Origin of the sequence: Prevotella sp. HMSC077E09 (assembly GCF_001814685.1) — a bacterium.
Classification (GTDB): Bacteria; Bacteroidota; Bacteroidia; order Bacteroidales; family Bacteroidaceae; genus Prevotella; species Prevotella oris.
Genome location: NZ_KV817576.1, coordinates 1 through 43,205, shown reverse-complemented (window position 1 = coordinate 43,205; position 43,205 = coordinate 1). Strand labels below are relative to the sequence as shown.

Sequence of the window (43,205 nt, the reverse complement as noted above, 5' to 3'; positions counted from 1 at the left end):
TCAATATCGGTGATAATGGGCTTATTTTGGGCATTGTTCAGACTGAGTTTGCCATTGTTTTGTTGGCGGATGTTTGCTATTTCTTTGAATTCTGCAATGATTTGAATGTGTTGTGCATGGACACTTGTTGTTGCACATGCCATGATGAGCAGGAGGATTGCAATCTTTTTCATGCGTTTATATGTTTTAGGATACATCTTTTTACTTGATTTCTTTGAGGTTATAATCCAATTTCTGGATGATGGTATCGGTAGTTAGCTCTCTGATTTCAAGACGATTAAAGAACGTTTTAATTTTGCATGGCTTTAATTTGATGCGTATGTCGTTATTCAAATCGATAACACCTTGCTCATTTTTCTTTTCGACAATAAAGAGACTGTCGTTTGGTGTGGAGGAAATGTTATCATATTCAAAAGGAACAAGGGTTTTATTTTCACGGTTAACAATACCAAATTTCTTCCCTTTTGAGACAATAAAGGTGCTTTTATACATGTTGGTCGTTATTGATTCGTATGCTAATGGAAGTAAAATTTTTTCTTCATCCGCATCAAAGAAGGCTTCTAATCCATCCTTTTCGAGGATACAATAAGAAGGGAACACTTGGACATTGTCGTAGGAAGAGTTGGTCAGCATCTGCATTTTCTTCATGCTGAACAGCTTTTTCTTGCCTTGTATATCGTCTAATTTAACGATGCCGTTATCGTCGATTTGTTTTATACTTTTATATGAAAAAGGCAGAATGATGTTGTTATCAATGTCTATCATGCCGTAACATCTGTTTTGATAGGCAATGAAATAAACTTGTCGATTATTGTTAAGATTATTCATAATTAGCAGTTCTTTTTCGTATTGTGGCTTAATAATAGTCAGTCCTTCACTATTAATAACTCCCCATAATCCATCCTTTTCGAAGCTATAATCTAGGGCTAAGCGTTTGTAGTCGTAGTAGATGGGACCCTTAGTTTGATTGATAGTGATTCCTTTTACAATGTCTTTATCGTTGAATATATAATCACAGGGCGTTTCTTTTCTAAGCGTCCAGAATCCATTCGTATAAGTGATATACGCATATATGGGTGCTGCAACGATATTTCCTTTTGCATCACAGATTCCGTAGTGTTCTTTTTTGACAATGAAATAATCTGTTTCTTGTGATGTATCTACTCTTTTCTGTTCAATATATAGGTAGACTGGAGGGAGGATTTGATTGCCATCATGGCTGTAAAGACCTACATTCTTTCCTTTTCTTACAAGCCAATAGTCGTTTTGGGAGGCGTAGTAGCTTGCTTTTATCTCGTTTATCTCGTTATATTCTATGGGAATACATTGCTTTCCGCTTTTGTAATAGATGCCATGTTTGCCGTTTTTGATGACGTGATAGAAAACATTACTGGTTGGGATAATAGAGTCAATATCGGTGATAATGGGCTTATTTTGGGCATCGTCCAGGCGGAGTTTACCATTGTTTTGTTGGCGGATGTTGGTTGTTTCTATGAATTTTACAGTGACTTGAATGTCTTGTGCATAGACACTTGTTGTTGCACATGCCATGATGAGCAGGAGGATTGCAATCTTTTTCATGCGTTTATATGTTTTAGGATACATCATTTTTACTTGATTTCTTTGAAGTTATAGTCTAATTTCTTAATGGTTTGAAACGTTGTAATGTTGATGAGTTCTATGCGATCATCATAGGTGTATATGGGATAAGGTGTCATTCCATAAACCAATTCGTTCTTCAGGTTGACAATGCCATATTGCTTTTCTTTCTTGATGATAAAGAGATAGGGCTTGTTTGTGACTTTAATTTCGTCGTAACCATAGGGGATCAGCTGCTTATCTTGGCGGTTGACGACTGCTGTTTTGCTCTTTGTGGTGACGATAAAGTGCTCATTATCGTTGAGACCTAATATGGAATTGTATTTAAAAGGGAAGAGAATTTGCATGTGCTTGCAGTCAACAGCTGTTTCAAGGCCATTCCTTTTGAGGTATAGATAGCGGTCAGAAACACTGCTCTTGTCATAGAAAAGGTTGAGCGCTAATTGCTTTTTAGTCATGTTATAGAGTTGTTTCCCCTCGTCGGTAGTGAGTTCTATGGTGTTGTAGAGATAGGTTGGTTGGATGTTTTTGTATTGAAAGGGGAGCACAATCTTGTTGTTTATGTCAATCAATCCAAATAGATTGTCTTTACAAGCAATGAAATAAGCGGTGCTGTCTGAGTGGATATAGCCAACTTTTTGTAGGGGTTTATCATATTGAACAGCGATGACTGACTGTCCATTTTCACGTAGAAGTCCCCATGCTTTGCCCTGTTTATAATTGAAATAGAAGCGTTTTTGTTCGTTTCTTTGTATTGTAATAGGCATAGCATCGTCTAATTTGATGTCTTTAATGATGTCTTTGTAGTTGAAGAGATAATGGCAACTATCTCCTTTTGTCAGCTTAAAATACCTCAAATATCTATATTCTATGGCGGTGTATTGTGGGTCGACAATAAATTTTCCCTCGTTGTTACAGAGCCCATATAAGCCTTTTTTCACGATGAAATAGTTGCCTGCATTGGTACGATAGTTACAGGTTACCTCTATACTATCATAGCGTGGCGGCAGAATTTCTTTGCCCATGTGCGAATAAAGACCTTGTTTCCCGTCCTTGTTGACGAGCCAATAGCGGTTGTTATCGAAGGAAATGTTATTGAATGTGATAGGAAGCAAGCACTTTCCTTCAGCATCGTATAGCCCTTTTTGCCCCGCTTTACTTACTACAAAGCAATCGAAATGTGTGCTAAATATAGTGTCGGCATCGGTGATAATAGGCTTCTTGTGGAAGTCGTTGAGGCTGAATTTACCATTGTTTTGTTTGCAGATACTGGCTTTTTCAAGGTAGAGTGCAACGCCAACCTGGGCATTTAGGCTTATCGTTGATAAGGTGAAAAGCAATAAAAGGAGGGTGATTTTCTTTCTCATCAATTGAAAACAAGGAATAAATTGGGGTGTTAGATAACGATATTAAACGCAAACGCCCTACTTTCTTTGGTGAGAAAGCAGGGCGTTTTGGGCTATATTTTAGAAGAATTTGGTCTCTTTTCCAAGGATTTCGCTTAGCAGTAGGTTGGTCAATCGACTTGTTCCCATGCGGAACCACTTGTTGGTGAGCCATTTTTCGCCTAAGAGCTCTTTAACGATGGTGTAGTAGGTAATGGCGTCTGTAACCGTATTGATGCCGCCAGCGGGCTTAAAACCTATCTGTATGCCAGTCTTATCATAGTATTCCTTGATAGCCTGACACATCACGTATGCCGCTTCTGGTGTAGCACTTACCTTTTCTTTGCCGGTAGATGTCTTGATATAGTCGGCGCCGGCATACATGGAAAGCAAGGCAGCCTTCTTGATATTACTGCAGTTTTCTAAGTCTCCGGTCTCAAGGATAACCTTCATAGGTGCTTCTCCACAAGCCTGTTTCATCTCGTTGATATCATCGCAGACACCTTCAAAGTCGCCACTGAGGAACTTGCCTACAGGGAGAACGATATCTATTTCGGTGGCACCGTCGGTCACAGACAACTTAGTTTCGGCCACCTTTACTTCCATTCGGGCCTGTGAGGAAGGGAAATTTCCGCATACGTTGGTAATTTCTACACCATCAATTTCAAGGCTATTGGCCACGAGTTCGGTAAAGACGGGATAGACACAAACGGCTGCAACATGGGGAATATCGGGGTACTCGCGGTCGAACTGATTGACTTTCTCAATCATTTTGAGCACTTTCTCTTCTGTGTCCGTAGTACTGAGCGTTGTGAGTTCGATACTTCCGAAGAGGAATTTCTTTACTTCCATGGTGTCGTTCTGTGGCACTTTTTCCTCGATAATCTTCTTTACGGCAGCCTGAACTTCGGCGTCGTTGAGGTTGGTGTCATACAGTTCAAGAGCCTTTTCGTATTTGCTCTTGTCTTCATTCTTAATCTCCTTGCCTTCGTTTTGTGGCAGGATAGTCTTTGTATATGCCATAATTTGTATTGATTAGGTTGTTTATTTCAATTTATTGTTGTTCAGATGACGCTTGTTGTCGCGCTGGGTTTTCTTTTCAAAGCTTTTCTTTAATTCGGCCGTGAGGTCTACACCGGTTTGGTTGGCTAAGCAAAGGAGCACCCAAAGCACATCGGCCATTTCCTCTCCTAAGTTGGCTTTCTCGCCTGGTTTGAAGCTTTGCTCGCCATATTTCCTGGCTATAACGCGTGCTAATTCGCCTACTTCTTCTGTAAGGCAGGCCATGTTGGTGAGTTCATTGAAGTAGCGAACGCCATAAGTTTTTATCCATTCATCAACGGATTTCTGGGCTTCTTGAAGGGTCATAATAGTATTAATATAAAGTGCTCCGCACTTAACAGCTTCACCCCTAAGCCCTCTCCGAAGAAAGAGGGGAGTGATATGCCTGCTAATTTGAGGTTATTTTATAGTGTTTATACTCGTTTGTTGTGACTTTTATAAGTTTGATATAGCTTCCGAATAAATTGAATATTCGTTAGCTTCTTTTATTTTTTGTCTTTTATTTCCATTGGAAAATGATATTATCCCCTCTCTTTTCGAGGAACTGTAGGTTGCTGTTCGTTGAGCTTGCGAAGCGAGGAAAGCAAAGGGGTTGGGGGAGAGACTCTACTCTCTCGCCTTACTATCCATGCAAATAGTTACGGGGCCGTCGTTGACGAGCGCCACTTTCATATCAGCTCCGAACTCTCCTGTGCCTACGGTTTTGCCGAGTTTATGTGACAGTTCATTGCAGAAATAGTTGTAAAGAGGTACTGAAATCTCATGTTTTGCTGCGCGGAGCCACGATGGGCGGTTGCCTTTCTTGTAGCTTGCAAATAGTGTGAACTGGGAAACAACAAGGATTTCGCCGTCAATATCCATGATAGAACGGTTCATGATGCCCTGCTTATCGTCGAAAACTCTTAGGTTTATTACTTTGTGTATCAGCCAATTAGCATCTTCTTCGGTATCACTTTCTTCGATACCTAAAAGGATAAGATAGCCTCTGCCAATAGCAGTTTTCACTTCATTATTTAGGGTAACAGAGGCCTGTGCACAGCGTTGTATGACTATTCTCATACGGCAAATATACAAAAAATTATTCTGTTTCGGGCATTTCTGGGTGAAAATGTTTATAGACTATCATTCCTTTAGATGCTCCAAGAATTTGTATAAGTTGTTGATTATCAGCTTCTTTTATGGATTTAACGGTCTTTAGTTCCTTGAGTAGCGCCTCTTTACCCTTTGGTCCAAGCCCTTTGATGTCGTCAAGTTCACTGTGTAGGGCGTGTTTTGAGCGCTTGTTGCGGTGGAAGGTGATAGCATAACGGTGCACTTCATCTTGAATTTGTGTGAGTACTTTGAAGAGTTCGCTCTTCACATCAAGTCCAATGGTCTGTGGAGGAAAACCGTAGAGGAGTTCGTTTGTGCGGTGTCGGTCGTCTTTGGCAAGTCCGGCAATGGGTATGTTGAGGTGTAGTTCATCGGCAACAACTTCTCTTACTACCTCCATTTGACCTTTTCCACCATCTGTAATAATGAGGTCGGGGAGGGAAGTCTGCTCTTCTATCATGCGACTATAGCGTCGGCGGACTACTTCTTGCATAGAGGAATAATCATCGGGACCAACAACCGTCTTGATGTTGTATTTGCGATAGTCTTTTCGTGAGGGCTTCATACCTTTATATACTATGCAGCCTGCCACGGCATCCGTTCCAGAAATGTTGCTGTTGTCAAAGCATTCAATCTGATAAGGTAATTTGGAAAGTTTAAGCTTGGCTTGCAATTCTTTCATCAACCGCGTATGCTTCTGTTCCGGATTGAGTTTCTCTGATTGCTTCAGTCGGTCGAATTTATACTGTTTCCCATTCATCTCTGACAGTTCAAGGAGATGTTTTTTATCACCTCTTTGAGGTACGAAGAACTCTGCACCTTTTATCTTCCACTCCATTTCAAATGGCACAATAATCTCTTTAGCGTGGCTCTTGAAACGTTCTCTGATGTCGGGAATAGCAGTAATTAGTAGTTCCTCATCACTTTCATCAAGTTTTCTTTTATACTCATATGTAAAACTTTGATTGATGGTTCCCTTGCGCACATGGATATAATTGATGTAGGCATTGTGGTTAGTCTCATCATCAACAATAGTAAAAACGTCTACATCATCGATCGTATGACTGACAACTTCACTCTTAGCAACAAATTCGTTGAGGAGTGAAATCTTCTTTTTGATATCTTCTGCTGCCTCGAATTTCAAGAGTTCGGCATTCTTCATCATGAGTTGATAAAGTCTTTTACTCACTTCACGAGTGTTCCCTTTTAGAATCTCGCGTGCTTGATTCATGTTCTCTTGATATTCTTCGTAGCTCTGTTTACCAATGCATGGAGCATCACAATTATGAATATGGTATTCTAAGCAAGGTTTGAACATCCCTTGTTGAACACCCTCTTTGGTGAGAGGAAGGCGACAGGTGCGTGGTTTATAAAGGCGCTTGATGATATCAAGAATGGCATACATACTTCCGACATGAGGGTAGGGGCCAAAGAAAGTGCCGAAACGTTTGTTGATATTTCGGGTCTTGAAGATACGTGGAAAATACTCGTTAGTAATACAGATGCTGGGATAAGTCTTACCGTCTTTCAGCAAGACGTTGTAGCGGGGATTATACTTCTTGATGAGACTGTTCTCGAGTAAGAGCGCATCTTCTTCAGTATTGACGACGGTATAGCTGATATCTCTAATCTTGGAGACCAATACTTTAGTCTTGAACCGATCTACTTCTTTATGGAAGTAAGAAGAAACACGCTGCTTGAGACGCTTGGCTTTACCTACATATATGATGTTTTTGTTCTCATCATAAAATTGATAGCTGCCTGGTTTCTCTGGCATATTTAATACGATGTTCTTGAGATAAGCTAATCGTTTTTCATTTTCTTCGCGTGTCATATATGCGTATCCCCTTTATATAAAGTAAAGAACGGCAGCCTTGTTTCACGTGAAACAAGGCTGCCGTTCCATAATAATTAGAATTTCAGTAAGGATGAGATCTCAATGTCTTTGTCGAAAAGTTCTCGGCTTTCAGGGAACTCTGTGTTCAGTTCAATAATGAAGTTGCAATATATTTTCTTTGGGTGAAACTTCTTAACTAAATTACATGCTGCTTTCATTGTGCCGCCTGTAGCGAGTAAATCGTCGTGAAGAAGAATGACATCATTCTCATTAATGGCATCTTTGTGGATTTCAATGGTGTCTATGCCATATTCCTTGGCGTAGCTTTCTTGTACAGTTTCACAAGGCAGTTTGCCTGGTTTGCGACATAACACGATGCCTGCACCTAACTTTACAGCTACGGCTGATGACATGACAAAGCCGCGACTCTCTATGCCTACAATTTTAGTTATTCCCTTTTCTTTATAGATGTCATACATCTCTTCCGCGATTTCGCGGAGTGCTTCTGGGCTTTTGAACAGGGTAGTAACATCACGAAAGTTGACACCTTTAATGGGCCAATCTGGAATGCTGCGCAGATTGTCTAATAATAGTTGTTTATTCATCTTTTATTTTGTATTATATTTGAATTCTGTTTATTCCTTAATGTCTGATATGTTGCGTTTGGTTTTACTCATAAAAAGCTCTTGTCTTTCGATGTCTTCTTATGTTTTATTTAATATTATATGTTTCATTTGAACACTTAAATTATTAGATATCAGCGTTTTATTATTTATCTCGTTTCACGTGAAACTTCATTTTGGGTCGTAGGAAGCCTATCGTCCTAATAGAATTAAAAGTACATTAATATCACTTGGAGATACTCCTGGAATTCTACTTGCTTGTGCCAAAGTCTCTGGATCTATTTTTTCGAGTTTTTGTCGACCTTCTGTTGAAATCTCTTGAAGTTCGCTATATTTAAATCTTCCCTTGATTTTAATGTTTTCCAATCTATGCATTTTGTCGGCAATAATCCGTTCTCGTTCGATATATCCTTGGTATTTCATCTGAATTTCGGCTGTTTCAGCTATTTCTTCTTTTCGATTTTCTGGCATTAGTAATGCTTCTTTAAGCTCTGGAATGATTTCCGAAAGGTTCTGAAGTGTTAGGTGTGGTCGTGCAATTAAATCAGAAAGTTTACACCCTGCACGAAGAGGGGTGGTGCCTAATGATTCTAATTGAGAGTTTATTTCACTCGATTTAATCGGATATTCCTTGCAGAAATGAATTAAACGGTGGACTGCTTCTTTCTTTTGATGCCACCAATCATAACGATTGCGTTTGGCAATTCCGAGGTCGTATGCTATTTCTGTGAGGCGTGCGTCAGCGTCATCTTGACGCAAAAGAATACGATATTCTGCACGAGATGTAAACATACGGTAAGGTTCATCAACGCCTTTCGTTGTTAAATCATCGATAAGAACACCGATATAACTCTGATCTCGTTGCATTATAAAAGGTTCACTTCCTGTGCAATGGAGGGCTGCATTAATGCCAGCAACAATACCTTGTCCGCCTGCTTCTTCATATCCTGTAGTGCCATTTACCTGTCCTGCAAAGAACAAACCAGGCAAAATCTTCGATTCCAACGAGTGTTTTAATTGGGTTGGGTCAAAGTAATCGTATTCTATAGCGTAGCCAGGGCGATATATTTTTACATCGCGAAACGCTGGGATTTTATGGATGGCAGTTAATTGGATATCCATGGGCATACTTGAAGAAAACCCATTCAGATACATTTCATTGGTGTCTTCGCCTTCTGGTTCAAGGAATAACGGATGTTGCTCTTTGTCGGGGAATGTAACAAGTTTGGTCTCTATAGAGGGGCAATAGCGAGGCCCGGTGCTTTGTATCTGTCCATTAAACAGAGGTGAATCGGTCAAACCTTCTCGTAAAGTTTCGTGCACTTCTTTGTTTGTGTAAGTCGTCCAACAGGATAATTGTCGGAGTATGCGGTGCTCACCCATATAACTAAACTGATGGAAGTCAGTGTCTCCTTTCTGTTCTTCCATTTCATCAAAGTGAACAGTTCGTTTGTCTATTCTTATGGGAGTCCCTGTTTTCATACGTGCAGAAGTAATTCCCCAGCGTGTGATACTCTCTGTGAAATGGTGCACTGCCGGTTCTGCACAGCGACCACCTTCTATCATTTTGCGTCCGACGTGCATTAATCCGTTGAGGAATGTGCCTGCTGTGACGACAATGCTTTTGGCATAAAACGTCACTCCCCAAATAGTCTTTACACCTACAGCCTCGTTATTTTTAACGATGAGTTCGTCAGCTTGATCCTGCCAAATATCAAGATTTTCGGTGTGATCGAGCGTTGTACGCCATTCCCAAATGAATTTACCTCGGTCGCATTGTGCCCGTGGACTCCAAACAGCAGGGCCTTTCCCAATATTCAACATGCGGAACTGAATAGCAGTTCTATCGGTTACAATACCCATGTTTCCACCCAAAGCATCGATTTCTCTTACGATTTGTCCTTTCGCAATTCCACCTACGGCAGGATTGCAACTCATCTGGGCTATCTTGTTCATATCCATTGTTATCAAGCAGGTTTTAGCTCCCATATTTGCTGAAGCAGCTGCAGCTTCGCAACCAGCATGGCCACCACCGATAACAAGTACGTCATACTTGAGTTCCATTGTCTTTCTACAAAAGTATAGAGATATAACTTTTCTATTTTAGATACGTTACAAAATTAAGAAATAAAATCGAATTATGATGCTTTTATTCATTAAAAAGCATCAGCAGGATGCGTTCAATATACTGTACCATTGTTTATGAGTGAGAGGATGACATGATGTTAGTCTTACATGAGAACTGTGAATCTTGTGATATATTCTCGTGCTGTTTTAGAAAGAAATCAGATTAATGTAATACCCCGATTCAATATAATAATAAATAAGATTTCATCACGTGGCGTTGCAATTGCAATCGAATCGCCTCGCAATTTAAGTCACTTTATGATGTAAAGTGCGTCAAGTTACAGTGTAATTAGCGTCAAGTTACGTTGTAAAGTGAGTCAAGTTGCACGGTGATTTGAGTCAAGTTGCAGCGTAATCTACGGCAAATTACCATACAGACAGATTTGGGTTGCACTAATTGGGGATAAATCTTTGCTTTTGAGTAGTTTCAATTGCTTATCCCGAACAGGGTAATGCAATGGTCAAAATCTTACAGTTTTTATATAAATGTCATATATTTTCTTGTAATAGATAAATCATATTCATCTGTTTTTTTATATCTGTGGATGGTTAGAATTTATTTTTATTTCTTATCTTTGTTGGCGTTATCTTTGACCGTTGCAAAGAGAAGCGATTGTGAAATCTTTTATAAACGGCTGAAACATATATGAAAATGTGTGGTCAGTTGTAAGCTAAATAATTAAAAACCTACATGAAACAAAAGAAAATCTTAGTTGCATTTGTATTGAGTCTATGCACCTTTACAGTAGTACAAGCACAGGAAAATGATTTCGACTTAGGCTGTCAACGTTCGGAAATACAATCAATAACCCCTGTCCCTGGTAAGAAAATCGATCACCATGGACTTGTTATTAATCCGACGCCTCGCCATTTGAGACTGACAAGTGGAAACACTGTAGACATCAGTGCCGGTGTTCATTTAATTCAACCAATATCGAAACGTAAGCTAACCTCCGACTATAGGAACGAGCTGACGTTCCTTTCCCTATCTTCAAAGGGCTTCCCTTTGCAGATACAATTAGTGGAAAAGCCTCTTGTTGTGGATGTTGTCAGTAAGAAACAGGCTAATGTTGATGGGGCCTATTCATTGACGGTAAGTCCAAAGGAAATTCGTTTTCAGGCTGCTAATGATGCGGGAGTATTCTATGCTATTCAGACTTTGCGTCAGCTCATAGAGAGTCCTATAGCAGAAGGTGGTAGGAAACTACCTTGTTTGGAAATCAATGATGCGCCTGTCTTCCCTTATCGTGGTGTTGTTGAAGGCTTTTATGGTATGCCGTGGTCACATGCCGTACGTCTGTCTCTGATTGAGTTTTATGGACGACATAAGCTGAACACCTATATTTATGGCCCGAAAGACGATCCTTATCACAGTTCACCAAGCTGGCGTCTGCCGTATCCGGAGAGGGAGCAGAGAAACATTAAGGAATTAGTTGAGGCGTGTCGGAGGAACCGGGTAGACTTTGTTTGGGCGATTCATCCAGGAAAAGATATTAAGTGGAATGAGGAAGATTATCAGAATCTTGTACGTAAATTTAATCTCATGTATGCAGACGGTGTACGCTCATTTGCTATATTCTTCGATGATATTTCAGGAGAAGGAACTAATCCGAATAAGCAAGTTGAGCTGTTGAATCGCTTGACCAAGGAATTTGTAAAAGCCAAAGGCGATGTCTCACCGCTTATTATCTGTCCTACGGATTATTCTAAGTTATGGGCAAAAGCAGATGAAGACGGGCCATTGAGCATTTATGGACGCACCCTCGATCCCTCTGTCCGTGTGTTTTGGACAGGCGATGTGGTTTGCAGTGATGTCACAAAAGAAACTCTCGACTGGGTGGATAGCCGCATCAAACGTCCTGCTTTCTTCTGGTGGAACTATGCTGTAACCGACTATGTTCGTAATCTTATCTTGCAAGGTCCGGTCTATGGTTTAGACACTTCACTCACAAATAAAGATATGTGTGGACTTGTCAGTAACCCTATGGAGCATGGAGAGGCTTCGAAACTTTCACTCTATAGTGTGGCAGACTATACGTGGAATCCTGCTGCCTATAATCCAATTGACAGTTGGGAACGCGGTTTAGAGGTGATGATGCCCCATGCAAAAGAGGCTTATCGCACATTTGCTATCCATTCTGCAGACACAGAAACGGGCTATCGTCGCGATGAATCATGGGATACAGAGACTTTCCGGTTAGCCGATTATACAAAGGAAAAGCGTGATAAACTTTATGAAGAGTTCGAACGCGTGGTACAGGTTCCCGCAAAGATTGAAGCGGGTTGTAATGACACTCTGCTTCTTCAAGAACTCCAACCGTGGCTGAAAGAGTTCGGGAAACTTGGTATGCGTGGCAAGAAAGCCCTTGAACTCATGGATCTCTATCGCTCAGAAGATGCATCATCCTTTTGGAAAGCATATGTAAAAAACCTGATGAGCAATAAGGATAAGCAAGCTTACGAGGCACATAAATCGGGTACAATGAAGCTGCAACCATTCTACGAATGTGCCATGAAAGACTTAGGAGAAGCCTTTTATGAGCGGCAATCGGGTAAGAAAGCTTTCTCTTTGCATGGCACAGGAACCTATAGGAATATAGGAACTACACAGAGTGAACTTATGTTGGATGGCGACAGTGCCACCTTCTATACTTCTGGTGAGAGTCAGAAAGCAGGTGACTGGATTGGAGTTTCACTTCCCGAACCGATGCCTATTCGTGAGGTTCATATCTTACAAGGCAGAAATTCTAAAGATGATACCGACTTCTTTGACCATGCTGCAATAGAGTATTCTGTTGATGGCAAAGTCTGGAAGCCGCTTTTAACGGGTTTACATAATCAGTATGATATTCTTTGGAAGGCTGAAAGGCCAATAGAAGCACGTTATATTCGCCTTGTCCGACTCGATTCAAAACGTACAAACTGGGCAGCTGTTCGTTCATTTACAGTGGTTCCTGAAAATGTGGCTGCAACTCCCTTTATTGAGAACAACGGTGTGTCGAATGACATTCTGAATGCTTTCGATCATCAACCAAGTACCATTTTCAAGAGTATAGGCGATTTCTCATTTAAGGTACCACACGGTACAACAGCTTTTACATTCTTGCTTTCTTTGCCAACAGACGGTTCGGTTCGCCTTTGTCAGTATGACAAGCGTAATCGCTTGAAGGCCGAATATACATCTACTTCTCCATTCTTTACTGTGGATGTTGCAAAAAATGTGACCCGTATAGAGGTTATTGGAAAAGCAAATGTGTTTGAAATCATACCGAAATCCCAACATTGATTGAACGATTATTTTTATTAGTTTTTCTATAGTGAGGAAGTATCAAGCTAAGCAATGTAGAATTCTTGCTGATACTTCCTTTCTTGTTTTCATAACCTTGAAACCTTGTTTCATGGATTTATGTGCACAGACGAATATGCACTTCTATCAATATCTCATAAAAGTGAATATTCCATAATGCATATTCCAGAGACTAAATCCTAATTTAAATATAGATTATTTTATCTAAAATACTTTGATAAATCATTAAAATATAGTATTTTTGCACTGAATTCCAAAGGGTATTTCCCCTCATATCCTGGTATTTACTACCTAATATGAGGTAGTCGTTGATACTCTTTTATTGTCTGATTTGTTCGGGAAGAATATTCATTGTATATTATTCAAACAGTTAAATAATTAAAAATCAATCATTTATGTGGTTAATCAATTCATCTATTGGTAGAAAGGTAGTGATGTCTGTAACAGGCATAGCACTGATTCTATTCATGACATTCCACTGTTGTATGAATGTTGCTGCACTCTTTTCTAAAGATGCCTACAACATGATTTGTGAGCTGTTGGGTGCCAACTGGTATGCAGTTGCGGCGACGGCAGGTCTTGGTGCCTTGGCAGTTTGTCACATTGTCTACGCTTTTATCCTTACAGCACAGAACCGTCGTGCCCGTGGTGCCAATCGTTATGAGGTTACGGCAAAGCCTGACAAGGTAGAGTGGGCCAGCCAGAACATGCTTGTTCTCGGTATCATTGTATTGCTGGGGATTGGCCTCCACCTTTTCAACTTCTGGTATAACATGATGTTTGCAGAGCTCGTTGGTATGAAAACGGTTCTTGAACCCACTGACGGTTTTGGCTTGATTGTAGCGATATTCAAGAACAAACTCTATGTAGTGCTTTACATCATCTGGATTGTTGCACTGTGGTTCCATCTCTCTCACGGTTTCTGGAGCGCCATGCAGACCGTTGGTGTCAATGGCAAGGTGTGGTTTAACCGCTGGAAGATCATCGGTAATGTTTACGTTACACTGTTGATGCTCGCTTTCCTTGTGGTAGTACTTGCATTCGCTTTCGGTTGTGCACCAAGTCTGTGCTGTGCTACATCACACTGTGTTGCGTTATAAGCAATCTAATATGAATTTTTAATTTAGAACAATCATGACAAAGACATTAAATTCCAGAATACCAGAAGGACCTGTAGCTGAAAAGTGGACCAACTATAAGGCTCATCAGCGTTTGGTCAATCCAAAGAATAAATTGAAGCTGGATGTTATTGTTGTCGGTACGGGTCTGGCCGGTGCCAGTGCTGCCGCATCTCTTGGGGAGATGGGCTTCAACGTACTGAACTTCTGTATCCAGGACTCTCCTCGCCGTGCACACTCTATTGCTGCGCAGGGAGGTATCAATGCAGCAAAGAACTATCAGAACGACGGTGACTCCGTTTACCGCCTCTTCTACGATACCGTTAAGGGCGGTGACTACCGTGCTCGTGAGGCCAATGTCTATCGTTTGGCAGAGGTTTCAAATGATATTATCGACCAGTGTGTGGCACAAGGCGTGCCTTTCGCACGTGAATATGGTGGTATGTTGGCCAACCGTTCATTCGGTGGTGCACAAGTAAGCCGTACCTTCTATGCCAAGGGACAGACCGGCCAGCAGCTTCTTCTCGGTGCTTACTCTTCATTGAGTGCACAAATCAATGCGGGCAAGGTGAAGCTCTTCACGCGCTATGAAATGGAAGACGTTGTTATCGTCGACGGCCATGCACGTGGTATCATTGCCAAGAACCTCATTACCGGTGAGCTTGAACGCTTCACAGCCAATGCCGTAGTGATTGCTACCGGAGGTTATGGAAATACTTATTTCCTCTCTACTAACGCTATGGGCTGCAACTGCACAGCTGCCGTTCAGTGCTATCGTAAGGGTGCTTACATGGCAAATCCTTCTTATGTTCAGATCCACCCGACTTGTATTCCGGTGCATGGCGACAAGCAGTCTAAGCTGACATTGATGTCTGAGTCGCTCCGTAACGACGGACGTATCTGGGTTCCAAAGAAACTTGAAGATGCCAAGGCATTGCAGGAAGGAACCAAAAAGGGCTCTGATATTCCTGAAGAAGACCGCGATTACTATTTGGAGCGCCGTTATCCAGCCTTTGGAAACCTTGTTCCTCGTGACGTTGCCTCACGTGCAGCCAAGGAGCGTTGTGACAAGGGCTTCGGTGTCAATAACACAGGCTTAGCCGTATTCCTCGACTTCTCTGAGTCTATTAATCGCCTCGGCATTGATACCATTCTTCAGCGTTATGGCAACCTTTTCGATATGTATGAAGAGATTACCGATGTTAATCCTGGTGAAGTTGCCAATGAGATTAACGGTGTGAAGTACTATAATCCGATGATGATTTTCCCTGCTATCCACTATACAATGGGTGGTATTTGGGTCGACTATGAGTTGATGACCACCGTTCCCGGTCTGTTCTCTATCGGTGAGTGTAACTTCTCTGACCACGGTGCCAACCGTCTTGGTGCGTCAGCTTTGATGCAAGGATTGGCCGATGGCTATTTTGTTTTGCCTTATACCATTCAGAATTATCTCGCAGACCAGGCGCTTTGGCCAAAGGTTCCAACAGACCGTGCTGAGTTTGTAGAGGCAGAAGAGGGCGTGAAGAAAGAGATTGATCGCCTCATGAACATCAAGGGTAAGCGTTCTGTTGACTCTATCCACAAGGAACTTGGCCATATCATGTGGGAGCATGTGGGTATGGGTCGCACCAAGGAAGGCCTCGAAACAGGTTTGAAGTTGCTGAAAGAACTCCGTGAAGAGTTCAATTCAAACCTCTTCATCCCAGGCAAGAAAGAGGGGCTCAACATTGAGCTTGACAAGGCTATCCACTTGCGTGACTTCATCTTGATGGGCGAACTCGTGGCCTACGATGCGCTTCATCGTGAGGAAAGTTGCGGTGGTCACTTCCGTGAGGAGCATCAAACAGAAGAAGGAGAAGCTAAGCGCGACGACGAACACTTCTTCTATGTGGGCTGCTGGGAATATCAGGGAGACGATACCAAGGCTCCTGAATTGATCAAGGAACCACTCGAGTATGAGGCAATTAAGGTACAAACACGTAACTATAAAAATTAGTTGACGGTTGTATAGTGGACAAGTTGACAAGTTGTCGGCTTGTTCCTTCTCCAAGAACATAAATTATAAATGCAGACAAGACAAGCAAGTATATGGTGTTGTAAGACTTGAAGTATGAAGACTCATAAGGATTTAACCGTCTGGCAAAAGGCTATGGAACTGGTCATGGAGGTTTATAAAGCCACCAAAATGTTCCCTCGGGAAGAAATCTTCGGATTGACTTCTCAAAAGCGCAGAGCTGTCGTGTCAATTCCTTCCAACATAGCCGAGGGCTACGGAAGACTCCATCAGCGTGAAACTGAAAACTTCCTTAGTATAGCATTAGGCTCTGCATGTGAGTTGGAAACACAGTTAATCCTTTCGAAGGATTTGGGTTATATTTCTTTAGATGAAGTAGAACAGTTGACTATTGAAGTGCAAAATATCATCAAGATGTTAGCTGCTTTGATAAAATCATTAGGCAAATAACCCGTCAACTCGTCCACTTGTTTACTTGTCAACTAAAAAATAAGAACATGGCAAAGAATATATCATTCACAATAAAGTATTGGAAACAGAATGGTCCACAAGACCAGGGACATTTCGATACACGCGAGATGAAGAATATCCCTGACGACACCTCGTTCCTTGAGATGCTCGATATTCTGAACGAAGAACTCATCGACGACGGTCAGGAACCATTCGTTTTCGACCACGACTGCCGTGAGGGTATCTGCGGTATGTGCTCACTTTATATCAACGGTACACCTCATGGAAAGACCGAGCGCGGTGCAACAACCTGCCAACTCTATATGCGTCGTTTCAATGATGGCGACGTTATCACCGTAGAGCCTTGGCGTTCTGCAGGCTTCCCTGTTATCAAAGACTGCATGGTTGACCGCTCCGCATTCGATAAAATCATTCAGGCTGGCGGCTATACTTCTATCCGCACAGGTCAGGCTCAGGATGCCAATGCAATCCTGATCAGCAAAGAAAATGCAGACGAAGCTATGGACTGCGCCACTTGTATCGGTTGCGGTGCCTGCGTAGCTGCTTGTAAGAACGGTTCTGCAATGCTCTTTGTAAGTTCCAAGGTGAGCCAGTTGGCACTCCTTCCTCAAGGTAAGCCCGAGGCCGCACGACGTGCCAAGGCGATGGTTGCCAGAATGGATGAGCTTGGTTTCGGTAACTGCACGAACACCCGTGCATGCGAAGCTGTATGCCCTAAGAACGAGAAAATTGCCAATATAGCCCGTCTTAACCGAGAGTTTATCAAGGCAAAATTCGGTGATTAAACTTACTCCTTCCTCGGTTTCGGGGGCAGGAATAAAGAATAAAAGGAGGGAAATCCAATTGGATTTCCCTCCTTTTTTCCCTTTCAACTTCGAGGTTTGAAGATTGAACTTCAAGCTTCGTAATGTGTCACATTTATTGAGATGAAAAGCGATTTTGTAAAGTTTGTTGTGCGGTTTTTAACACTTCCGGAGTCGACCAAATAGAAATGAAAACGCGTTTCCCATGCTTTTGCGAAGCCCTTTTATGGCTTCGATGCCCTCGTTTCTTTCCTCTTGTTTTACAATCTGAGCCACTTTACGGTGCCATTTGCACCAAACGACCGCACAAAGTGAATGGAATTACCACGCCTCTTGACGCATCTTACACAGTCATTTGACGCAAATGACAACATGCTTTAACGTCAAAATGCACATTCATTCCAAGTAAATGAGATAACCGTTTGATAGTCAATGTATTGCAAAACACCCTCAAAACTCGCGTATTTCGGGCTGAGGGAAAACTGTTTTTGAATTCGCGAGCTGTGCGAGGGCATTTGTAAAGAATGTTGACGGGCATCGACACATTCCTAAATCTCAATGTTCAGAAGCAGAAACTCCAGGCTTCTGCTCTCTTTGACAGCCACCAGGAGACACCTATTGTGACAACACCGATAGCCAAACCTATATACAGAATGTTCTGTAACAGGAATGTCATCAGCGTTGTTTTTGCACCGAAAATAAGCCCCTCTGCAGGCGTTGGAAGCGTGAAGATGACTAATGTAGCGATGCAACCCAATAACAAGCCCACAGCGAATGTAAAGGAGGCAATGTGCTTGTTCTTCTGTTTCTGTGCCTGCTGATAGGCTTTCACCTCGTCGATGAGCGTCATCTGCCGTTGCAGTTTCTGCATGAAAGCGTTGTCATCTGACAGTTGTGGACGATAATCTGCTAACATATTTTTGAAAAACTTATCCTCATTCATCTTTCAATCTCTTTTTAAGTTCTTCGCGACCCCGCGAGAGTTGCTTCTTGACGGCACTCTCTGTGGCATCGGTTATTTCGGCTATTTCTTTCACCTGATAGCCTTGCATGTAATGTAACAGCATTGTTATCCGCGCTTTTTCTGATAGGGCTTCTAACGCAATGTATAGGGCTTGATAGCGAAAGGTGTTGTCGGTTTGTTGCGCGTCTTGAATGATTTTAGCACTTGCTATCGGTTCTTCTGCATGGCTTTTTAGCTTTCGCCGGTTGTCAATGAATACGCGGTAGGCTATCTTCATCAACCACGAAGCAAACCGTCCGCGTTCATCATATTGCGACAACTGCATGTAGGCTTTCAGCAATGTGTCTTGAGCCATGTCGTCAGCTGTTGTGCTGTTGCCACAGCACAAAGCCGTCAGGAACCGACGCAATGCCGCTTGTTCCTGACTGATTTGCCTGACGAATTGGTCTCTTGTCATCATCTTATGACTGCGCTTTGTTCTTTCCCAATGTTTTCTTTCCATTGAAATGGGCTACGAGCAGGCCTGCTCCAATACCTATGGGAATGATACCGAAGATAATTCCAAGCGTCATAAACTCTGTGTTGAAGCCTTCGAAGCTGCATAATCCAATGAAACAAAGCATGCAAAGCAGCCCCACGATGAGGAGTATTGCGCCCCAAAGCAGTTCGAGATGCAGCATTGTTTTCATTTTCTCTTCAAAGGATTTGCGTGGTGGATTAAACTTGTTGAGGAAGTCTTGCACGTTGATATCCGCGTTCTTCTCTATGGCTGCCATGAGTATATCGCTTTTCTTACGCGTTTCATATTGCTTGTTTTTATAACGAAGAGAGGCCATAGTGATAGGCAGCAAGACGCAAATCGCGATGATAAATACCATCTGATAAGCTGCAGTTACATTGTTCATAGTTTTATGTTTTAATTGTTATACATTCTGTTTTCATTGAACCGGTTCATGGATATAACGCTTTTCATGATGAAAAAGTGACTGAACAGTTCCACTTTTTCCCGCTTTTTTTCATGCTATCTATAAAAAACAAGAAAGGGAAACCATTCAGAATGGCTCCCCTTCTTCCTCTATATCAACTTTCGTAACTATGTTTTCGTGGAAAAAATCAAAACAATGTAATGCTTATAATCTATTTTCCGATGCAAAAAGAAAAATCGTTCTTCCTGATAACGCTCTGTAATCCCTCCTCCATTTCCTCGCTTTTAGCGCTCCCCTCTCCTTGGAGAGGGGGTGGGGGTGAGGCTTTACTTCAACCTTTCTTCCACCTTCTCCCAGTCCACAATGTCCCAACTTGCAGCGACATGGTCAGCACGTCGATTCTGGAAGTCAAGGTAGTAGGCATGTTCCCACACGTCAAGTCCGTAGAGAGGTGTAAGGCCGTGACGCAGCGGATTGCTGCCGTTTGCCTCCTTGGTAATGACGAGTTTGCCGTCAGCCTGTTGCGAAAGCCAGGCCCAACCCGAACCAAACAGCGTCGTTGCTGCCTGAGTAAACTGTGCTTTGAAATTGTCGAAGTTGCCAAATGCGTCGTTGATAGCATTCAGAATTCGGCCTTCAGGCAGGTTGTTATGGCGTGGAGCACGGAACTGTTCAAAGTAGAGTGCGTGGTTTAACACCTGCCCTGCATTGTTGAAAATCGGGCCTTCGGGTGCTCCTTTCACGATTTCTTCCACGCTTTTACCGTCCCATTCGGTGTCTTTCACAAGCGAAGCGAGCGTGTTTACGTAGTTCTGCAGATGCTTACCATAGTGGAAGTTGATAGTCTGTTCGCTGATAACAGGCTCCAAGGCCGTTGTTGCATAAGCCAATTTTGGCATTTCTATTTTCATCATGTCTTTGTCTTTTTAATTTATAAATACGATCGATTTCCTCCCTTTATCCATTCTTTGTGGATTTCTTTTCTGTTGCAAAGTTATGGAAAAACATTCGTTTCTCCAATCGAAAAAACATATCAGGCGATAGATGAAGACATGGTTTCATGGAGTGGATGACTGGAATAACTATCTTTTAGACGGCAACAGACCTTGGCTGCAAAGTGTGCAACCAAGGTCTGTGCTCATGTTTTCAACAGCTTTTACAAGCTTTATAGGTTGAAATCCGGATGAATTACTTCTTGAAGATCTCGTCGATAAACTTGTAGAATGAGGGATCTTCACCCACAACAGTCTTCACAATCTTACCGTCAGGGCCTATAAGTATCTTCGTTGGGAAGCCTTGAACGCCATATTCTGCAAGCACTTTACTGTCCTTAGGATTATAGACGTGCAGCCAAGGCAGTTCATGTTTTCTCACAGCTTCTTTCCATTTGGCTTCAGTATCATTGCAGTCAATGCCTAAGATCTCGAACTTTCCGGCGTATTTCTTATAGTATTCTTTCATTTGCGGCATGCCGCGGATACACCAGATGCACCATGAACCCCAGAAATCCAGCAATACATATCTTCCTTTCAGACTTGAAAGAGAGAGTGGTTTGCCGTTGATGTCGTTCAAGGTGAAGTCGGGAGCCACGACACCGGCAGCCTGGGCAGCCTTTGATTTCGCTTCTGCTTCAGCCTCTTCTTTATAGGCTTTGATGATGTTTTGATAGTAAGTCTTCATTCGTCCGCTCTTGACGGTGTTCGATAGTAATGAGACTCCTTCTTCAATCTCGTCTTTTCCAAGAGCCACAACCGCAGCAGCACTGGCTTCCCAATCGGCATGCTGCTTGATGAAACCAACGATTGCATCGTTCACTTTCTTTTCAAGTGCGGGGGCTTTTGCCTCATATTCATCCATCACCTTTGAGCGGTCTTCGCCTGCCTTGATGCGTTGTGAAAGCCTTTCTCCAAGATCATTGAGTGCTTTCTGGGCCGTTTCGAGCTGTCGGTCGAACTGACCGTACTGCTGATAGAACTTCGTTCCGCCAATGTCATAGCGTGTGGTGACGTCTCCTTTCAGTTCCAAGGTCTCTCCGGGAACAGCCACAATGCGCAGCTGTTTATTCTCCTTACGGTGCAAAGTCTCCATGGAAAGAAGATAGATATCCTTCGGTTCGTCTACATGGAGCGTAGCCGTGAACTTGTTGTTCTTCACAAGTATGGTGTCGCGATGATAGGTTTTGCCCTGTGGAATCATAGCCACCACCGTGTCACCAAAGTTTTTCAGCTCGGCTTTCACCGTGAAATTGCCATCTGCAGCAATAGCTGTCTGTGTGGCAAGCAACAGTGAAAGACCTACAATTGTCTTGTTCATATTCCCTGATTTTAATGATTATATTGCGTTGATGTATGCCAAATTCGCGTGATGCAAAGGCATAACATTGGCAAAAATATAAAATAAAGGCCCTAAATGAAGCATTCAGGGCCTTTATTTTAAGTATTTTTATTTCTTCTTCGGGCGTCTTCTTGCCCAACCTTCTTCGCTGAAGTCGGGTTCATCTCCTTTGAGTTTGATGTTTTTCCCGGCAATAAGACTGCGCCAATCCGTTTCGTTTTCTTCTTCATGTTGACGCTGACGGCGTTGTGGACGCTCATTGTTGTTGCGACTCTGACGGCCTCCACGACTGCTTTTCTCACTGCGGCCACCGCGCTTGCCGGCTCTTCCGTGTCCGTCTTCATCGGCATCATTGCAGCGCACTTCGCGCCCCTTGTAGCTTGTTCCATTGAGGGCTTTCATCACTTTCTGTGCGTCGTTCTCGGGCACTTCGATATAAGAGAATTTCTGTAGCAGGTCAATATGTCCCACTTCCTGGCGTCCATGCACATGCTTGTTGAGGTATTGCATGATTTCACCGGGATAGAAACCGTCACTCTTTCCAAGATTGATGAAGAGTCGGCGATAGCCACTTTCGGCCACGTGCTGACGTCGTCCGCTGCTCACCTTGCCGCGCATCGAGCGGTCACCACGCTCGCTTCGGCTGCCTTTTCCAGCCATTGGCTTCTCTATTTCGGGTGCATGCTTGTAGTAATCAAGGAAGCGTCCGAACGTAACGGTTACCATTTTCTTGATAATGTCCTCTTTATCTACGTATTCAAACTGGCGCATGATATCATCCATATAAGGTGCAATCTGGTCTTCATCAACGTCAGTTTTCATGATGTCGTCCATCACCTTATAGAGCTGTTTCTTGCAGATTTCCTCGGGTTTCGGCAGTTCTCCGTCGATAAAGTCCTTGCCAATCTGCTTTTCTATCTGTCTGACTTTCCACTTTTCCTTGACATGTATGATGCTGATTGAAGTTCCTTTCTTGCCCGCACGCCCTGTTCGGCCGCTTCGGTGCGTATAACTTTCGATGTCATCGGGCAGTCCGTAGTTGATGACATGAGTCAGATCGTTCACGTCAAGCCCACGGGCAGCGACGTCAGTAGCTACAAGCAACTGCACCGTATGTTGGCGAAACTTCTGCATGGTGAGGTCACGTTGCTGCTGACTCAAGTCGCCATGCAATGCTTCGGCGTTATAACCGTCTTTAATAAGCTTGTCGGCAATCTCCTGAGTCTCTATCTTTGTGCGACAGAAGATAATGGCAAAAATACGCGGATGAAAGTCAACGATGCGCTTCAGTGCCAGATATTTGTCCTTGGAATGTACGAGATAGTAGATGTGGTTCACGTGTTCTGCGCCCTCGTTACGGCTTCCTACGACGATTTCCTTATAGTCGTGAAGATAGCTTTTGGCCACTTTCTCCACCTCACGGCTCATCGTTGCCGAGAAAAGTAGGGTGTTGCGGTCGTCCGGAAGCTGCTCAAATATGGCGTTGATACTGTCAGAAAAGCCCATGTTCAGCATTTCGTCAGCCTCATCGAGCACCACATTGTTCACTTGGTTGAGTTCCATTACACCGCGATTGATAAGGTCTACCAATCTGCCCGGCGTTGCAACAACAATCTGCACACCGTGTTTTATGGTGCGAATCTGTGGTCGAATGTCGGCACCTCCATATACAGGAACGATATTCATGCCGTTAATATACTTGCTGAAGTCTTTCAAATCATCAGCAATCTGCACGCAGAGTTCGCGCGTCGGGCTAAGAACAATGGCCTGGGTCGCACGGTTCTGTGCATCAACTTTCTGCAAGAGGGGCAGTCCGAAGGCTGCAGTCTTGCCTGTTCCTGTCTGTGCAAGCGCAATGACATCATTCTTGTTGCCTAACAAATAGGGGATAACTTCTTCCTGAACGGGCATCGGATGTTCGAAGCCCAATTCCTCAATGGCGCGGCGAATGTCTTCACTGACGCCCAATTCTTCAAATGTTTTCAATCTTTTTCCTTATTAAATGCGAAGGTACTAACGCCCTTCCAGCCATTTAATTTGGGCGCAATTCCTTCCGGATAAATGGAAGTTGATTACCTATATCTTAACTCCAACTTCCTCAAAGTCGGGTGCAAAGATAGTGATTATCAATGAATAAGAAGAAAGAAAAGACGTAAAAAAGTATAAAAGAAGGGGCAGGAAGGGCCACGCAGTGTTTCATAAAAGTTGAACCATTTACAGAAAAAGGCAAAGTGATAAAAGTGCACACGAAGCTATCCTTTCACAGAAAGATTATGTCATTGCTTTCCTTGAATCCGCATTCCTGAAGGTAATAGACCTGTTAGACACTGTATGTCGTAAGGCTCTGAAAGCCGTCATCGACTTTTCCAAAAAGCCGATTGCCAGACGGTTTACATTTGAGCAGGCCTGCGCCGTCAATGAGTTTCTTGATACTGACGCAGACAGGCAACATGCTGCCTGCACCTTGTCTGTTTTGTCCTGTCCCTTTCTCACAAAAAAAGAACATGCCAAAGGGGAACTGGAGATGCAGAATGTAGTCAACAACTTTTCAGAGTATGAAAGGGTTGAAAAGGAAAAGCAAAGAAGGAACATCCGACTATCACATGGAATGAAAACATGAAAAGAAAAAGTATCTTCGTTTAGTCGTGAAAAAAATGCTATTAGGTCATCTGCCACTTCTAATACTTTAATGCTTCAATATACTTCTGGGAGATGTATTATATCTGAATTTGACTCCCAGCACCGCACAAGCTACGACTACATTGGTGTTAGCATCATATAACTCATTGACGACAGCCAATAATACCTCTTCGAGATTGTTAATATGGAAGAGGTATCTCGTCGTCAAGAATAATCTCTGGCTCAACCATCGCTGGAAATGAAGGCGAGCATTCGCCCAGCCCTTTTTTAGCTATTCTGTCCACATGCGTGTTCTTTCTATGATTATAAATAACTGTTTGAATTTGACCACAGGTCGTCCAAGGTAGGTTGTAGTATTATAGTCGTTAGCTTTTGCCCATTCAGCCACTGCGTTTCGAGATTCCTCTGGATAATAAAGTGTCAGAATCTTCTTGTTGATTTGGTCTGGCCAGTTCACAACAGGCATCTTCATATCATCCAGTACAGGTATTTGGGAGATTCCGAGGGCTATTGCCACTATGCTGGTACAGAAGTCGCCCTTTTCAGGTGTTGGCTCTACATTCAGCTCTCTTCTTACACTTTCTACAAAATTTTTAATGCCCAAAATATCATCGGTGAGATCTAACTCTGCAATAACATTTATTTCTACATCTGCAAGCCTATGGAACATATCGGTATCCTTACACCCTATTTGTTTGAGTCCAATGTGTGTTTGAAATCTCATAGACTCAACGGCTCCCTTCTTAGAAAGCTCATTCTTGCGATTCTGTTTTCTTTTCTTTGTCATAACTTATCTATTTTAGAATTTGGATATAAAATTATCATCAGAGTATGCAAAAGTGCTGCATAGAATAAAAAAACAATACGTTTTATAAAATTTTCAAGAGGTATGCAGTGATATTGCAGATACGATGATTATCTTTGCATTGTAGTCTACGGACAAAGTTCCACTACTCATCATACTATATAATACGAATAAGGAATGAAATAAAGATGATCAGCAAGACATTCAACCGATACATCTGGCTTCTTAACACGTTGCTGCAACAGCGACGGCTTACCTTTGAAGAGATAAGCTATCGATGGAAGGACAGTTATCTTGGCGATGGGAAGCCCCTTGCTCTGCGTACATTTCATGTACACAGGGAGGCAATAGCGGAATTATTTGGGGTTGAGGTGAAATGCGATTCCGCTACATACGAATATTACATCTCATCACCGAATGAGTTACGAAGTGACAGAACCCGCCAGTGGTTGCTCAACTCCTTCACCATATCCAATATGATTGAGGCTGGTCGCAATATGAAAGACAGGATTCTGTTTGAGGACATCCCTCATGGGACAGAATACCTCCAGACGGTCATTGATGCTATGCAGCGAGGAAAAGAATTGCAGATAGTCTATCAGCCTTTCGACGGGCAGCGTGCAACCTACCATCTTCAACCTTATGCTATGAAGGTCTATAACCAAAGGTGGTACATTGTAGGCTATCTGAACGAGTACGAAGGCCTCCGTAACGTTGCTCTTGACCGAACGGTCGAAATGGAACTGACGGATAAATCCTTTGTGGTGCCAAAGGATTTTGACGCAGAGGAATACTATGCCAATACGGTTGGCATCTTTGTGAATGAAGACCTGAAGCCTCAGAAAGTTGTTCTGCGAGTATACGGAGTGCATGTTGAATATATACGCTCGCTTCCACTTCATTCCTCTCAAGAGGAAATCAAGACCAGTGATAGGGAGTATAGTGACTTCCAGTATTGGCTTTGTCTAACGTCAGAACTAGCCACAAAGATATTGTCAATGGGCGAAAAGGTAGAGGTGCTCAAACCAGATATCCTTAAAAAAGAAGTTCTCAAACGACTTTTAAAAACCATAAACCGTTATTTAAACTATCAAATATGAAAAACAGAGATTCATTCAGAGGAACAGCGATAACTAAAGCATTCTGTGAAGCTTTCAAAAGCACTAAGTTTTATACCGAAATCTATCAGAAGCATAAAAATGAAATCATCATCGGAATAAGAGATGGGTATATAAATCTCTACTACAATTGCGATAGTATTGCAAAGATTAGAGTTGGGCAGCCCTCTAAAGCCCTACTTGCATCTTATTATACTGATAAAAAAACACGTAGTTTATCTGACGAAGAATATGTTTCACTTTATAATAATATTAAGGAGAAAAGTGATCGTAGAGATAAAAAGGAGAAACAGGCGCAGGAACGACTCTTTATCGACAATAATAGCAACCCTTCATCTGGATGGTTTTGTATTGACGTAGAATTTACAAAATCTTTAAGAGGAAAGAATACTGCAGAAGATTGGAGATTTGATATTATCGCTATCTCCAAGACTGCACCATATAGAGTTGCGCTTATTGAACTAAAATATGGGGAAAAAGCTATTGGAGGAAAGTCTGGAATACGCACCCATGTCAGGGATTTCTATGCTTTTCATAAAGAAAATAGGTACATAGACTTAAAAGATGAAATAGTAAGCATAGTTAAGTCACTACAAGAAATCGGTGTAGATGTACCATATAATCTTACGGAAATAAGCACCAACGAATTTACTAACCATCCCGAATTCTATTTCATTACGATTAACAACAAAGCGGAAGCAGGGACTTCTACTCCAGAACAAACAATGAGTGGTTACCTGTTTAAAGATAAGAGATGGAATTGTAAGAAAATCTCAAAGTCTGTTATTGAAGGGGGAGATTATTTTACACTAACGGAGAACGACAAAGACTTCAAGCCAATATTCCTATTCTCTTCTGCGACATTACCAAACATTAATATTCAAGACATCTTGGATTTTGATAATTACAATATAATACACTCATATCCATACGACAAATAGAGTAAAAATATGGCAAATATCATGATACACAGAGGTCTCAACCAAATAGGTGGTTGCATCACTGAAATATGGACAAATACATCCAGGGTCTTCATCGATTTTGGGCAGAATCTTCCAGGTTGTGGTGAATCAACAACTTCAGAGCAAGACTTTAGTATGGTCATTGATATTATTGATAAAAATATGAAAGAACACGAAGCTGTGTTCTACACCCATGCCCACGAAGATCATGTCGGCTTGTTCTGGTATATCCCTATTGATCAGTATATTGGAGAAGGAAGCAAAGAATTGCTACTGATTAAGTACAGGATACTCGAAGAAGCCATTATAAAAGAGAAAGAACAATACAGCCAGCAGCCGATACTTGATTCTCACAAGAAAATCATGTTTGAAATGAAACATGTATCTGCAGTTGCTCATATAGATGCAGTAAAAGAATTTAAAACATGGGTGCGAGCAGAAGCAAAGGAGGCTCCTGTCTCCATCACCATAGGTGACATAAAGGTTACTCCGTTCTACAATTGCCATAGTATTTATGATTCCTACATGTTTCTTATAGAGGCTGATGGCAAACGCATCTGGCACACAGGAGACTATCGTGAGCACGGCTATCTGGGCAAAGGACTTTTCCCGACACTGAAGAAATATGCCACAAATATCGACATACTAATCACTGAAGGTACGATGCTGAAGCGTGAGGGCAGATGTATCCATGAACGTGAGGTGTCAAGGAAGATGGCAAGCGTGATGCAGGCATTCAAATACGTCTTTGTCTTGGCATCAGCTACAGATATAGAACGACTGGCAGCAATAAAAGGAGCAGCAATAAGCGCACAGAAGCCTTTGTGCATCTGGTCCTTGTTCATGAAAAGAACGATGGAACTCTTTACGGAAAGGGAATCAAAACGCTCGCGAGGTTTGTTTTCCTTTGACCCTCTGTTCTATAGTGAAAGACTTTACGGCAAGTTGAAGCGCAGAGGCTTTACCATGATTGTTGGAACATCACAAATAGATAGAGTCAAAGGCCTTATCGATAAACTTCCGCAGGAGGAGACCTTGTTGATATTCTCATCTTGGGATGGATATTACAAGATTCCTGAACAAGTGAAAGCCAACCCGAAATACAAGGAGTTTCGTGAACTGTTCCACAATGTTGTGGACATTCACACCTCTGGTCATGCGGACAAAACAACAATAAAGAAAGTTATAGAAACTATCAAACCAAAGAAGGTTATCTGCATTCATAAAGAGGCAGGTGCTAAACTAACGTGAGTTCGACGAATTCAGAATAATGCGAGTTGTGTGTCAATGGTCCTTTGTACATTGATGCACGGCTTCTTTGGAAACAGGCAATAGGCAGCAATTGCCCCTAATAAGTTGACGATGAAATTGTCAAAGCATCTATGTCTGGAGTGTTCCACCTGCGCAATGTTCTTAAGTTCATCATTCACCGCCTCTATAATGGCTCTTTTTCTGAGTAAAAGTCTGTCTGAAACACTCATTAACGCTCCTTTCATATTACTTTTCAATTTGGTAATAAGCTGTATTCCGTCAACGAAAAGCCTTTGAAAGAGGTTCTTGCCGATGTAGCCCTTGTCACCAAATATCTTACCATATATAAAATCTATGAATGCTTTGTACTCCAAAGGCTTACGGTCATCAATATCTCCTGGGGTTATCATAAAGTTGAGAAGTTCTCCTTTCTCATTGCAAATCAAATGCAACTTGAAGCCAAAGAACCAACCCATAGAGCATTTTCCTCTTTGAGCTATGCCTTTGAAAACCTTATGAATATGTATTCTTTGGTTTTTGCAGACTCGCAGTGGTGTGCTGTCAACGAAGCTTATGTCCGTGCATTTGTCCAACAAGACCTTCTTGATAAACAAGGTTAAAGCTATAACTACATCCCTTTCCAATTCTACTATACGGTTATAAGAAACAACTTTTGGAAAAAGATGGCGAAGCTGCTTGCATACTTTTTCAAGATAGAAATGTTTAAAGCAACGATAACCAGAATCGTGGAAAAGAATCATTATCAGCATAACTTCTGCCTTTGACATTGTAGAATTTCGATGATATTTTCTTTTCCCAGTAGGTTTTAGCGTATATTTTGCTGTCATTGCATCAAAAAACTTGCAGAAGTCATCTGCCATACAAAATATTTCTGTAACTTTGTCCTCGGTGATCATAGCGATTTTTGTTTGTAATTATTTGTATGTTAACACCTTAAAGTTACAACAAATTTCGCTAATCACCAAATTTATAGACACTTATAATTCGTCGAACTCACGTTAAACTATAAGTATATATGGACAGAAAAATTCTAAAGGAAGCGTTAGTAGGTGTAAACGGAAGCCGAGATGTGGACTTATTGGTCAGTTTGTCTAAACAACATTGTGATGAACTTGAAAATGGAAGTGGGAATGCATTAAAAGAATGTCACTTTATTGACTCTTCAACCGCTTTGGGTGTTAATTTCTTTCTTCTTTATGAGAAATTACATCCAGAAGCAACTGTCATATTTGAATGGGATAAGAGTTCACCGTTGAAGGTCGGTGGCAAATCGAATCTTGACATTAAAGTTGATAAAGGCAAGAAAGTCATTTACTATGAGTCAAAATTCCTTGAGCCATATTATATGAGCAATTCTCGTTTTACGGACTCGTACTTTATGATAGAGAACTATTATGACCACTGGAAATTCACAGAAGACAAGCTGACTGATATATTAAGAAGGGCTCAGTCGTTTACTTATTATAATGCTTCTCAGTTGTTCCGGCATTTGCTTGCTATTGTCAATCATATAATTCATAATAAAGATGAGTACGAGAACGTTTCTATCGTTGAACTCAATAGCATCTCATGGGAAATGGAAAATGAATTCATAGATCTTCTGAGATTGACAAGTAGATCAAAAAGTTATGCTATTAATCGATTCAAGATATTAAAAGAAGAGGAACTCATAGTTAAGGATATGTTCAAAAAAATTATTGAGGATTATGTTTCTGATGTTATCCCAGATAATCTTACCCTTTTATTTGAGACCTCAAGGTACAATAATGTTATAGATTTGATTGATAACCACGAAGGTTTCAAAAAAAGATACTTTATTAAATGAAAATCCTTCAAATCTCAGATACCCACAACCGACACCAGCAACTGACAAACTTACCAGATGCTGATGTTATCGTGCATTGTGGTGATTTTACTGATATGGGAACCGAAGACGAGGTACTTGAATTCCTTAACTGGTTCATAGAACTGCCTTACCCTCATAAGATATTTGTTACCGGCAACCATGATCTCTGTTTATGGGAAGCAGACGATATAGAAGGTCTACCTGACAGCGTTCACTTCCTCCAAGACAGAGGTTGCGAAATTGAGGGTATAAAATTCTTCGGATTAGGCTACAATCATCCCGAAAGCCTGATTCCTTATAATGTGGATGTACTTGTTACCCACGAACCGCCAGCAATGATACTTGACGAAAGCAGCAATACTCATTGGGGTAACATGTATCTTCGCAACAAAGTATTGGAAATCAAACCACGCTATCATCTGTTTGGTCATGCTCATGAAAACTACGGCACAGAAAAAAGGGACGGGATCATTTTCTCAAACGGCTCATCTCTTGACAACTCATATACAATAGTCCGTAAGCCCAAGTTATTTATTTACAAATAATACGAGTGTTATTTCGTTGTAATAGCAGAAAAGCTTCGTCATGAAATCTCTGTCATTCATATATCATTTCCCGAAATTTCAAAAGGTCACGGATGAAGAGTTTTCTTTTTAAAAGGTCACCTTTAAAAGAAAAAGCACTTGCAATAAATTCGCAAGTGCTTGATTTTCAACTGTGGACCAGATAGGGCTTGAACCTATGACCTCCAGATTATGAGGCTATTTGATGTATATTTCATAAAATTATAAATAATATTAAATGCTTGAAAATAAATAAGTTATATTATTTATTTGTTCCAAGAAATATCTTAAATTTGCAGCAGTTTTTATTCAGAAAGTTCACCAAAAGTTCACGGATGATTTCGTGAATCCCCTGTTAAAAGGAGAATTATAATGGAAAAAGTCAAGGGAAAGTTCACGGAAGTGGGAAATATGTCTCAAAAGTATCGAAAGAGGGGAGAAACCTCGCTTGCAAAGTTCGTATCTTCCAACGGGAAAGTTACAGGTACACTTATGTTGGATCCCAGAAGAATGGATGGTGATTATTCCCAAACTTCCCCTGTCGCTATTCGTATAGCATATGCTGGTAAGAAAGTTTTTCTGCGGATAGGGAAATCATATATAGGAACAGATTGGATAGAACTATGTGAATGTGAGAAATTATCACGAAACAAGAAAGCCTCAGAACGAAAGGAATTAAAAAAACAGATGGAGAAAGTGGCTACTCTTGTAAATCAACTCATCGATGAGGGAAACTTTTCTTTGAGAAAACTCCAGGAACGACATCAAGGGAGGAAAGATGACGATAGTACAATCTACTCCATTTGGGAATCTTTTATTGTATCCAAGCGCGACGATGGCAAGGCAGGAACAGCTCGATGCAGTGAGGATATATTAAAGAGGTTTGTACGGGATATGGGAAAAGATGTATCTTTAAGTGATATAAGTCACAACTTTATTCTGGATTGGGTAAAGGTAATGAAGAAAAATGAGCTTAGTACAACATCCATTGGAATATCATTGCGTACATTCCGCACCATTGTAAATATCTGCATTGACCGTGGCTTGATTAAAGGAAGCACCAAAGAAATGTTCAAAGACACGGGCTACAATAAGGTGTGTAGTCGTAAGCATGAGTTCCTTGATGTTCCTACCATGAAGATGCTTTATGACTTTTGGGAAAGAGGCGAAGCCAAAGACGAAAAAGGCAAGGAGTTATTCTTTCCAAAAGAGAAACACGCCGTCTTTCGTGATTTAGGGCTGTTCCTATTTATGTATCTGGGTGACGGACAAAATTTGGCTGACACCTTGCGACTGACTTATGATGGTTGGTATTTTGCTACATATGGAAAGCAACTCCGATTCTTGCGTCATAAAACGAGAGACAGAAACGAGAGTGCTAGCGAGGTCATCTTTCCCATTACTCCAGAACTACAAAAGATTATAGACAAGTATGGCAATGAGCCTAAACTTGACAAGCGTGTGTTCCCGATTATGAGTGAGTGGATAACTCCAGAACAAGAAGTATGGGTAATCCAACGATATAATCGCTATATTCGTGAGCATATGGCGAAGGTGGTAGAGCTGCTTGGCATAGAACAAAAACCTTCATCTACCTGGGCTCGACATAGTTTCGCTACCAATCTGAATAATTCTGGTATAGTACCATACAAATATATTAGTGATAGTATGGGGCATAGTGGAAATGGAGATATAACATCTAACTATATTGGTGCCTATCCTTTGGATAAGATGTTGGAATATAATTGGTACCTTTTGAACGAAGAAAGACAAAACAAAGCTACTGATAAGCAAATGGTCTTGGAACTATTGAAAAAAATGAGTGAAAAGGACCGAAAAGAATTGTTCGCGTCTTTGTAATGAACGAGTTGATTTGAAAAATATGCCACAGGTGGCATATTTTTCAAATTACACGTCTTGTTTTAAAATAAATACTGTATCTTTGCCATTGAAAAAAGTGCTCCATGGGGCAAAAACTTAAAATATGAGAGCAACAATTCCCAGAGACGTCTATTTGAAGCAGCTGATTGACGGACGAGAAAATGGTTTTATTAAAGTAATCACAGGTATGAGAAGGTGTGGCAAGTCCACACTTTTACAAGTTCTTTTTCGTGATTATTTGTTGAAACAGAACATACCTGCTGATCACATTATCTCTATTGCTTTGGATGACCGCATCAATCAAAAGCTAAGAAATCCTGACGTTTTGTTGGCATATATCCGCCAGCAAGTCAGGGATAACCAGTTGTATTTTATACTTATGGATGAAATACAGATGGTAGATGAGTTTATGGATGTTCTAAACAGCTTGTTGCATATTGAGAATGTGGATGTCTATGTAACAGGTAGCAATTCTCATTTTCTCTCGAATGACATCGTAACAGAGTTTCGGGATAGAAGCGATGAAATACACATGTATCCATTCTCTTTCTCTGAGTATTATGCAGCCGTAGGCGGAGATAAGCAGGGTGCATGGAAAGACTATTATACCTACGGCGGGTTACCTCACGTATTGACTTTAGTAGGTGATAAGAAGAAAAGTGACTACCTTTATAATGTTTATCGCAAAACCTATCTGACTGACATAAAAGAACGACATGAGATTAAAGAGCATGAGTTTGAGGAATTGGCAAAGATGCTGTCTTCTTTTATAGGTTCATCCTGTAATCCGAACAAATTGACTAACACCTTTAAGAGTAAAGTGAATGTTGATTTGTCCTATCCCACAGTAGTAAAGTACATTTCCTATCTAAAAGACTCCTTTCTGATAGAAGAAGCAGAACGTTATGACATCAAGGGACGTAAATACATTGGATCCTTGTCCAAATACTATTTTTGCGATTTAGGAGTAAGAAATTCCATTTTGAATTTCCGTCAACAAGAAGAAAATCATATTATGGAGAATGTTCTCTATAATGAGTTGCGAATGAGAGGTTATAATGTAGATGTCGGCATGGTAGATGTTAAGAGAAAAATTGACGGGAAAAGCATCCGCCAGCAATATGAAGTTGATTTCGTGGTGAATGAGGGAAGCGACAGGTACTATATACAGTCTGCTTTTGCCATGCCAAACATTGAAAAGGAGCGTCAGGAAAAGACTTCTTTTTCATTTATCAATGACTCCTTCAAGAAAATTATCGTCGTGAAAGATGATATTAAGACTAAACGGGACGAACAAGGGATCGTAACCATAGGCTTACTCGATTTTCTGTTGGATAAGGACAGCTTAAAACTGTAACTTATGGAACCAGAATGCAAAGTAGATTTTCTAACATGGTATCAAGCCAACAAGATAACGGCAGACCGCATCATCAACGATTTGAAGAAGCAGTCGTTTGAAGCGGTAATGCACCTCTATGCTTATACTGCCAAATCATTGAAACTGGAACATATTGTGAGTCAGAGGGACTTCCCCATTCTGTTTTCCAACAATTACACGAGAGTTGGTGACACCATTGTAACAGCGATAGTATTTCTGTTCAGTGAAGGAAACATGAGTTTTATTCGTCTAAACAGGATAAAGAACACATTAAAATACTGGCTATTTTGTGGCAATCTGTACGAAACGATTGTCTCAAAAATCATCATCAAGACTGATGAAGCCCGTGAACGATTAGAGAAGAACGCCTATTCCGATTTACAGCAGCAATTAGTTGAGACCAGTATGCGAAATGGCATCAAGACTCAGGATGATTGGAATCGATTCTTTGGATTGGAGATTACACTCGATGATGAATGTGAAATTGAAAACAAGCCTAATCCCATCCCAACCGAACTCCAGACGGAAGAAGCCCGACTGATTCATGGCTTGGCGATTACACCCAATGACAAAGGTGATATCGAGAACAAACCTGTTCCCCTGCCAGCCGAACTTCAAACAGAAGCTGCCAGACAGATTCTTGACAAAGCAATTTTGTTGAGGTTATGTGATAATGAATATCACTGGCAAAAGACAAACTCCTTGTTAGCCTATTTCGCTGATTGTGCCTGTGAACATTTGAAGCTATCCAAAGCGGAGCAGGACGGCAAGAAGAAAACATATTGGAAGCCTTTTGAAACCCTATTCGGTGTTTCCGGACTGGCCAATTACAAGAACACCTATACCAACAAGACGGGCAAGCTGCCTATTGACCATGAAATCGTGGAATCTATATTCCGCTAAAAGAAGAAACCCATAGCCCGTGTAAGTCAGCCTTGCATGGGCTTTTTCATGCATTCCTCTTACTATACAAGCATTCCGTTCCATAGGAGGAAATGCGTCCATACCCATATAGTTACCATGTAGTACCTATATGGGTATAATGTCATGTAATTCCATGATACTTTTGCAGCAAACTTTTAAAACCAAGAGACATGCAAGGAAATTTCATAATGCTGCAAAAGGAAGACCTCAAGGAGGCCATTGCAGAAGTATTGGAGACAATGGTGGGTAAGAATCTGCTGAAAGAACCAACTCAAACTGCATCCACCGAGTATTACACCCGTGACGAGCTGTGCGCCCGTTTGCACATCACCTATACCACATTGTGGCGCATGGAAAAGCGTGGCGACATCCATGTCCATAAGATTGGCAGACGCAACCTGTATTCTAAGCAGGAAGTGGATGCACTGATAGCAAATGGACTTTCTTCTGATTCTGTAAGCAGGTAGTATGGCTATGGCAGAACTTAGTAAGAATATCCCCAAACCGCCAGAGGTGGATTATATTATTTCCTCTTTTCAGCAGTTGCAGGAACAAGATGCCATTGATGCGGGTAGCTTTCATGTGGCATCCATGAACGACTGCTTGAAGGCGGCCAAATCTTTGCCGCCTCTTGTGGTTCTCTATCCGAACATTGTCCTCGAAGGTGATCTTTGCATCATCTTCGGACAGTCAGGCATCGGCAAAACCATCTTCGCCATGCAGGTGGCAAGGGATATTGCCGCACAGGGGAAGCGCGTGCTCTATACCGACTTTGAGATGACACTGCGTCAGCTGGCCCTGCGGTACGAGGTTCCGGACTTCCCTCCTACCTTCTTCCGTGCGGAGATGGACAGAGACAATCTCGTTGATGATGTATTGAAGGGAATAGAAAAAGCAGCCGTGGCGAATCTTGCGGAAGTGGTGTTCATCGACAACATTACCGCACTCAGCCAGTCGCTTGACAAAAGCTCTGACGCGGGCTCGCTCATGGCATCGCTGAACGCCTTGAAACGGAAGTATAACTGGACGCTGGTCGTCCTCAACCATGTTCCCAAGATGTTCTCCGGTTCAGTCCCTCTTTCCCTGTCGGCCATACAAGGCTCCGCCAAACTCAACCAGTTGATAGACGATGCCGTGGGACTGGGGCAGTCAGTCCGTGACAAGTCGTTGGTCTATGTGAAGCAGTGTAAGTGGCGCAACGGCGAAGTTGTGCTCGATGCCGACAATGTGGCTCTGTATGAGCGAGCCAAGAACAAGGACGGCAATCTTTGCTTTACCTTTCGCGGCTATGACACGGAGGCCGCCCATCTGGAAACAACAGGTACCAGCGGGCGTGAGGAACTGAAATCAAGGGTCAGGGAATTGTCCTCGCATGGCATGAAGCAGCAGGACATAGCCAGGGAATGCGGTATCACCCAAAGCAAGGTGTCAAGGCTCTTGAACCGTTGATTATTCACTTTATGCAGTTTATGCAATATGCATAAGTGCATAAACTGCATAAAACGCATAGCAAAAATGGGAAATCAGGACTTGAAGAGAATATCGGCGACTAAGGCTGCGCCCAATGATCGGATGTTGATAGAGATACCCAAGCAGGATATAGGATGCCATTATTCTTCTTTTACGGATTATCTAGATAAGACTACTGGTTATGATTCCAAGATATTGTCGGCTATTGATAGTTTAATTATGAGATTTCATCTGGGAGCCGTTACCAAACTTGTGAACGGACATTATGGCACGGTGCTGCCTCGGATTAACCGGAACAACAAGGTTGTAGGAGGAAGTGTGCAGTACTTTGATACTGAGAGTGGAGCAATCCTGCAAAGAGAGTCCTTAGTGGAGCATCTTTATAGCTGGTACTGCTTTGACTATTATACGGATGATGAGGTCTTCTTTGGCGAGCATCTGCTTTCAAACAAGCCTGTCGCCATTGTGCAGGAGGAAAAAACAGCCTTGCTGGGTACGCTGGCGGAACCGGCCGTTGACTGGTTGGCGGTTGGAGAAGGCTACAATCTCACCAATAACATGATGAGTAAACTGGCTGGCAAGCGGGTGGTCCTTTTCCCTGATGATATAAGCTGTGATTATTGGGAAGAGCAGTTCGGGGCAAGGTTCAAGGTGGACCGTGGCTTTGTCCATCGGGACATTAACCGATACCTGATTGACAGAATCAGAGGTCGTGGCAGTCCTTGAACTCGGGGGGGGAAGAACAGGGCTCTGTCCTTGTTATAGCCCACTATAACTACCCGCTGCGCTTTCGTAGTTGTGAGCCCAAGGCCAGCCTTGGAGAACCGGCGGGGATGACTCTCCCCCTGCACCCTCCACTCGGTGGCATCTTCCCCCAAGCCCCCTTGACCAGAGCGTGACCCTCTCTCTGGACTCTCCGCTTAGGGAGCCTCCCTAAGAACCTTATGAAAAGAAAAAAAACAATCATTTAATTCCCTTTTGTTATGACACAAATGACATCGGTACACATCAAGCCCTGCAATATCGGGCAAAGTGAGGCACACAACCAACGGACAAAGGCATATCTCGACCACATCAATGCAGAGAAGCTTTATATTAGGAAAGACCTGATACCTGAGAACCAATCGTGGACATCGGAACTGCAAGGCGATATGACCTTGCGGCAGTATTACGATGCCATTGGCAGAATGGTGAAGGAAAAGACGGGCAGGGCCATGCAGACCAAGGAACGGGAGCGAATCAACAAGAAGACGGGCAAGGTAACCAAGATAGCCGGCTGTACTCCCTTGCGTGAGGGCGTCGTGGTGTGCAAGGCAGACACCACCATGGAGCAGTTGCAACATTTCGCAGACCTTTGTCGACAGCGTTTCGGCATTACGGCCATACAGATACACCTCCATCGTGACGAGGGGCATTGTCTTGATCCGAATGACACATCTACATGGAAGTCTAACTATCACGCCCATGTCATCTGGGACTGGATGAACCACGAGACAGGTAAGTCCTACAAGCTGGACAATGAGGACATCAGCCTCGTGCAGGACATGGCGGCCGAGGCATTGGGAATGGAGCGCGGCGTTTCCAAGTTGGAGACGGGCAAACTGCATCTGGAACGGAATGACTATATCGTGGCTAAACAGAAGCGTGAGTTGGATGAAAGCAAGAAACAAGCGGAGAAGCTGGCAAAGGAGAACGAGCAGAAAGTTCTCGCCTGTGAAAAGTTGGATAGGGAAATCCACGACAAGCAGGAAAAAGCCAATCGAGAGAATGGCAGCGCCATCCTGTCGGGCTTGGCCAACCTTGCAGGAAAGGGCAAGTATGCACAATTGGAGGCGGAAAATGAAGAAATGAAAAAACAAGTTGCTGCAATTCCACAAGTGGTTGCTCAGCAAGTAGAAACCTTAACCATTACCTATAAAGAGGAGATAACTAAGGAGCGGAATCGTGCTGATTTCTGGCTTGCTGAATGTAATAAACAAGAGCGTATCTACAAAGGATTGCTTACCAAATCGAAGAATCGGGAGGTTGACCTCAAGCAAGAGTTGCTGCAACGTGATAACATTATCGCTACAATGAAGGCTGGGCTAACAGATTTCCTACGAGGATTCACTATCATTTGCCAAAATGCCATTAATGCCGTTATCGACTTTGCCCATGACACTAAATTGCAGCACTGTACCTTCCCTCAGGCTACAGCCATCAACGAATATCTTTCTAAAGAGTCAAGCGATAGGCGTAATGGTGCCACGATTCTGGCTCTCCTCACCCGTCCCTTTCTCAACTTATTCGAGCATCAGAAAGGGAAAGTTGAGATTGAGAATGTTGCCAATAACTTCGATTGGTACAAGGAAAAACAAAGGTGGAAGCAGCAAGAGGAGGTAAGAGACTGGCCAAGGTTCAGAAGATAGATAAAAGGATTGGGTACTCTGCATCAAAATTGCCAAGTACAGTTTTTTAAAACCTTTTTCCTGATAGATAATATCGCATATTAGTTAGTTTTGCCCTTGCAATGTTATATCATCGGAGCTGCTATTAGTTCGGACATTATTACTATGAATAATCGGCGCAACCCTCATAATGAAAGTTGTGCCGATTGTCATAAAATATTTTTTTTGTTTATTACGTACTGACTAAAACTTAAATTGGGTAGGTCTTGAAATCTTCGGAATAATTTGTATCACAAACCTTTTGTTATTCTCTTCAACTTCCATATCCCTATTTATTCCATTGAACCCACTACCTGCTATAATTACCTCCGTATTATAATTTCTAAAGTCAAATCCTTTTAACTTCCACCTTCGATACAATGCTAAAGCACGATGATAGCTTAATTCATACATTTGAATGTTATCCGCATTGTAGGTATTCTCTTTTAACTGTTCCCAAGGAATGGCCGCATTCCCCTCTATTACGAGTTGAAAATTAAGATTCGGATTTTTTTCATGTAAGCGTTGTACGATTTCCTGCAATGAATTTCCAACTCTATCTACTGTAGCTATATATTCTGGTTTAATCACATCTTTGTTAGGATTAAATATCTCCACACCTATAAAATCTTTGGCTACAAACATTTTCTTTTCTTCAATATATTTCAAATCTGAAGATTTACTCAACTCTTTAAATTGAGTTTCCAATTGAAGAATTTGTTGAAGTTGCTCATTAGTAGCATTCGCTTCCTTTAAAGCAGTATTTAACTGAAAATTCGTTATTTTCATCTTGCAAATACACACAACAAACAAAACCAACATGATGAAAAATAAGCTTGTCATCAAGTCTGAATAGCTGAGCCAAAACGAATCCTTATGTCTTTTCCTTGCCATAGTTATTTTCTGATTTCGTCAAGGGCTTTTGTCATAGAATCTATAGCTTTCAGCATCGACTTATGTAAATCGATTGATTCCATCTGTGCATCTTTATAATCTTTGCGGAGATTTAAAATTTCGCGTCGCAAATCCTTATAACACTCTGCTTGAACTTGCGTATATTGCACCATCGTGTCAAGCACTTCCTTAAACTTGTCAAACGTATCAAAGAAATCTTTGTTGTTAGCTATGAAATTCTTTATGTATTCCGTTGATACAGTAAGTTGTGTTGATAGATTTTCAGAGACCGTCTTACCCTCAGATATTAGCATATCAAATTCTTTTCTCCAGACATCTCTAGCATCTCCTCCTGTCGGGAAATGGATTGTTATAGCTTCCTGAAACTCTCGTTGGAGTTCTGTTGTTTTATTCTGATTGCTGATCACAACCGAAAGTCCAGTGGCAAAATCATTGAAATTACCAATTATCGTTTGTATTTGATTTACCATTCCCGATACGTTTGCAATGGTCGAATTAAGTTGTTTCTGATATGTACGGAATACATTGAGTGAGTCAGCAGATTCTTTTAACTGTATAAATGTTTCCGCTATCTTGTTCGCTGTCTGCGTCAAACTTAGTTTGTTTATTTCAGACAAAACGAGATGTTGTTTTTCAAGGTTGTCATTTAACAACTCGGTAGAGTCTGCATAAGCATCGAGGTTACGCCCGAACTTATCTACAAAATGACCAAGAACTCCTTTTAAAGAGTTTAAACTTGAAGCCATACTATTTGACAGTAAAGGCATCAATTCTCTTCTTAAAAAATTAATATACTCTTCTGTGCCCTCATTGGATTTAGAAACAGCATTCTTATATGATATAGCACTGTTATAAACAGTAAATCCTAAACCTAACAAACTAGCGAACATAGCAGCAACCACACCATATAACAAATGTTGCAATCCGTCCAAATTACTAGTCGTGCCAAAAATCTGATTAAAATCAACACCTATAAGCCCTGTTATAATACCCACAAAAGTTCCTGCCAAACCTAAATAGAGAGGCACATTCAAACTGTTTTGAATATCATCCTCTAATGCGCCTTTTTGGTTATCACTAATATCTCTAAGAACACTCAAATCGGCACTTGTTCCTGTGTTTTTACAGAGGTATTCATTGGTTCTATGGATAATTTTCCCCAACCGTCCTTTAGGCATGCCTTCTTTTTGAGATACTATTAGCGACAAATTGATATAATCCTCATCCAAGCCTTCTTCTATCCTTGAAGGAATATTTTCTAAAAATTTTTGTAAAGACGACTTATTTCGCAAGACATCAGAAGTCACAGATGTTTCTTTCAATGAAAGGTTGTCTACTTCTTTGAACAAGTCTCGCAACTCTGTAATATTTTTCTTAGTCTTTAAGAAACTGAAAACTTGTAATGCAATGACTACTAAGACGACAGCCACAGCAACAATTAAACCGATATATTCTTGCATATTATTCCTTTGTATTTAAGTCATAAAACAAATTGCCTATTTGTACATTCTTTTCTAACTTACCTTTTTTTCTTAATCTTTTCTTCTGCTCTTTTTCTTTGAGCCTTTTAACTTCAATTTCTTCTTCACTCATAGGATTGTAGCCTTCCATCCCCTCGGGATAATTCCCCTCAATGTACAGCTTTACTAATCCTGCATGAGAGAGAGGCTTTGAAATATCCCGAAAATCAGTATTAGTATTGTAATCCAATAAAACTATATCTCGTTTTTTACTTTGTTCTTTTATCCTTTCCACAACACGATGAACTTCCGGCACATTGTCTAATACCCATTTATATGTAGGTAGATAAATCAACATTCTTGCCTCAAAGTAGTTTAACAGCTCTTTACCATAGGCACCTTTACGGTGTCCTTTAGGTTTGCCAAACTTTCTTACCGTTCGCTTCAAGTTTCGCATTGTATCATTTTTGAACGTCGAAAAATCAACATCCACACTGTCAAACACTTTCAATCCTTGCCACACTGCTTCTACGCAAGTAGCCTTTAATTCATTCGTGAAAGGAATTGGGATATTCCCATGAGGATAGAACGGACTTAAAATTTTAGCATACCTCGTTTCTGAATTGGAAGTAATATCCAAGATGTCGGCATCTGGATGTTCTTCCTTGATTCGTTCTATTTTCCTTTTTCTGTTTTCTATGTATATCATATATTGACAATATATTTTAATGGAACAAATGTTTTTACCATAACTTCCGCTTGATGTGGTTTGAAGTCCTCATCGTTTTTTGAAACGAAATGTCTTTTTGTTGCGTCGAAATTCACTCTCTTCAAATCCAGTAAGCTACCCCCATGAGTATGAAGTCTGTCTGCTGCATTTATGTCCGAGAATAATGTGTCCTTCAATAAGGCAACATCTATTTTGATGCGTAAGACCACCATATCACTACCAGATTGTTGTAAACGATATTTCATAGGATGGTCATCGCAAAAACTCAAACGGACATAATCCTGCAATCCGTATTTCTTGTCCAACTCTCTTGAATCGTAATCACCACCCTGGCGGGGGATATTTATATTATTAGTCTCGCAATAATGCCATGAAAATAGACCACCGTGTCTCTTTATTGAAGGAATGTTCCTTTTATCTGTAAAATGATACAAAAAACGAATGTCGTTGCTTTCAAGTACTTGATAAAAATCCTCCCAGTTTTCTTTTCTCTCAGCTGACAGTTTTTCCAAACGTTGCCTTTCAGCCTGTTCCGCTTGTTCTTTCTTTCGAGCCTCTGTAGCAAGCCTGTCCGCCTCCTCTTGTCGTTTCTTGCGAAGTTCTTCCTCTTGGCATTCCTTCTCTTTTATGATTTGTTCTTCCTCTGCTTTTCTCTTACTTTCCTCTTCTTCTTTACGTTCTTGTTCTTCTTTTACTCGTGCAAGTCTTTTTTTTCAAGTGTATTTTCTAATTTTGTTAGGGCTTCTTGTGCTTGAATATAATGTTTCCTTATGTTTGCATCTTTTATCCTTATAATTTTATTGCGCACAGCATCTAAAGCTTCTTTTGCATCTTTTACTTTTCCTTGCGTTATAAAGCTTTCTGTATCCATCAACAAAGTCGTAATTTCTTCTTTCAAGAGCTTAAACTCATGAGCTTCTTTTTTCAGCCTCTCAATTTTCAATGACTTTAAAGTGGGTAATTCTTCTAGTTTCCTAATAGGAAATACTATAGGTACTCGTTGAGTACTTCTTTGTTGAATCTTTATAGAATACCAATCTGTCGAAGAAGGTGTCAAACGTTCCTTTTCACTCTTTGCATTCAGTTTCCTTTTGTCAAGTTCATCGCATATAGATATACGCCAGTTCGGGATAAGGATTTGCTTAGAAAA

The 43,205-nt window shown here is 41.5% G+C and carries 39 protein-coding genes; 17 read left to right on the top strand and 22 right to left on the bottom strand.

What is annotated here, in order from left to right:
* Nucleotides 1-201: 201 nt before the first annotated feature.
* The 8 genes from HMPREF2983_RS09355 to mnmG all read right to left on the bottom strand — a co-directional run bounded on the left by HMPREF2983_RS09355 (nucleotide 202) and on the right by mnmG (nucleotide 9,662).
* On the bottom strand, nucleotides 202-1,581 hold the full coding sequence (locus HMPREF2983_RS09355; RefSeq protein WP_070667912.1) for a WG repeat-containing protein: 1,380 nt from the start codon (nucleotides 1,579-1,581) through the stop codon (nucleotides 202-204).
* Between the two features lie 29 nt (nucleotides 1,582-1,610).
* Entirely contained in the window at nucleotides 1,611-2,966 is a 1,356-nt protein-coding gene (locus HMPREF2983_RS09350) for a WG repeat-containing protein (RefSeq protein ID WP_070667859.1), read from the bottom strand.
* Nucleotides 2,967-3,065: 99 nt separating this feature from the next.
* Nucleotides 3,066-4,007 (bottom strand): deoxyribose-phosphate aldolase, encoded by a 942-nt coding sequence (gene deoC, locus HMPREF2983_RS09345; protein ID WP_070667858.1) that lies wholly within the window; start codon nucleotides 4,005-4,007, stop codon nucleotides 3,066-3,068.
* 21 nt (nucleotides 4,008-4,028) lie between these two features.
* Nucleotides 4,029-4,352 carry a nucleotide pyrophosphohydrolase gene (locus HMPREF2983_RS09340; RefSeq protein ID WP_004377903.1) on the bottom strand — a complete coding sequence of 108 codons (324 nt, stop codon included), beginning with the start codon at nucleotides 4,350-4,352 and terminating at the stop codon, nucleotides 4,029-4,031.
* 300 nt (nucleotides 4,353-4,652) lie between these two features.
* Complete coding sequence (gene dtd, locus HMPREF2983_RS09335; protein ID WP_070667857.1) at nucleotides 4,653-5,105, bottom strand: D-aminoacyl-tRNA deacylase; 453 nt, start codon at nucleotides 5,103-5,105, stop codon at nucleotides 4,653-4,655.
* 19 nt (nucleotides 5,106-5,124) lie between these two features.
* Nucleotides 5,125-6,972 (bottom strand): excinuclease ABC subunit UvrC, encoded by a 1,848-nt coding sequence (uvrC, locus tag HMPREF2983_RS09330; protein WP_070667856.1) that lies wholly within the window; start codon nucleotides 6,970-6,972, stop codon nucleotides 5,125-5,127.
* Between the two features lie 77 nt (nucleotides 6,973-7,049).
* Nucleotides 7,050-7,580: an adenine phosphoribosyltransferase gene (locus HMPREF2983_RS09325; protein WP_004373309.1), complete on the bottom strand. Its 531-nt coding sequence runs from the start codon at nucleotides 7,578-7,580 to the stop codon at nucleotides 7,050-7,052.
* Nucleotides 7,581-7,790: 210 nt separating this feature from the next.
* Entirely contained in the window at nucleotides 7,791-9,662 is a 1,872-nt protein-coding gene (gene mnmG / locus HMPREF2983_RS09320) for a tRNA uridine-5-carboxymethylaminomethyl(34) synthesis enzyme MnmG (protein ID WP_070667855.1), read from the bottom strand.
* Nucleotides 9,663-10,416: 754 nt separating this feature from the next.
* Here mnmG and HMPREF2983_RS09315 point away from each other — a divergent pair.
* From HMPREF2983_RS09315 to HMPREF2983_RS09295, 5 genes are all read left to right on the top strand, one after another.
* Nucleotides 10,417-13,011, top strand: coding sequence for a glycoside hydrolase family 84 protein (locus tag HMPREF2983_RS09315; RefSeq protein WP_070667854.1), 2,595 nt, complete (start codon nucleotides 10,417-10,419; stop codon nucleotides 13,009-13,011).
* Nucleotides 13,012-13,427: 416 nt separating this feature from the next.
* Nucleotides 13,428-14,132: a succinate dehydrogenase/fumarate reductase cytochrome b subunit gene (locus HMPREF2983_RS09310; RefSeq protein ID WP_070667853.1), complete on the top strand. Its 705-nt coding sequence runs from the start codon at nucleotides 13,428-13,430 to the stop codon at nucleotides 14,130-14,132.
* 34 nt (nucleotides 14,133-14,166) lie between these two features.
* On the top strand, nucleotides 14,167-16,149 hold the full coding sequence (locus HMPREF2983_RS09305) for a fumarate reductase/succinate dehydrogenase flavoprotein subunit (protein ID WP_004373250.1): 1,983 nt from the start codon (nucleotides 14,167-14,169) through the stop codon (nucleotides 16,147-16,149).
* Between the two features lie 114 nt (nucleotides 16,150-16,263).
* Complete coding sequence (locus tag HMPREF2983_RS09300; RefSeq protein ID WP_070667852.1) at nucleotides 16,264-16,617, top strand: four helix bundle protein; 354 nt, start codon at nucleotides 16,264-16,266, stop codon at nucleotides 16,615-16,617.
* A gap of 47 nt (nucleotides 16,618-16,664) precedes the next feature.
* Nucleotides 16,665-17,423 carry a succinate dehydrogenase/fumarate reductase iron-sulfur subunit gene (locus tag HMPREF2983_RS09295; protein ID WP_004373246.1) on the top strand — a complete coding sequence of 253 codons (759 nt, stop codon included), beginning with the start codon at nucleotides 16,665-16,667 and terminating at the stop codon, nucleotides 17,421-17,423.
* A 580-nt stretch (nucleotides 17,424-18,003) separates the two neighbouring features.
* On the opposite strand, the gene HMPREF2983_RS09290 is transcribed toward HMPREF2983_RS09295, so the two are convergent.
* The 8 genes from HMPREF2983_RS09290 to HMPREF2983_RS09255 all read right to left on the bottom strand — a co-directional run bounded on the left by HMPREF2983_RS09290 (nucleotide 18,004) and on the right by HMPREF2983_RS09255 (nucleotide 25,092).
* Nucleotides 18,004-18,384 (bottom strand): PTS cellobiose transporter subunit IIC, encoded by a 381-nt coding sequence (locus tag HMPREF2983_RS09290; RefSeq protein ID WP_070667851.1) that lies wholly within the window; start codon nucleotides 18,382-18,384, stop codon nucleotides 18,004-18,006.
* Nucleotides 18,377-18,865: an RNA polymerase sigma factor gene (locus tag HMPREF2983_RS09285; RefSeq protein ID WP_070667850.1), complete on the bottom strand. Its 489-nt coding sequence runs from the start codon at nucleotides 18,863-18,865 to the stop codon at nucleotides 18,377-18,379. Before HMPREF2983_RS09285 ends, HMPREF2983_RS09290 begins: the two co-directional genes overlap by 8 nt.
* A gap of 1 nt (nucleotide 18,866) precedes the next feature.
* A complete protein-coding gene (locus tag HMPREF2983_RS09280) occupies nucleotides 18,867-19,310 on the bottom strand; it encodes a hypothetical protein (protein ID WP_004377894.1) in 444 nt (147 codons plus the stop codon).
* A 347-nt stretch (nucleotides 19,311-19,657) separates the two neighbouring features.
* Nucleotides 19,658-20,245, bottom strand: a complete 588-nt coding sequence (locus HMPREF2983_RS09275) for a superoxide dismutase (protein WP_070667849.1) — start codon at nucleotides 20,243-20,245, stop codon at nucleotides 19,658-19,660.
* 274 nt (nucleotides 20,246-20,519) lie between these two features.
* On the bottom strand, nucleotides 20,520-21,644 hold the full coding sequence (locus tag HMPREF2983_RS09270; protein ID WP_004377892.1) for a TlpA disulfide reductase family protein: 1,125 nt from the start codon (nucleotides 21,642-21,644) through the stop codon (nucleotides 20,520-20,522).
* A 129-nt stretch (nucleotides 21,645-21,773) separates the two neighbouring features.
* Nucleotides 21,774-23,651 (bottom strand): DEAD/DEAH box helicase, encoded by a 1,878-nt coding sequence (locus HMPREF2983_RS09265; RefSeq protein ID WP_004373230.1) that lies wholly within the window; start codon nucleotides 23,649-23,651, stop codon nucleotides 21,774-21,776.
* A gap of 334 nt (nucleotides 23,652-23,985) precedes the next feature.
* Nucleotides 23,986-24,171: a hypothetical protein gene (locus HMPREF2983_RS14030; RefSeq protein WP_070667848.1), complete on the bottom strand. Its 186-nt coding sequence runs from the start codon at nucleotides 24,169-24,171 to the stop codon at nucleotides 23,986-23,988.
* Nucleotides 24,172-24,576: 405 nt separating this feature from the next.
* Complete coding sequence (locus tag HMPREF2983_RS09255; RefSeq protein WP_070667847.1) at nucleotides 24,577-25,092, bottom strand: hypothetical protein; 516 nt, start codon at nucleotides 25,090-25,092, stop codon at nucleotides 24,577-24,579.
* A 206-nt stretch (nucleotides 25,093-25,298) separates the two neighbouring features.
* Between HMPREF2983_RS09255 and HMPREF2983_RS09250 the strand changes: the two genes are divergently transcribed.
* From HMPREF2983_RS09250 to HMPREF2983_RS09240, 3 genes are read left to right on the top strand one after another with little or no spacing between them, the layout of a single operon-like run.
* Nucleotides 25,299-26,210 (top strand): helix-turn-helix transcriptional regulator, encoded by a 912-nt coding sequence (locus tag HMPREF2983_RS09250; RefSeq protein WP_070667846.1) that lies wholly within the window; start codon nucleotides 25,299-25,301, stop codon nucleotides 26,208-26,210.
* A complete protein-coding gene (locus tag HMPREF2983_RS09245; protein WP_070667845.1) occupies nucleotides 26,207-27,169 on the top strand; it encodes a hypothetical protein in 963 nt (320 codons plus the stop codon). The genes HMPREF2983_RS09250 and HMPREF2983_RS09245 overlap by 4 nt, the downstream gene beginning before the upstream one ends.
* Nucleotides 27,170-27,178: 9 nt before the next feature.
* Nucleotides 27,179-28,441, top strand: coding sequence for an MBL fold metallo-hydrolase RNA specificity domain-containing protein (locus HMPREF2983_RS09240; RefSeq protein ID WP_070667844.1), 1,263 nt, complete (start codon nucleotides 27,179-27,181; stop codon nucleotides 28,439-28,441).
* Nucleotides 28,442-28,452: 11 nt separating this feature from the next.
* Here the strand turns inward: HMPREF2983_RS09240 and HMPREF2983_RS09235 are convergent, their stop codons facing one another.
* Nucleotides 28,453-29,358: an IS982 family transposase gene (locus HMPREF2983_RS09235; RefSeq protein WP_083316785.1), complete on the bottom strand. Its 906-nt coding sequence runs from the start codon at nucleotides 29,356-29,358 to the stop codon at nucleotides 28,453-28,455.
* A 119-nt stretch (nucleotides 29,359-29,477) separates the two neighbouring features.
* Between HMPREF2983_RS09235 and HMPREF2983_RS09230 the strand changes: the two genes are divergently transcribed.
* The 9 genes from HMPREF2983_RS09230 (at nucleotide 29,478) to HMPREF2983_RS09185 (ending at nucleotide 38,932) form a co-directional block, all read left to right on the top strand.
* A complete protein-coding gene (locus HMPREF2983_RS09230) occupies nucleotides 29,478-30,287 on the top strand; it encodes a PGN_0703 family putative restriction endonuclease (protein ID WP_070667842.1) in 810 nt (269 codons plus the stop codon).
* Entirely contained in the window at nucleotides 30,284-30,853 is a 570-nt protein-coding gene (locus HMPREF2983_RS09225; protein ID WP_070667841.1) for a metallophosphatase domain-containing protein, read from the top strand. Before HMPREF2983_RS09230 ends, HMPREF2983_RS09225 begins: the two co-directional genes overlap by 4 nt.
* Nucleotides 30,854-31,243: 390 nt before the next feature.
* Nucleotides 31,244-32,731 (top strand): phage integrase SAM-like domain-containing protein, encoded by a 1,488-nt coding sequence (locus tag HMPREF2983_RS09220; RefSeq protein ID WP_070667840.1) that lies wholly within the window; start codon nucleotides 31,244-31,246, stop codon nucleotides 32,729-32,731.
* Between the two features lie 124 nt (nucleotides 32,732-32,855).
* Nucleotides 32,856-34,109 (top strand): ATP-binding protein, encoded by a 1,254-nt coding sequence (locus tag HMPREF2983_RS09215; protein WP_004377849.1) that lies wholly within the window; start codon nucleotides 32,856-32,858, stop codon nucleotides 34,107-34,109.
* Nucleotides 34,110-34,112: 3 nt separating this feature from the next.
* Nucleotides 34,113-35,033, top strand: coding sequence for a DUF6043 family protein (locus HMPREF2983_RS09210; protein WP_070667839.1), 921 nt, complete (start codon nucleotides 34,113-34,115; stop codon nucleotides 35,031-35,033).
* 191 nt (nucleotides 35,034-35,224) lie between these two features.
* Nucleotides 35,225-35,521 (top strand): helix-turn-helix transcriptional regulator, encoded by a 297-nt coding sequence (locus HMPREF2983_RS09205; protein ID WP_004377847.1) that lies wholly within the window; start codon nucleotides 35,225-35,227, stop codon nucleotides 35,519-35,521.
* Nucleotide 35,522: 1 nt separating this feature from the next.
* The gene (locus tag HMPREF2983_RS09200) at nucleotides 35,523-36,503 is read left to right on the top strand and encodes an AAA family ATPase (RefSeq protein WP_070667838.1); all 981 of its coding nucleotides are present in this window, start codon (nucleotides 35,523-35,525) and stop codon (nucleotides 36,501-36,503) included.
* A 27-nt stretch (nucleotides 36,504-36,530) separates the two neighbouring features.
* Nucleotides 36,531-37,250: a DUF6371 domain-containing protein gene (locus HMPREF2983_RS09195; RefSeq protein WP_070667837.1), complete on the top strand. Its 720-nt coding sequence runs from the start codon at nucleotides 36,531-36,533 to the stop codon at nucleotides 37,248-37,250.
* Nucleotides 37,251-37,507: 257 nt separating this feature from the next.
* Complete coding sequence (locus HMPREF2983_RS09185) at nucleotides 37,508-38,932, top strand: recombinase (protein WP_070667835.1); 1,425 nt, start codon at nucleotides 37,508-37,510, stop codon at nucleotides 38,930-38,932.
* A 222-nt stretch (nucleotides 38,933-39,154) separates the two neighbouring features.
* Here the strand turns inward: HMPREF2983_RS09185 and HMPREF2983_RS09180 are convergent, their stop codons facing one another.
* The 5 genes from HMPREF2983_RS09180 to HMPREF2983_RS09160 all read right to left on the bottom strand — a co-directional run.
* The gene (locus tag HMPREF2983_RS09180) at nucleotides 39,155-39,844 is read right to left on the bottom strand and encodes a hypothetical protein (RefSeq protein ID WP_004377837.1); all 690 of its coding nucleotides are present in this window, start codon (nucleotides 39,842-39,844) and stop codon (nucleotides 39,155-39,157) included.
* Nucleotides 39,845-39,846: 2 nt separating this feature from the next.
* A complete protein-coding gene (locus HMPREF2983_RS09175) occupies nucleotides 39,847-41,325 on the bottom strand; it encodes a hypothetical protein (protein WP_004377836.1) in 1,479 nt (492 codons plus the stop codon).
* A 1-nt stretch (nucleotide 41,326) separates the two neighbouring features.
* Nucleotides 41,327-42,034, bottom strand: a complete 708-nt coding sequence (locus HMPREF2983_RS09170; RefSeq protein ID WP_004377835.1) for a DUF6939 family protein — start codon at nucleotides 42,032-42,034, stop codon at nucleotides 41,327-41,329.
* Nucleotides 42,031-42,567 carry a DarT ssDNA thymidine ADP-ribosyltransferase family protein gene (locus HMPREF2983_RS13590; protein WP_004377834.1) on the bottom strand — a complete coding sequence of 179 codons (537 nt, stop codon included), beginning with the start codon at nucleotides 42,565-42,567 and terminating at the stop codon, nucleotides 42,031-42,033. Before HMPREF2983_RS13590 ends, HMPREF2983_RS09170 begins: the two co-directional genes overlap by 4 nt.
* A 179-nt stretch (nucleotides 42,568-42,746) precedes the next feature.
* A partial coding sequence (locus tag HMPREF2983_RS09160) for a hypothetical protein (protein WP_070667834.1) occupies nucleotides 42,747-43,205 on the bottom strand: 459 nt, incomplete at its 5' end.

Excerpts from the sequence above, each read along its gene's own strand:
- HMPREF2983_RS09290 (WP_070667851.1), bottom strand. The coding sequence starts at position 18,384 with ATGAATGAGGATAAGTTTTTCAAAAATATGTTAGCAGATTATCGTCCA.
- HMPREF2983_RS09180 (WP_004377837.1), bottom strand. The coding sequence starts at position 39,844 with ATGGCAAGGAAAAGACATAAGGATTCGTTTTGGCTCAGCTATTCAGAC.
- HMPREF2983_RS09285 (WP_070667850.1), bottom strand. The coding sequence starts at position 18,865 with ATGATGACAAGAGACCAATTCGTCAGGCAAATCAGTCAGGAACAAGCG.
- HMPREF2983_RS09185 (WP_070667835.1), top strand. The coding sequence starts at position 37,508 with ATGACACAAATGACATCGGTACACATCAAGCCCTGCAATATCGGGCAA.
- HMPREF2983_RS09235 (WP_083316785.1), bottom strand. The coding sequence starts at position 29,358 with ATGATCACCGAGGACAAAGTTACAGAAATATTTTGTATGGCAGATGAC.
- HMPREF2983_RS09250 (WP_070667846.1), top strand. The coding sequence starts at position 25,299 with ATGATCAGCAAGACATTCAACCGATACATCTGGCTTCTTAACACGTTG.
- HMPREF2983_RS09175 (WP_004377836.1), bottom strand. The coding sequence starts at position 41,325 with ATGCAAGAATATATCGGTTTAATTGTTGCTGTGGCTGTCGTCTTAGTA.
- HMPREF2983_RS09315 (WP_070667854.1), top strand. The coding sequence starts at position 10,417 with ATGAAACAAAAGAAAATCTTAGTTGCATTTGTATTGAGTCTATGCACC.
- HMPREF2983_RS09170 (WP_004377835.1), bottom strand. The coding sequence starts at position 42,034 with ATGATATACATAGAAAACAGAAAAAGGAAAATAGAACGAATCAAGGAA.
- HMPREF2983_RS09210 (WP_070667839.1), top strand. The coding sequence starts at position 34,113 with ATGGAACCAGAATGCAAAGTAGATTTTCTAACATGGTATCAAGCCAAC.
- uvrC (WP_070667856.1), bottom strand. The coding sequence starts at position 6,972 with ATGACACGCGAAGAAAATGAAAAACGATTAGCTTATCTCAAGAACATC.
- HMPREF2983_RS09275 (WP_070667849.1), bottom strand. The coding sequence starts at position 20,245 with ATGATGAAAATAGAAATGCCAAAATTGGCTTATGCAACAACGGCCTTG.
- HMPREF2983_RS09270 (WP_004377892.1), bottom strand. The coding sequence starts at position 21,644 with ATGAACAAGACAATTGTAGGTCTTTCACTGTTGCTTGCCACACAGACA.
- HMPREF2983_RS09295 (WP_004373246.1), top strand. The coding sequence starts at position 16,665 with ATGGCAAAGAATATATCATTCACAATAAAGTATTGGAAACAGAATGGT.
- HMPREF2983_RS09240 (WP_070667844.1), top strand. The coding sequence starts at position 27,179 with ATGGCAAATATCATGATACACAGAGGTCTCAACCAAATAGGTGGTTGC.
- HMPREF2983_RS09350 (WP_070667859.1), bottom strand. The coding sequence starts at position 2,966 with ATGAGAAAGAAAATCACCCTCCTTTTATTGCTTTTCACCTTATCAACG.
- HMPREF2983_RS09230 (WP_070667842.1), top strand. The coding sequence starts at position 29,478 with ATGGACAGAAAAATTCTAAAGGAAGCGTTAGTAGGTGTAAACGGAAGC.
- HMPREF2983_RS09220 (WP_070667840.1), top strand. The coding sequence starts at position 31,244 with ATGGAAAAAGTCAAGGGAAAGTTCACGGAAGTGGGAAATATGTCTCAA.
- HMPREF2983_RS09255 (WP_070667847.1), bottom strand. The coding sequence starts at position 25,092 with ATGACAAAGAAAAGAAAACAGAATCGCAAGAATGAGCTTTCTAAGAAG.
- HMPREF2983_RS09300 (WP_070667852.1), top strand. The coding sequence starts at position 16,264 with ATGAAGACTCATAAGGATTTAACCGTCTGGCAAAAGGCTATGGAACTG.
- HMPREF2983_RS09245 (WP_070667845.1), top strand. The coding sequence starts at position 26,207 with ATGAAAAACAGAGATTCATTCAGAGGAACAGCGATAACTAAAGCATTC.
- HMPREF2983_RS09280 (WP_004377894.1), bottom strand. The coding sequence starts at position 19,310 with ATGAACAATGTAACTGCAGCTTATCAGATGGTATTTATCATCGCGATT.
- HMPREF2983_RS09355 (WP_070667912.1), bottom strand. The coding sequence starts at position 1,581 with ATGAAAAAGATTGCAATCCTCCTGCTCATCATGGCATGTGCAACAACA.
- deoC (WP_070667858.1), bottom strand. The coding sequence starts at position 4,007 with ATGGCATATACAAAGACTATCCTGCCACAAAACGAAGGCAAGGAGATT.
- HMPREF2983_RS09325 (WP_004373309.1), bottom strand. The coding sequence starts at position 7,580 with ATGAATAAACAACTATTATTAGACAATCTGCGCAGCATTCCAGATTGG.
- HMPREF2983_RS09305 (WP_004373250.1), top strand. The coding sequence starts at position 14,167 with ATGACAAAGACATTAAATTCCAGAATACCAGAAGGACCTGTAGCTGAA.
- HMPREF2983_RS09310 (WP_070667853.1), top strand. The coding sequence starts at position 13,428 with ATGTGGTTAATCAATTCATCTATTGGTAGAAAGGTAGTGATGTCTGTA.
- HMPREF2983_RS09195 (WP_070667837.1), top strand. The coding sequence starts at position 36,531 with ATGCATAAGTGCATAAACTGCATAAAACGCATAGCAAAAATGGGAAAT.
- HMPREF2983_RS09200 (WP_070667838.1), top strand. The coding sequence starts at position 35,523 with ATGGCTATGGCAGAACTTAGTAAGAATATCCCCAAACCGCCAGAGGTG.
- HMPREF2983_RS14030 (WP_070667848.1), bottom strand. The coding sequence starts at position 24,171 with ATGTTCTTTTTTTGTGAGAAAGGGACAGGACAAAACAGACAAGGTGCA.
- HMPREF2983_RS09225 (WP_070667841.1), top strand. The coding sequence starts at position 30,284 with ATGAAAATCCTTCAAATCTCAGATACCCACAACCGACACCAGCAACTG.
- HMPREF2983_RS09340 (WP_004377903.1), bottom strand. The coding sequence starts at position 4,352 with ATGACCCTTCAAGAAGCCCAGAAATCCGTTGATGAATGGATAAAAACT.
- HMPREF2983_RS09205 (WP_004377847.1), top strand. The coding sequence starts at position 35,225 with ATGCAAGGAAATTTCATAATGCTGCAAAAGGAAGACCTCAAGGAGGCC.
- HMPREF2983_RS09215 (WP_004377849.1), top strand. The coding sequence starts at position 32,856 with ATGAGAGCAACAATTCCCAGAGACGTCTATTTGAAGCAGCTGATTGAC.
- mnmG (WP_070667855.1), bottom strand. The coding sequence starts at position 9,662 with ATGGAACTCAAGTATGACGTACTTGTTATCGGTGGTGGCCATGCTGGT.
- dtd (WP_070667857.1), bottom strand. The coding sequence starts at position 5,105 with ATGAGAATAGTCATACAACGCTGTGCACAGGCCTCTGTTACCCTAAAT.